We start from the raw sequence: 57,671 nt of genomic DNA on the forward strand, positions 1-57,671 counted from the left end.
GCTTCCTGAGGCACTTCGACATGCCCTAGCATTTTCATACGCTTTTTACCGGCCTTTTGCTTTTCAAGCAGCTTACGCTTTCGTGTTATATCACCCCCGTAGCACTTTGCAAGCACATCTTTACGCAAGGCACGGATAGTTTCCCTAGCAATAATCCTGGAGCCTATAGCAGCCTGAATCGGTATCTCGAACTGCTGACGAGGAATGAGTTCGCGCAGTTTCTTAGTCATCATTACGCCATATGTATATGATTTTTCCTTGTGGACGATAGCACTGAAGGCGTCAATTTTATCGCCCTGAATAAGAATATCTACCTTAACCAGGTCTGCTGCCTGCTCGCCGTCTTCGTGGTAATCCAAACTTGCATAGCCCTTGGTTCGACTTTTCAGTTGGTCAAAGAAGTCAAACACTATTTCTGCAAGAGGCATGGTGTAGTGCATCTCAACGCGCTCAGGACTTAAGTATTCCATTGTTCCCATCTGCCCTCGATGGTCTTGGCAAAGGTCCATGACTGAGCCGATAAATTCTTTTGGGGTAATAATAGAGGCTGCAACTAGGGGTTCAACAATCTTTTTTACTTTGCCGTCGGGAAATTCACTCGGATTTTTCACTAAGTGCTGAGAACCATCTTCCATCGTAACCTTGTAGGTGACGTTCGGCGCTGTAGAGATAAGATCAAGGCCGAATTCCCGACTTAATCTTTCACTGACGATCTCCATATGTAGGAGTCCCAAAAAACCACAGCGGAAACCGAAACCTAATGCCACAGATGTTTCTGGCTCATAGACCAATGCAGCATCATTCAGCTTGAGCTTATCTAGAGCTTCACGCAGTTCAGGGAACTGCGCATTGTCCACAGGAAACAGTCCTGAATACACCATAGGTTGTGGATCACGATAACCAGGTAAAGGTTGCTCAGCTGGCAAGGTTTCGGTTGTAATAGTGTCGCCAACTTTTGACTGAGCTACATCTTTTACACCGGTAATGACGTATCCAACTTCGCCAGCACCCAGCGCTTTGGTAGCTATCATATCCGGACAAATAACGCCAAGTTCTCCTGGATCATGCACCGTGCCTAAACTCATCATTCGGATTTTTTGGCGGGCTTTCAATTCCCCATCAACCATTCGTATATAGGTAACTATCCCTCGATACGGATCGTAGACTGAATCGAAGATGAGTGCACGAACTGGAGCTTGAGATTGCCCATGAGGGGGTGGGACTTCATCGACAATTTGATTAAGTAACTCCCGAATCCCTTCACCAGTTTTTCCTGATACTCGCAAAACATCGTCAGGTGAGCACCCTAATAAGTTGGCAATTTCAGCTGCGTGACGGTCAGGATCAGCGCTAGGTAAATCAATCTTATTGAGCACCGGTATGATAGTAAGATCATGCTCAATTGCCATATATAAGTTAGAAAGCGTCTGAGCTTCGATACCTTGTGTTGCATCTACCAGCAGGACCGCGCCCTCACACGCTTCAAGTGCACGAGAAACTTCATATGTAAAATCAACGTGACCTGGGGTATCAATCATGCCCAGCGTATACTCAGTTCCATCCTTCACCCATGGCACTCTAACTGCCTGTGATTTGATAGTAATACCACGCTCTTGTTCGATGTCCATGCGATCGAGGAATTGGTCATGCATATCTCTTTGCGAGACCACCCCACTCAGCTGAAGAACACGATCAGCTACCGTTGACTTACCATGGTCAATATGCGCTATTATGCAAAAATTGCGGATAAGCGACTGCTGTGTGAATCCTGGCTGGTTTGTGTACGTAACCACCGGGCTCCTCTCCTCCAGACTTCTTAGAAGGCAATCCTATCTCTAACCCTAGGCTTTGAGTATGGAAAGACAGACTAATAATATCTAGCAGGTGAGGAAATTGAGCATGTTGTACTGGTATAGCAAGGCACTAACATCACTTCATCATCGTCAAGAACAATTTATTTCCTCAACAGGCTTATAATGAGGCTGCATATAAAGTAAGGAGCACCCATGAGACTGCGGCCATATCGGAAGCACGAGGACGACGCCCGGCTTATTGAACTGGTCCGTGAAAGCACGGATAGCTGCGATAGTGCGTTAAAACCCGATGATTATAGGCTCATGATCAGCAATCGCTTAGCCCACGAACTCGAAGCTATCGATTCAGACACTTCTACTACGATTATCGTTGCTGTTGCAGACGACTCAAATGAAATTACTCAATTAGCCAACAGCAGTGATATGTCTGGGGGGAAAGCCAGTAATATCGTCGGTTTCATCAAACTGGATATAGTACCAAACGCTGTCAGCACCCGACCTGAAGGTCGTATCAGCAACTTATGCGTCAGCAAGGCTTTTGAGACCGACAAAATCAGTGAAGTCCTCATCCAGGAAGCTCACCATTGGGCGCAAAGAAATGGCGTGTACCGATTGACAATACAATTGTCAGCGAGTGATGAAAGTGCCATGTCTTTATACGAACAGTTCCATTTCCAAGTTGCTTCGGTGATAATGGATTTGTCTTGCGCACAGCCAGAATTACAAAAGCGTCAGTGATTAAACTTTTCGTGACCACATGGTAGACTTAGATTCCGTCTGTACAGATATCGCATATGTCGTTTGGAGTAACATTGGCTAACATTAAATCACAGAAAAAGCGCGTTCGTACGAATGAAGCAGCACATCTTCGTAACAAGGAAGTCAAGAGCGCCATCAAGACTTCTATCCGAACTGTTCGCAAGGCAATTAACGATGGAGACAGAGAGGGTGCACAGTCCGCATTTGCTGTTGCTGCTCGCCGTCTCGATAAGGCTGCAGGCAAGGGCGTCATTCATCGCAACCAAGCCGCTAATCGTAAATCAGGCTTGGCATCTGCAATTAACGCCATGTGATTAGTTCTGAACATACATACGTAAATGCTCGTAACTCCCTCATAGAGAGTTACGAGCATTTACGTATGTCCAATTGTACCTACATTACCCGCCACATCCAATTGTGTGAATCATCCACTTCTCCCAACTGAATGCCCAAAAGTTGTTCTCTCAATTGCATAGTCAATGTTCCCGCTTCCCCAGTAGCTACTGTGACGTCAAAATTTGATGATTTTAAACGCTTTATTGGCGTGACAATAGCAGCCGTACCGCAAGCAAAAATCTCTGTAACATCACCAGAACGAATATCATTGACCAGATCATCCATCCTAATCATCATTTCGCAAACTTTCAGACCCCGATCATTCAATAACTCAATCAGCGACCGACGGGTTACTCCCGGAAGAATAGTCCCGGTAAGGCAAGGGGTTTCAATATGACCATCCCGGTGGACAACAAACATATTCATCCCACCGAGCTCTTCTAAGTATGTTTTGGATGCCGCATCAACAAAACAGACTTGCTCGCAGTCGTGGTCCGTTCCCCTATTGCCTGCTACGAGAGAAGCTGCATAATTACCACCGCATTTCGCGTAGCCGGTACCTCCAGGACCAGTTCTGAACCAGCGGTCTTCAACCCAAATGCTTACAGGCTTTACCCCACCGGTAAAATACGGACCAGATGGAGAAGCTATCACGCAATAATCTACCTGCTTTGGAGAGCGGACACCCAAAAAAGCTTCAGAAGCGTACATAAATGGACGCAAGTACAGTGTGTATTCACGACGCGATGGCACCCACTGAGCATCTTGCCGTACTAACGCTGCTACTGATCCTATGAAGTCCTCAACACTAAGATTGGGCAGGGAAAGACGTTGTGCAGAGTCCTGAAAGCGCTCAGCATTGGCATCAGGGCGAAAGAGCCAAATGGAACCATCTTGACGCTTGTATGCCTTAAGTCCCTCAAAAATCTCTTGAGCATAGTGTAAAACGGCTGCCGCAGGACTAATGTTGAGTGAGCCAAAAGGCTTAACCTGTCGATCAGACCAACCACTACCATCCCGCCATCTCATGGTGACCATACTGTCAGAAAAGACCTGTCCAAAAGCTGGCTTATCTATCATATTTTCACGTTCTGCATCACTAACTGGATGCAGATTTGGTTCCACATCAAAGTTTGAAGCCAATCTTGTTAACAACTCTGGGTCATGATGATTGTAAACGTTCATACAGCACTTTCTGAACAATGGTATTGGAATTACTACCTACCATATAGCCGTAGGCATATACTGAGTATATTAAACATCATTGTCTTATGCGCCATGGAACCTGTCCATATAGTGAAATCCATACTTCAACTCGAGCAGTTTCACTGCACAATTGCGATTTTTAACCAGAATCTCTTACCAACTTCAAGCTACCGTCCTGCACTGAGTTTTCTAGATCGACTAATGAGGTTCCCGTCGTATAAGCCGAGCCACCTTGATGTGATATGTACACGTCACTGGTAGCCTTCAAACGGGTGAACGGCAAATTGTTTTAAGTCCAACAATGCAAAAAGGACTGCTGGCAAGTATCAGCCAGCAGTCCTTTCAGTTATTGTTAGGCATTGTTGTACTGTTACATCAGCACAAATCGAGCCTTACAAAGAAGAGCGTTATCTCTCACTCAGACTTCTCACCGTCAGCTGCACCACCAGCTGCTGAATCAGAAGACTCTGCACTTGCACCTTCAGCTGCACCAGAAGGAGACGCAACACTCTCTTCCTTTGGTACTTCGACAGTTACAATAGACTCCTCAGGATCATCAATAACGAGTTCAGCACCTTCAGGCAGTTGAATATCCTTAGCGAGAATCTTGTCGCCGTCAGCCATGCCTTCGACGCTAATGTCAATACGCTCAGGAAGGTTTGTTACATCAGCGCGAACCTGCACATTTTGCATATCAATAAAGGCCACAGAGGCACCTTTAGTTGCACCATTGATGAATACTGGTACGTCAACAATAACTTTCTCGCCAGCACGCACTTCGTAAAAATCGATGTGCTCAACAATACGCTTAACTGGATTACGTTGAACGTCCTTGACAACCGCCATCTTTGTTTCGTTACCAAACTTGATAGTGAACAAGGCATTAGCTCGACGCAAGGCCAACGTTGTCTCTTTCATGGGCAAAGCCACGAATGAAGGCTCTGTACCACCTGCGTAGATCGTAGCAGGGATCTGCTTTGCAACGCGCATTCTACGGGCCACGCCCTTACCGAACTGAGTTCGAGGCTCACCTTCCAGCGTAATAGTGCTTGCCATTCTATCTCCTTATACCATGTAGAACTTCAACTGGCGTATCGAACGCGTCAGAGCATCAATCTTCCCGTATAGGAGAAAGCACCTCACGCTGAGTCGATAACGGAAAGTGACTTCTTTCCCTCGCCAAAGCAACATTCACATGATATCACGCCTTCGAGCCAAGTGGAAATGTACCCATGTTGATGCCCCTTGTGACGCTTCATTGCAACCCTACTCGAGCCTCTCACATACACGGCAAGGGCATGGAATTGAGGTGGTCACCAAGATGTCACATATATCAGTGCTGACTATCACCCGAAGTGTTTGTACTTCCTTGCCTACTATCAGCGCTAGGTAAGGAAGTATCGTTTGGGTTACCACTTTTTTGACCCTGTTGCTGAGTTGGCTGGTCATTCGGCTGTACCGGAACACTGGGTGTTGGTTCTTGAGACGGCCGCACCGAAGGACTGTTAGTACTGGTGGGTTTGTCCTCACTGGATTGCGAAGGAGAAGCAGTAGGGTTCGCAGTTGGTTCCTGAGATGGACGTGTAGTTTCTTGAGGCTTGTTACTGTTGTCTGGTTGTACTTGTCGTCCGGGAGCACTTTCTTGCGGAGCAGGAGGAGTCGATGGTGTCGGAACTTGCACTGTTGGAGTTGGACTGACTATGTTACGAACAACGTGGTCTGTTCCTTCGCCTTTGGTAATGGCATTGATGACTACCGCAGAGAGCAGGACAGCTACCAGAGCACTAACGACGGAGACAATTAACACCATTTGCTTCTTTTTCTGCACTGACTTTGCTGTTTGTGCCGAATGAGCTTCATATCTGCCAGTATCAGATTGGTGAGTATACTTTGCATTGCTAGAGCTGGCTGTGCGCACCTGGCGGGTCGATGTCTGCCCACCTACTCGCTTTCCAGTAGTAGGGATAACCTGGGTTGCGTCAGTTGAACTGATTGGAGCAAGAACACTCGTCTCATCAACCTGGCGACGCTCTCCAAATTGAGAATGCTGTGTTCTAGCCCTCACTTGCTCGGCATGTTTATGGATTGGAACAGTTGGACTCTTATCATCCGCGCCTGCCAGTATGAGTGAGGTCTGCTCATCTGGTTCTTGAGATGGGTTGTTAATTCTAATAATGTCCGTTTCCGATTCTCCGTCGGGATTAATCACCGTTTCCTGAATTTTGTGGGTGGAAGCGTCTAACACATTTTTATAAATTTGAGAAGCTACAGCCGAAACGATCGAACCTACTGCTACGCCTATTGCTGAACCTGCAATTCCAATTTTAGCTGAAAGGAAAAAGGAAGTTACTGCTGCTAGTGCACCAGCGAACACCTGTGCCCAGGAAAGATCCCTAAAGAACTTTTTCAACCCATATGCTCCTCTCAAATATAACCCCTAACCAGTTCGTACAATAAGGACCTAGAAGCTCTTATGCAAAACACAATATACCCCAAGTTAACGTGACTTATTTGCATAGCGACAGGAAGAGCATCATTTGTACACTGATGCTACTACCACTATTGACCTGCACTAGGGTTATTCCAATCTACAGACTCAGCTATAGCAGGTCCACGGTTAAAATCTAACAGTGCCCATAAGTAATCCTGACTTGACCTCTGCCGGGGAATAAGGGTAACCCAATGAGCATTTCGTATTGACCCCAAACTGACGCCTTCCGGATGAACTTCACTGAGACCCATCAAGCTCTGAACAGTCTGAGAAATCCATGACCCGTGTGTAAACAGGAAGAGGTCTGTATCATCCCCAGCTCGATGTGACCAATCGTTTAAAGCAGAAAGTCCCCTACGTCCCACCTCAGCCTTCGTCTCAGCTCCGTGTTTGACCTCTCCTCCGGCCGAAGTAAGCCATGCATAGTAGTCTTCGGGCCACTGTTCTTTGACCTGTTGAGCAGTAAGACCTTCCCACTCTCCGAACTCTCGTTCTCGCAGTCTTGAGTCTGTATTAATTGATACACCGATGACGTCGGCGAAAGCTTGTGCGGTGCTATACGCTCTATCTAAATCTGAAGAAACTATGAGTTGCTGCCGGCTATGGTGTGCGTCAACATACAAGTGCCGAAGAGTCTGAGCTGTTTGCTGAGCCTGCCACCTTCCTACCGCGTTGAGAGGGATATCTGTTTGCCCCTGCATACGACGGGCAGCATTATAATCTGTCTGACCGTGACGGACTAAGATGATGCTGTGCACATGCTGCTCAGACATGAACTCTTCCTATCCGCTCCTCCTCTGTTTACTCTTGAGGATGAGCTTCTCCGGCTTCAGAACCGCTTACTCCAGCGCTGAGTACTGGCTCATGAAGGGGATCCGTGAGAGGTAGATCAATCTGCGGACAATCCTTCCATAAACGCTCAAGATCGTAGTAATGACGCGCTTCCTTATGCATAATATGAATCACAAAATCAAGATAGTCCAGGAGAATCCACCGAGCATCATCTACACCTTCTCTGGCTGCAGGACGAAGTCCTAGCTGTTCATGAAGTTGACGCTCCACCTTTTCTGCAATAGATAGTACCTGGCGTTCGTTGTCACCGGTGACCAGCATAAAAACGTCTGTAATTCCGAAGGCTTGCGCTACATCGAAGGCTAAAATGTCCATAGCTTTCGCATCATTTGCTGCCTTGGCCGCAACTATGACAGCGTCAATTGAACTTTGTAATGCTGGCACTGGTCAACTCTCTTTACTCTCATATAATTTTGTGATTCACAGCCTAAGGCTAGTCTAATCCTGTGTCAAATTCGCTATCAATGTGAATCTTGTTCAGTACTTTCTTCGCGTTCAGCAGATGGCTTCCAATGTTCAACTGTATGTTGGGTGTTCTCAGAATAAACCATCGCGTCGTCAGGAACCGCATGTCGTATCACAGCACCTGCTCCAGTAGTTACTGTATCACCAACACGAACCGGTGCAACGAAAAGATTGCCTGCACCTATATGTACCTCTGAACCAATCTCAGTTCTATGCTTGCGCACACCATCGTAATTGGCAGTAATAGTACCGCCTCCGACGTTAGTATGCGTTCCGATATGGGTATCGCCTATATAACTGAGATGTGGAACTTTAGTAGCTTTACCAATTTGAGCCTTTTTCATTTCAACAAAAGCTCCAGCTTTGGTATCCTCACCTAACTCATTACCTGGTCTGAGATAAGTCCATGGACCAATAGTCGCGCGTGCACCGATTGTTGATTCTTCCACTCTGGACCGTTCCACATGAGCAGCTTGCTCAACCGTTGCATTAATTAAAGTAGTGTATGGTCCTATGACCGCTTCCTCAGCTACGGTTGTGCTTCCTTGTAGGAAACATCCCGGCAAGATTACACTGTCTCGTTCAAGTTGAACATCGTCTTCAATCCAAGTTGTTTCCGGATCCAAAATTGTTACGCCCTGCCGCATCCAGTGCTCACAGATTCGCTTGTTGTGTGCTCTGGCAAGACGAGCTAACTGCACACGATCATTGACGCCTTCAACACATAAGGCATCTGGCGCACTGTATGCGCCAACCCGCCCCAGTTCTCTTGCAGCTTCCAAAGCGTCCGTGAGGTAAAACTCACCTTGAACGTTGTCATTATTAAGCCCAGCAATAGCTGTGGTCAAGACTGATGCATTAAAAAGATAGACAGATGTATTAACTTCATGAACTTCTAATTCGGTACCAGTAGCATCCTTCTGCTCCACAATCCTCAGCACTTGTCCATCTTGGTCGCGAATAATACGTCCGTAGCCCGTTGGATCCATCAAGCTGGTTGTGAGTACGGTGGCACTGTCACCATGCGCGAAGTGGTAATCTACTAACCCCTGCAAGGTCTGAGCATCCAGCAGTGGCATATCTGAAGCCACCACCAGAACCGTACCATGGGAACCGATGCTATCGTTAAGCTCACCTAAAGCACACTGAACAGCTCGCCCGGTACCGGGGATATCATCTTGCTTCACTACCACCACTGATGGGTTATAACGATAAGCAGCCTCTGCTACACGGTCTCCCTGGAATCGCACAACAAGAGCCATAGTCTCCGGCTGCAACTGACCGACAGCATCCATCACACGATTGAGGAAGGTCTTACCTGCTAGCTCGTGAAGAACTTTCGGCTTGGACGAGCGCATACGCGTGCCCTCGCCGGCTGCCAAGATAATTGCAGCTGAAACAGACTCGGTTTTGCTCAAATTTCTACTTCCCCACTCTCAGCGATGGAGATCAGATTCTGAATCGAATCCACTACATGATCAGGTCTAAAGGGGAAAGTCTCTACTTGTTTGCGATGCGTTATACCTGTAAGCACCAAGAAGGTTTCTAAACCAGCTTCGACACCTGCTACAACATCCGTATCCATACGGTCACCGATCATGGCCGTGGTCTCAGAATGCCCTCCTACACGGTTCAGAGCAGTACGGAACATGATTGGATTAGGCTTGCCAACAAAATACGGTTCACGATTAGTCGCTTTAGTCACTAAGGCAGCTACTGATCCAGCTGCTGGCAGGATACCGGAATCACTAGGTCCGGTAGCATCTGGATTCGTGCATATGAACCTGGCCCCACCTAAGATGAGACGAATAGCGGTCGTAATGGATTCAAATGAATACGTACGGGTTTCACCCAAAATGACGTAATCTGGGTCAGTATCAGACAAAATGTAACCAGCCTCATGAAGGGCTGTTGTCAGTCCTGCCTCACCGATCACATAAGCCGATCCTCTGGGAATAGTGCGTGCGCAAAAGTCCGCCGTTGCTAGTGCTGAAGTCCATATATTTTCTTCTGGCACATCTATGCCTGACCTGCCCAAACGTGCTGACAAATCGCGAGGAGTATAGATAGGGTTATTGGTCAAGACCAAAAAACGCCTGTTGTTGGCCTTCAAAGTCTCAATGAACTCTGCAGCTCCGGGCAGCGCATTGTTCTCATGTACAAGAACGCCATCCATGTCAGTAAGCCAAGTCTCTATTTTTTTGACAGCCAAACTCTTTCCTTTCGGTTGGCCGCCGACCTATCCCAGGGCTTGCCCGCAGGGGTCGGCAAGCTTCAAGCTCCCCCACCTGGATTCGAACCAAGACTAAGGGTTCCAAAGACCCGTGTGCTGCCATTACACCATGGGGGAAACGCAGGTTAACCTGCTTTATTTATTATGCCATACTCTTTCTTCGCGCCACGCGGATAAAGAAATCTCATTTGCAAGAATTATGCAAAGAGAAATCCTTGTCCATGGTGTGCTGGATAAGTATCGAAAAGTCTGGCAACAGAACCATCTTCAAAAACAGCCTTAATTGCGGATGCCAACAGAGGCGCTATTGAGAGAACCGTAAGCCCATCCCAGCGCTTTTCTTCAGGAATGGGCACTGTATCAGTGATAACAACCTCGCGGGCTCCACATCCCTTTAACCGTTCAACAGCCGGCCCCGATAGAACACCGTGAGTAGCAACCACGGTGATGGAATTGGCACCTGCCTCACATAACACTGAACAAGCTTCAGCTATAGTACCACCAGTATCCATGAGATCGTCAACTAAAACACAGTCCAGACCCTTGACATCTCCAACTACACGGTTTGCTACTGCTTTGTTGGGCTGAGTAATATCACGAGTCTTATGAACAAATGCCAAAGGTACTCCACCAAGTCGTTGCGCCCATTGCTCTGCAACTCGAATGCGACCAGCATCTGGTGAGACGACAGCAACTTTGGACAAATCAAAGCGATCACGCACATAATCGACAAGTACCGGCATAGCAATGAGATGATCCACAGGCCCATCAAAAAAGCCCTGTGATTGTGCTGCATGCAGATCAACACTCATGATTCGATCTGCCCCTGCAGTTTTGAACAGATCAAACATTAACCTACAAGAGATGGGTTCACGACCCAAATGCTTCTTGTCTTGACGCGAATATCCCATCAGAGGGCAAACAGCTGTAATGGAACGAGCTGAAGCTCGTTTTAGTGCATCAATCATAATAAGCTGTTCCATGATTGACTTATTAATCGGGTCAGCATGGCTTTGCAGAACAAAAACATCTGCTCCACGAACTGACTCCGTATACCGCACGTACATCTCACCATTCGCAAAATCGTAAGCGGTCGTTTCTAGGACTTCGATGCCAAGCTGGTCAGCAACATCCGAAGCAAGCTTAGGATGCGTCCTTCCCGTCACTAGAATAAGATTCTTACCGGGCATGCCTTTGAGAATTGTGCTCACCATATCTCCAAACGTTGGTGTCGTTGAAGCAACAATTCTATTTTAGCTATTGAGCGTGACAGTTTTCTACCGTGTCGCAGCAGATGAGGATCAGGTTTCATCCTGTGCTTCCTAGTAGTCCTCCCTGTGCAAATATAAACCATGTTTATTGATATATTGCACTACCCCGTCAGGCACAAGATACCAAGCAGGGATATGCTTGGCGACACGTTTTCTAATATCTGTAGATGAAATTGATAGGGCGGGTATTTCAAGCATGTCTACGGAATGATTGGGTAACTGTAACCCACGAATACTTGACGAATAACCAGGTCTAGAAACAGCAACAAAGTGCGCCAAATCCCACATTTCATTGGCATCTTTCCAACGAAGAATCTCCGCTACTGCGTCAGCACCAGTAATAAAGAATAACTCACTGTCCGGTCTGAGTCTGTGAATATCACGCAAGGTATCAATGGTATACGTTATGCTCGGCCTATCAATATCGACTCGCGAAACTGTAAATTTAGGATTTGAAGCAGTTGCGATAACCGTCATCAAATACCTATCTTCAGCATTGGTAACAGCTTTTTCTAACTTAAAAACTGGCCGACCCGTCGGCACAAAAATAACTTCATCCAAGTCATAAACCCAAGCAACTTCTGAGGCCGCAACTAAATGGCCATGGTGGATAGGATCGAAGGTTCCACCCATAATGCCCACCCTGCGTTTGGCCTGACCTGAACTTGCATGAGCCAGCCGAGTAGTATGGCGACTGTCATATTCGTCAGCTAGTTCTATCTCAGAACTCAAATCAGACATGCGACGCTTATCAAATGTATCAGCGGTTTGATTGGGACCCACTGCTTCACTCTCACTTACGAATGATCTTTCGGTTGGTCTAACTCTAAGTTTTGACCTTGAAGAGGTTTTGACAACCCCGTGCCTACGAATGAGTTGTAGTCAGCACGATCCGCGTCTTCCTGCATCTCCTTGACCTCTTCCGGAGAAGTGACCTGGTCTGGATCTATCCTGCTCATATCCTCATTCCACTCTTGCTGGACAACCTGGTGTATCTCCTGATAGGTCGGTATAGGAAAATCAGGCTGGTAATGACGACGGACCTGAGCAACGCACTCTGTGAGCGTTACCAGTGATTGTGATAGCTGGTCAATATCGCCCTTACGTTCCTGCTCACGAAAGATCGGTATCTGGCCTTCCATCTCAACCATTACTTTGCGAACCTGGTCCAGCTGTGATTCATCTAGATCAATGACTTGCGCAGCGTCTTCATCAGGCCAACCAATGAGTACAGCATCTGCGTATTCTAAGCTTGCTCGTTGATCAGCAGTGGGAATACCATCCTCAATTTGCACCAGAAAGACGTATCGCAACTGACTGAGTCTTTCTGCTGCTGCCCTAAACCAGACCTTGGGATTGCCATTTTGCCGATTCTTAAAATCTTGTACCTTATCGGCCACTTCTCTACCTCCTTTCATGCTTCCTCTGTACCATGATGTCGCAGAACGCTGTTGAGATCATCCTTGCCCAGATAGCATTTCTTCACATACACTCCTTGTCAATTACCTGTGGACTGGAGTGAAACCAACTGCTGGCTATTTGTATATTATTGTAACCCTTTTGACAGTTAATTCACCTGGTCAAGCCCTTGATAGAGCGGGAACTGCTCAGCTAATGCATCTACTTTAGATTTACAGCTGTCGATATTTGCGTCACGTCCGGCAGTCAAAGTCTGAGCAATGAGGTCAGCTACCTGCTCAAATTCAGCTGTATCAAATCCCCTGGTTGCCAAGGCTGCTGTACCAATGCGTAAACCAGAACTCACTGAAGCTGGCCTCGGATCAAACGGAACAGTATTACGGTTGACGGTAATACCTATGCGTGCCAACAGATCCTCTGCGTCCCTGCCATTAAGAGCACTATTTCGTAGATCAACCATCACCAAGTGAACATCAGTACCGCCGGTCAAAACGCTAATGCCTGCTTGTGAGACATCTTCTGCACTCAGCCGTTCAGCGATGATCCTTGCTCCCTCAAGAGTACGCTCCATACGCTGTTTGAAAGCTGTAGTTCCTGCTAACTTAAATGCGACCGCCTTCGCAGCCACGACATGCATAAGAGGACCGCCTTGCTCACCAGGGAATACAGCTGAATTCAGCGCCTTGGCATACTCCTTTTTAGCAACAATAAAGCCAGACCGAGGACCCCCTAAGGTTTTATGTGCTGTAGATGAAACAACATCGGCATACGGAACTGGACTTGGGTGTAAACCAGCAGCTACTAAACCAGCAAAGTGAGCCATGTCTACCCACAACTTTGCTCCAACCTCGTCCGCAATCTCCCGTAACGCTTTAAAGTCTTCGATTCGTGGATAAGCCGACCAACCACCAATAATCACAGCTGGATGTGTCTCTAACGCTCTTTGCCTCACGATTTCCGGATCTATAAGGAAAGTATCAGGATTAACAGTATAAGTTTGAGCATTGTAATATCGGCCAGAAAAATTCATTGTTGTCCCATGGGTCAAATGTCCCCCATGATCAAGCGCCAGACCCAAAATCGTATCACCAGGTTTTGCTAAGGCCTGATATATCGCTGCATTTGCCTGCGCTCCGGAATGAGGCTGTACATTCGCATATTCAGCATCAAACAGACTACGAGCACGTGACCGAGCCAACTCTTCTACCTGATCTACATATTCACAGCCCCCATAGTAACGGCGACCAGGGTAGCCTTCGGCATATTTGTTTGTTAAAACCGAACCTTGTGCTTGCAATACTGCTCTTGGGACAAAGTTTTCTGAAGCAATCATCTCTAAGCCAGAACGCTGGCGGCCAAGTTCAGTTTGCAGTAGATGAGCAATCTCAGGATCGACTGTGTTGATACCTGCCTCGAATGCCTGTGATGCATGGTCCTTACTTTGTTGACTCATCCGTTGCTCCTTTATCTGACGTGACAGCACACGAATTCGGTTATAAGCACCAATCTACTGTCTACTAAATCAATATACTGTAGATATAGCTACTTGAATTGATTTTGTGTCGGACTGCCTCTGTTATGCAAACATAGACTAAGTGTCCAACTACAAACTTAGCCCTATAGATTACATTGAGAATACTATCAGGACTGAGGCCTGCTAGAAGCTAGATAGGCCCTACACACTTTCAAGCAAGCAAAAATCGGATTGCATATCAGCTAGGGCATATGGCGATCTACAGTGGAGATTCTACACGCAGATTACGTAGAAAACGGAGGGACTGTGACCGATACCGCAGAAGAAACAGGCGTGGTAGTCAGAAATCAGACAAGCCAACCAAGACACCTGATCAGCACTCTCTTACGTTCTCTACGTCAATATACCAAAGCAAGCTTGTTAGCACCGGCATATGTGTGTGTTGAAAGCATATTAGAGATTGCCATTCCCACTGTCATGGCAGCCCTGATTGATTATGGCGTTTCAGCCCAATCCATGCCTAATATTGTGAAGTTTGGTCTTATCCTGTTTGCCTGCTCTCTTCTTTCTCTTTTTTCTGGTTTTATGTCTGGGAAGTATGCAGCTATCGCTTCATCAGGTTTTGCTAAAAATTTGCGTAACGACCTGTTTGATAAAGTTCAATCTTTTTCCTTTACCAACATTGACCGTTTTTCAACGGGATCTATCATCACTCGGTTAACTACGGATGTTACTAATCTGCAAAATGCCTATCAGATGATCATTCGTATAGGTGTAAGAGCTCCTATCATGGTCATCGTAGCTTGGCTTTTTTCCTTCCGTATTTCCCATTCAATCTCCATGATTTTCCTCTTTGTCATTCCTATCCTAGGATTTGGTCTCATTGGCTTATCGGTATGGGTTCACCCTATATTCGAAAAGATCTTCCACACCTACGACAATTTAAATAACGTCGTTGAAGAGAATGTACAAGGAATCCGAGTCGTAAAATCATATAACCGCGAGGAGTTCGAGGATAAGAAATTCGGACGTATATCCATGTCCATTTACCGAGCTTTTTGTAGAGCCGAGCACATTTTAAGTTTTACTGTTCCCCTGCTCAATTTTTGCATATATGCAGTTCTGCTTCTTATCTCGTGGATGGGAGCTCAGCAAATTGTTGCTTCTGGCAATAACGCTGCACATGGCTTAACAACTGGTGATTTAACAGCCCTAGTGACATATACCTTACAAATTCTCATGGCTATGAACATGATATCCATGATTGTTGTCATGATTATTATCTCACAGGCTTCTGCTGAACGAATCTATCAAGTTTTGGTTGAAGAGAGCACAGTATGCAACCCTGAGCACCCTCGCATGACTGTGGTTGATGGCTCCGTGCATTTCGACCATGTCAGCTTCCGTTATTCAGATTCATCAGAAAAACCTGTACTAGATGACATTAATTTAGATATTGCTTCAGGACAAACTATTGGAATTGTAGGCGGCACAGGATCAGCCAAATCGAGTTTAGTCCAGCTTATTGCCAGACTTTACGACGTCAGTGAAGGATCTCTTAAAGTTGGTGGTTTCGATGTACGTGACTACGACTTAGAAGTTTTGCGGGATCAAGTCTCTATGGTGTTACAAAAAAACATATTGTTCAGTGGCACAATTGCAGACAATCTCCGCTGGGGCAATCCACATGCAAGCGACGAGGAAATTCGACACGCTTGTGCACTAGCAGAAGCAGACTCTTTCATTCAAGAGTTTCCTAACAAGTACAACACCTATATTGAGCAAGGCGGATCGAATGTATCAGGTGGACAGCGCCAACGTCTTTGCATAGCTCGAGCCCTCTTAAAGAAACCAAAAATCCTTATCTTAGATGATTCAACTTCTGCTGTTGATACCAAAACTGATCAACTCATTCGTCGCGCATTCCGGGAAGAGATACCGAGCACCACCAAGATCATCATTTCACAACGAGTTGCCTCCGTTGAAGAGGCCGACATGATTGTTGTTATGGATTCGGGACGTATACTCAATTGCGGCAACCACAAGCAGCTACTCGAAACTTGTGAAGAATATCGATCAATTTATGTGTCTCAGACCCGCAACCAAGACCAGGAGGAGGAGTAAACATGAGCAAGCGCAATGTACCTTCGCAAACCAAAGGCCTGCAAGCTATGCAAAAAGCCACTCCCGGTACTACAAAACGTCTCTTCTCTTACATTTTCGAGTACAAATGGCAGGTTGCAGTTATTGTCATTTGCATCATTGTGTCAGCTGCTTCACAGGCCGCAGCAGCACTCTTCCTCCAGACACTTATCGACCAGTATATTTTGCCTTTGGTTGGAGTAACAAATCCCGACTGGAAGCCTCTCATCATTATGTTGACAGTGATGTGCTGTCTGTATTTAGTGGGTACGTTTGCTTCATGGCTCTGGTCTTGGCTCGTTGTGAAAGTAGAACAAGGGACATTAAAGAACATTAGGGATCACATGTTTGCCCACCAGCAATTGCTCCCTATTAGATACTTTGATTCAAACGGCCATGGCGACACAATGAGCCTGTACACCAATGACACAGATACATTACGACAGGCTATTTCCCAGTCCTTCCCACAGATGTTTTCATCCATTGTATCTGCACTGGCTGCTTTGGCGGCTATGCTATGGCTATCGATACCCTTCAGTCTCTTCACACTGGTCTTTACCGCCGTGCTTATTGTAATAGTTCGTCGGATTGTCACCAGATCTGGAATGTATTTTGTTAAACAACAGCATGCCATCGGCCAAGTGAATTCATTTGTTGAAGAAGCTGTTAACGGACAAAAAGTGGTCAAAGTCTTTAATCATGAAGAAGCCACTGCACAAGATTTTTACCGACGCAATGAAGAACTGTTTGAAGCCTCCTCAAAAGCCAATACATACGGCAACATCACCATGCCTGTCGTAGGCAACATGGGTTATATGCTATACATCATTCTTGCTATTCTGGGTGGAATAGCCGGGATACTGGGGTGGAACGACTTTGGGCTAGCAGGTTCCGGTCCTCTAACCCTAGGAGCAATTATTGCTCTCTTGACACTCTCTCGATCATTTATCAACCCAATTGGACAGGTTTCTATGCAGTTCAATATGGTAATGATGGCTTTGGCAGGAGCTTCACGCATATTTGCCATGATGGATGAACCTATAGAAAGCAATGATGGTAGCGTTCAATTGGTCTGCGTAGAGGTAGATTCTGACGGTCACACCATGCACGAAGTAGACCACGAAACCGGTCACTGGGCATGGAAGCGTGCCGCTGATGACGATGGAACTCGATCTCTTGCAGCTGCCGCCAAGCTCAAAGGAGCTGCACGACAAGTCGCATTGAAAGCCAAAGAAGAAGCAATTACATCAGCAGACGGACGATACACTTTAGTGCAAGGTGATGTGCGTTTTACCGATGTAACCTTTGGCTACAATCCCAGCAAGCCAGTGCTCCACGACATCACTTGGTTCGCAAAACCAGGCCAGAAGATGGCTCTCGTTGGAGCAACCGGTGCAGGGAAAACCACAATCACTAACTTGATTAACCGTTTCTATGATATTCAAGAAGGGCAAATTCTTTATGATGGTATTGATGTCAAAAACATCAATAAGCCAGATCTTCGGCGTTCACTTGGAATCGTTTTACAGGACGTTAATCTTTTCACCGGAACGGTGCTTGATAACATCCGTTACGGTCGCCTCAATGCAACTGACGAAGACTGTATTGCTGCGGCAAAACTAACCAATGCAGACTCTTTCATTCGCATGCTCCCCAAAGGATACCAAACTGTGCTCGAGAGAGACGGATCAGGCTTATCCCAGGGGCAACGCCAGCTTATCTCGATTGCAAGAGCTGCAGTGGCTGACCCTCCAGCCATGATTTTAGATGAAGCTACCTCTTCGATAGACACTCGTACTGAAGAAGTCGTCCAAAAAGGTATGGATAATCTAATGAAAGGTCGCACAACATTCGTTATCGCTCACCGTCTATCGACCGTACGAAATGCTGATGTCATCATGGTCTTAGACCACGGACGTATTATCGAACGCGGAAACCATGAAGAACTTATCGCTCAAAAAGGCGAATATTACCAACTCTACACTGGTTCTTTGGAATTAGAGTAAAGCTTAGTAACCAGTTTCACCTTTTGACCAGAGACGAGATGTGATAGCAGAACTTATAGGCCACCAGTGAGTCAACACTGGCGGCCTATTCCATTACGGTACTAGTTTGATTTTGTTACGGTTATAACTGTAGTGGTGCTTGAGAAAAATCAGATATAGCACCGTCTGCTATTTTTTTAATCTCCTCCCAATCTTGCTGGGAAGATTCGTCATATACTGCCCATATTTTCATTCCTGCCGACCGGACGGTTTTGATTGCAACAAGTATATCTTCAAAAACTGTGCAAGCTTCTTTTGGTAAGCCCAGCTGGTGTGCCGCATAAAGGTAGATAGCAGGCTCCTCTTTTCCACTGCTGTGAGCATCATCTACGCTACACACACAATCAAAATAGCTTGCCAGACCAGCATGTTGTAAAGCAGCCTGCCTCAAGCGCGGCGGTAAGCTCGTCGCAACAGCCAAGAGTGCACCACTGCGCTTAAGCTCCTTCACATAATCTAACGCATATGGTTTAGGCTTAACTACTGTGGCATAAAACTCCTGAGCATCCTCATTCCATTCATCAACTATGTCTGTAATGCTGTCATGTAAACCAAATCGACTGATAGTGTATGCAGCAATTGCATCAGTCTGCATAGAAGCTACCCTAGAAACGTAATCCGCTGGTATTTCGATTCCTCTTCGAGCAAAGAAACGCTTGTCGATTTCCTGCCAAATTCCCATAGAATCTAAGAGAGTCCCATCCAAGTCGAAAATAACACCTTTTCCGGTATTATTTCCTAGACCTGCTTTGCTTACCATCTTGTCTGTCAAGTAATTAACCTTTATTTTTACTTGTTTTTACTGGATTCGAGAAGCTCTCTGGCATGCCGCAAGGACGTCGTTGATTCACTACCCGCAAGCATACGCGCTATCTCTTTCTCGCGTGATGCTCCACTCACTTCATCTACGCTAGTTTGGGTACTCCCCTGCTCAACTTTCTTGGCTACCACAAACTGTCTGTCTGCCCAAGAAGCTACCTGAGGAAGGTGGGTCACAACGATGACTTGAGCATCCTGAGATAGGCGGGCCAATCGTCTACCTAATTCAACTGCTGTCTTACCACCCACGCCTGCATCGACTTCATCAAATATAAATGTCATGCGATCTCTCGATCGTACTTGAGTCTCCTGCTTGGCAGACTGAGCCGCAACTAGTTCCATAGCTAACATCAAACGGCTTAATTCGCCTCCTGAAGCACTTGAACCCATTGGTAGCTGGGGTGAACCTGGAAAGGGGGTAAATAGAAAGCTGACATCGTCTAAACCGTGGGCGTTTAAATATTGGTCTGAACGCTGGCTGACCAGCACGTCCAGCCGGGATCCGTCCATAGCTAAAGACTTCAACTCTGCATTCACCGCTTTACTTAAGGCAACAGCAGCCAGCTTACGTTTATTGGACAGTTTTCGTCCTGCAAGCAAGGCTTCCTGCCGGGCTTGTTGCTGTTCTTCTTCCAATGCCTTAACTCTCTGTGGAGATGCATCCATATCTTCTAAATCGTATGCAGCTTGTTCCCTCCACTTGAGTACATCTTCAAGTGTCGGCCCCCAGTGTCCCTTTATTGTATCTAATTCGTGAATACGGTCATTGATTTTATCTAAATCTGCTGCATCCGATTCAATGTCAATTTGCTGGGTTAGATTAAAGACAACATCAGAAAGATCTGTAGCTATTGAGTGTAAACGGTCTATGGCATCTTCAAAAAGACTGTTAATAGTTATGCCCTGCAAAGATTGTAAGGCCTGTTCAATCAATTCCGTTGCACTAGGACTATCAGCTTCTCCGTCCAACTGCGAAGCATCTAGAGCAGCTAAGGCACCCGTTATACCTTGCAGAATTTGGGTAGCATGCTCAATTCTATCTCGTTGATCACGCAGTTCTACATCTTCGCCTGGATGAGGGTCTACTTGGTCAATACGTTCTACAGACTGCCTCAGATAATCAGACTGTTGGATTATAGACGCTTGTTGGTCCTGTAAGACGGCTAATGTATGATCTACCTCTTGCAGACGCTGCCATGCATCACGGTAGTCATTGAGCTCCGCACTGTCAGCTGCAAAAGTATCTAAAAAGTCTCTCTGCTTCCCCGGCGCTGCCATACGCAACTGGTCAGCCTGGCCATGGATAGTTATTAACCGGTTGCTCAACTCATGCAGTAGCGAGCGAGGCACCGTGTGCCCATTAATCAACGACTTTGACCGTCCCTCAGCTGGAACTGACCGAGTCAAAAACAGTTGTCCGTCTTCTGGTTCTATACCAGTTTCCTCTATAGTTTTGAGGATGGGAGATGAGTCTACCAATTCGAAAACACCTTGTGCCCAACTAGAATCCTGCCCAGGAGACACCCTTGCCGCTTGCGTCGGTGCACCCGAAATAAGTCCAAGTGCGTTCAACAGCATAGACTTACCAGCTCCTGTCTCTCCAGTGATAGCTGTCATACCAGAAGCTGGCGTAAACCGAGCATGATGGATAGGACCTAAATTGCGCACTTCTAGCTCTTCCAACATCAGGCACCCTCCCCACTTTTAGCGGGCGTCGACGAACGATGATTCTGTTCCCGCCAACCTACTACCGGTAAATCAAACTTACTAACAAGTCTTTGTGTAAACGATACCCCAGAAAGTCTGGCAAGACGGAAAGTATCATGAGATTGTCGAACCTGTACTGAAGAACCACGGGGAAGCAATAACTGCCGGCGCCCATCACAGCAGATCCAGCCGTCAGAAGGCGAATCCTCCATCAAGCCTATGGTAAATGTTGAATACGGTCCAATAATCAGAGAGCGAGCAAAGAGCGCATGCGCTGCAATAGGAATCATTTGTAGAGACTGCGCATCAGGCCATACAACAGGGCCGCCAGCAGAAAAGGCATATGCGGTGGAACCTGTAGGTGTAGCTACTATCACTCCATCGCAACCGTAGGAGCTCATCTCCACATCATCAACCCTGATAGTAACTTGAATCATCTTGCCGCGATCATATCGCTCAACTGTCATGTCATTCAGCGCCCAGTCGGTTAAAGGCTTGTCTTCGCCGGGTAACCACAGATCAACATGCGCTACCATGCGTTCATCTATGGAGTAATCACGCTCGGCTACTTTAGCTATAGCTTCCGCAATCTGAAAGCTTTCAAATTCTGCAAGAAAACCCACATGTCCCAGGTTAACTCCCAGAATTGGCACAGTAGTACCTTTAACCAGTTCTGCAGCCCTGAGAATCGTACCGTCACCACCTAAGACGATGACTATTTCAGTATCATCATCTACCTGGCGATATGACTGACCAAAAGTAGGGGCTTCGCTGTTATCTACTATTGAAACTTGGAAGCTTGCCCTATCCAGTTGTTTGAGAGCTTCTGTCACTATCGCTGCAGAACGAATTCTCTGGTGTGTTACAACAACAGCCTTGCGTTTACCCATCACCTCTCCTCATTTGCAGTCATCGATAATCATCAAGTAGCCACCCCACAACTTTTTACTCTCACGCCACTTGTCGACGTGTACCATCACTGTCCCGTCCTGCTGTAGAAAAATACTGTGGAGGTCGTAAACCATCCACCGCTTGATCATCAACAACTACTCGATCAACCTCATTCAACTCTGGTATTTCAAACATAGTCTTTTCTAGAGTTTTTTCGATAATAGACCTGAGTCCCCTAGCTCCTACTCCAGCTGACATTGCTTGCTGGGATATTCGATCAAGTCCAGCATCAGTAAAGACTAGATCAACACCATCGTCTAAGAACATCTTCTGATATTGCTTAACTAAGGCGTTATCAGGTTCTACTAGCACTTGCTTGAGTTGCATCGTATTCAGCTTATTCAAAGTAGTTACGACAGGTAGACGGCCTATGAACTCCGGTAAAAGTCCGAAATTCTCCAAATCATCAGCGTTAACCTGCTGCAACAAACGTTCCTTGTCTACCTGTTGATGCTGACGAACAGCTGAGAACCCAGATTCATGCAATCCTAACCGCTGTTGGATAATATCTTCTAATCCTACGAAAGCTCCTCCACAGATAAACAGAATACCCTTCGTGTCAAGTTGGACACTTTCTTGATCCCTCTGTTTGCGGTAGCCATCCACAGGAACCTTAGCAATAGTTCCTTCAATTATTCTCAATAATGCCTGCTGAACCCCTTCTCCAGAAACATCTCTGGTTATTGAAGTGTTTTGTCCAGATTTTCGAGCAATTTTATCTATCTCATCGATATAGATAATTCCATGCTGAGCTTTTTGGAGGTCACCATCAGCAGCCTGAACCAGACGTTGCAGCACTGTTTCCACATCGTCACCAACATACCCGGCCTCAGTCAAGGACGTTGCATCTGTCATCACAAATGGCACATTCATGATTCTGGCCAACGATTGTGCCAAGTATGTTTTACCGACTCCAGTGGGCCCTAAAAGCAAAATATTAGACTTATCCACCTCGACCTGGTCCAAAGCAGGAGGCTGTAAATCAGTATGATCAACGTCGTAGCCACCTGTGTTATCTGGCGTTCCGTCACTGGAGTGTCCCTTTACACCAGAACGAGATAGGACCCGTTCCTGTTCCATGTTGATACGCTTATAGTGGTTGTATACTGCCACGGCCAGTGTACGTTTGGCAGCTTCTTGTCCTATTACAAAATGGTTGAGATACCGAACAATTTGACTGGGGGTCGGTAAGGCAAAACTTTCCTCATGGATATCTTCAGCCTTCTCTTCGTCAAGTATCTGCACGCACAACGCAATACACTCATCGCAAATAGCCGACGATGGCCCTTTAATAAGTTTCCTCACCTGTTTTTCGTTTTTACCACAAAAATCACAACGGAAGAGTCCTTCATTGTAATTAACAACGCGACCCATACCTTCACCCCTCCCACTTGCTTCCTAGACCATATTACGCGGAACGCTCACCTAATTCTCATATAGCGAGGAGAATGTGCATAAGCACAATTGAAGACAAGTAAAGGCCCTCGAGCAGAAATCCCACCCAAGGGCCTCATGAAGATATCTTCAAAAAGTGCGATTACTTACGGCTTTGCAGAACCTCATCAATCATTCCATACTCCTTAGCTTCCTGAGCTGTGAGGATGGTATCAACTTCAATATCTCTTCGAATCTTCTCGACATCCTGACCAGTATGCTTAGCTAAAGTCTCTTCCAGCCACGAGCGCATTCGCAACATTTCTTTAGCCTGAATTTCAATTTCAGTTGCCTTGCCGAAATTCTGTTCCATAGCGGGCTGATGAATCAGCACACGAGCGTTTGGTAAGATTAAACGTTTACCTGGAGCTCCTGCAGCCAGCAAAATCGCAGCAGCTGAAGCAGCCTGCCCCAAGCAAACTGTCTGAACATCAGGCTTGATGTACTGCATCGTGTCGTAAATCGCAGTCATAGCAGTCATTGACCCGCCTGGAGAGTTGATATAAACGATAACGTCACGGTCTGGGTCTTGACTTTCCAAAACCAGCAGCTGCGCCATAATATCGTCAGCAGATGTATCATCCACCTGCACTCCCATGAAAATTATACGGTCGTCGAAAAGTCTAGAATACGGATCTTGCCGCTTAAGACCGTATGGTGTCTTCTCCTCAAATTGAGGCAGCACATACCGATTTTCAGGGCTCAACCCCGATACAGACCTTGGACCAGCTAACCGCTGTGCCCTCGCAATGAACTGTGCTTCTTCAGATGCCATGTTTACTTGCCCTCCTCAGCGCGCATAGTGCCGTGAGTGGTCACAATCTTATCAACGAAGCCATACTCTAAAGCCTCTTGCGCATTGAACCAATGGTCATACTCATTGTCTCTGTATATCTCTTCCAAAGAGTGCCCGGTTTGGTCGGCAGTCAACTGGGAAAGAGTTTTTTTCATGTCCATAATGAGTTCAGCGTTGATTCGTACATCTGTAGTCGTTCCTCCGACACCACCAGACGGCTGATGCATAAGCACACGAGCATGTGAAGTAATAAAACGCTTCCCCTTCGTCCCAGACGAAAGAAGGAACTGTCCCATAGAAGCTGCCATACCTACCGCCACTGTAGCAACGTCTGGCTCTATTAATTGCATGGTGTCGTATATAGCCATTCCAGCGGTAATGGAACCGCCTGGGGAGTTAATATACAGCCAAATATCTTTACTAGGATCTTCCGCCGCCAGCATCAGCATTTGAGCACAGATGACATTGGCGTTAGCATCCTTAACTTCATCACCTAACCAGATGATGCGATCTTTTAACAGTCGGTTGAAGATAGGATCAGGAAGTGCAGAAACTTCTCCATCTTCCATAACAGGCATAACTGTAGGAGTGTTACTCACCGTGTCTCCTTTGATAAACTTTTCATGTTACGAGCCTACCGCCTCATGCTGACTCACGTTGCTCGTTGTGCTAGTTGCGCAAAAGCCGCATCTGGTTGCTCCAGCAGACACATCTTCCCACTTGGCACCAGACACGGCCTTTTCACTTACCACTTTCGCAGCTTTTTAGTCTTCTTCCTGCGATTGTTTAGAGGAATCAGAATGCGCAATTTCATCAGCGACAGCTGCTGCAGCTGAAGCAGCTTGTACACTCTCTGACTCTTCCACTGCTTCGGCCTCATCTTGACCTAAGAAGTTAGAGAGATCTAGAACATTGCCATCGGTATCTTTAAAGGTGACAGCCCTCATACCTGCCAGCATACCTTTAGAACGACCTACCTCTTGTACAGCAGAGCCTAGTTGACCATTCTGGACGATTGCGTTAATAAACGCCGATGGATCCATTCCGTACTGCTGAGCAATTGATGCCAAGAAGTTAGTAACATCAATTTGAGATACCTCAACCTGCATCTTCTCAGCAAGAGCGTCTAAGACCATTTGGTCTCTCAACTCTTTCTCTACATTTTTCTCGATTTCAGATTTTTCGTCGTCGGTTGCGGCTTCAGAACCCTTATTGGCATTTTTTAACTGGTCCTCAACCATGGAACTCTTAACACCCTTGGGAACTGGAATATCAATTCCTTCTTGCAGCTTAGCAATAAAAGCATCACGAGCATCTGTAGCTTGGCGACCTTCAGCATCCCGTTCGCATTGTTTGCGCACGTCAGATTTCAACTCTTCAAGTGTGTCGAATTCGGAGGCTTCCTGAGCAAAGTCATCATCAAGATCAGGTAGTTCTTCCGCTTTTACTGAGTTAACTTTTACTTTAATCTGAGCTTTTTCACCTGCATGTTCGCCAGCTTCTAAAGTACCTTCGAAGGTAGTTTCTTCGCCTGAAGACAGACCGTCCAGAGCTTCATCCAACCCATCCAACATAGTTTGAGAACCGAGCTCGTAGGAAACACCTTGCTGGGAGTCAACACTCTCTCCATCAATAACAGCTTCCAGGTCAATAGAAGCGAAATCTCCAGTCTGAGCCGGACGGTCAATTGAAACAAGAGTTCCGAATCGCTGGCGTAGGTTATCCAAGCGCTTATTTACATCTTCATCAGTAACTTCTGGCTTAGCCACCTCAATTTCCATACCTTCGATATCAGGTAGGTCGAACTGGGGGCGCACCTCTACTTCAGCAGTAAACTTTAGCTTCGTATCACCTTTGGATGACTCAGGGATATCCTTGATGTCAATTTGTGGCTGTGCCATAGCATGCAGCTCTTTTTCAGCAAGAGCCTTGGAATACAGATCTGGCACTCCAGAGTTGACTGCCTCACCAGCTACAGTCGAGAAACCGATACGCTGGTCGATGATTTTCCCAGGTACGTGTCCCTTACGGAAACCAGGTACATTCACCTGTTTACCAATTTCTTTACGAGCCTCATCTAAATAAGGCTCGAATTCGTCATTGTCGACAGTAATGGTAAGCCTTACTTTGGTAGGCTCAAGATTCCTAACGCTGATTTTCACGCTGCGCTCCAATTCATCACAACCGTTTGGTCTGCCGGTCTTTGCAAGTTTTCTGCTAACTCAGCAACCTTTACATCATAGCTCGACTTACGGACTCACTCACCAGCGAAACTTGCCAAGGACGAGCATGTTCCTCGAGCAGAAAAGCTTCCACATCCCTTTCATGCGGCTCATCAGTCCAGCATAAGTCTCTCAGGTACTGAGGCTTGATAATGACGTCTGTTGGCATACTATAGGTTTGCCCAATTGCTGCTACTGCTTCACGTACCGCACATAAGCGCGCATACCTATCAGGGTGGCGCTTCCATATTTTCATAGAACGAGGTCCTTTACCCTCTTCACTGTGATCAGGTTGCCGCTCAGGCGGCCTTGGCAACTCATCTTCATCCAGGTGTAAGGCTTCAACGATAACTTGCTTCCAGACAGATGGTTTAACATTTCGTTGAATGGGTGCATACCGAGCAAACATCTTGTCCTGCTCACCACCGTTATGCATGTGTACCCGTTCGTTGAGACAACGGATAGAACGAAATTCTCTGCCGTTGCGTGGCTTTAAACGAGCTGCCTCAATAATTGAGCTGTCTGCTAACAGTAAGCTGGGGGCAATGTCATATTCCCTTGCCAGAAGATCACGTTTGATCCATAAGGCCCGAGCGACGGCCAAACCTACACGGTCATTTCTCAAGGAGGTTATATGGGAAATGTGCCTCCAAGGTTGAGGACCTGGCTCTCTTCGTGCACCACCCACCTTCATAAGCCACTCAAACTCTTGATCAGCCCATTCTTCCTTACCCTGATGGCGCAGGTCCTCACGCATGGCATCTTCTAATTCGATAAGTAATTCCACATCTAAGGCTGCATAATTACGCCAGTCCCTAGGAAGGGGACGGTATGACCAATCAGCCGCAGAATGTTCCTTAGCTAGGGTGATGTCTAAATAATGCTCCGTTACAGCAGACAAACTCACGTGCCGCAAACCTAACATGCGAGCAGCCAGTTCAGTATCGAACAGCGCTTTTGGTTGCAAACCTAAGTCTAGAAAACCAGGAAGATCCTGCCTGCTGTCGTGAATAATCCATGTAGCAGATCCAATAGCAGTATTGAAAGAACTCCAAGAACCACCTTGTTGACGTATTGCTACCGGATCAACCAAAGCTATACCGGCTCCTGACCGCTTAAACTGAACCAAATAGTCCTGCTGTCCATACCGAAAGCCAGAAGCCCTTTCAGCATCAGCTGCTATGGGGCCTTCAGATTGAGCGTACTCACAACAAAACGATTGAAAGCTGGATATAGTATCGATTACCGGGGGAACCCCTCCCCCTGGTTCTGCTAGGAGCTTTGGTTTGTGGTCCTGAGCCAACTGCCTACCCGCCTCTTTTCTCTTGAAGGACTAGCTACAACACATAAGCTTAGCTCACACGATAAAAGAAACTAATATACCACAAAGCCATGCGACTCCAATTGGCCTTTAACTCTTGCTTGCAAGGCATGTGAAGGCCCCTTCTTATCCTCAAGTGGATAGGGAATGCGCATCTCATGCCACTTGGGCCTACCTAATTGGTGGAAGGGCAAAACATCGATATGCTCTATAGCTTCTTTGAACTGTTCACATACTCGTGCTACATTCTCAACATTCTCTTCAGAATCTGTCAATCCTGGAACTAAAACAAAACGAACCCAAATTTTTGATCCCGCAGCTGCTAAACGCTTACCAAATTCAATGGTGGGCGCCAGTGTGCCTCCTGTGACTGCCTTATATGTTTGCTCATCACCAGCTTTTATATCTAACAAACACAAGTCAATATCTCGTATCATCTCATCCGTATAGCTCTTATTCAAAAAGCCTGATGTATCTAAGCAGGTGTGTATGCCCATTGTTTTTGCAGCTTTGAACACGCGGGACACAAAGGCGGCTTGCATCATTGACTCGCCACCAGAAAAAGTAATTCCTCCACCTGTCGCTGTAAAAAGATCCTCATACCTGGCAACTTTGTCAATCATAGCCTGCAGATAGACGGGCTTACCGTCTCGCATCTTCCATGTATCAGGATTTTGGCAATACTGGCAACGTAAGGGACAACCGCTCATAAACACTGTCATTCGGGTACCTGGACCGTCCACAGAAGTATTAATGTCCCACGAATGAACGAATCCAATATCACCAGTTCGCAAGGCTTCAATGCGGTCACGTCTATCTAATCCAATAGGAGATTCAAAACCAGATAAGCCTCCCATTAACGTTCGGCTCTGATAAACCTTCGACTCTTTCAACATATGTGGCTTAGTCGTATGGAATTGAGTAGCTGCAGTCATCAGCTGCCTCCCCGCAACGCAAAAGTAATAATATAAGCAAACGATAACGAAAGGGGCGGAGCTGCTGCCCCGCCCCTTCTGCTTGTTCAAGTTAAGTCAGCGCAACTACGAAGTACTCAACTTGAAAATTGATCAGTCACTCACAGCACCCTGATGGAAAGTACGTGAAATGACATCTAGCTGTTGCTCACGAGTCAGCTTGACGAAGTTGACAGCATAGCCAGAAACACGAACTGTGAGATGAGGATACCTATCAGGATGCTCAACAGCATCTTCCAGTTGTTCCTTACGCAAGACGTTGATGTTAGCGTGATACAGTCCATGACCATTTCCGGAGTCAAGAATTCCGACCAAATTCTTAACGCGCTCTTCCTCATCACGGCCTAACCCGGCAGGAGTAATAGTGTTCGTGAGTGAAATACCATCAAGAGCATCATCGTAATCGATCTTACCTACCGAGAACATCGATGGAAGCATACCATGAGCATCCATACCGTTCTCCGGGTTTGCACCTGGCGCATATGGAGTTCCCTTCTTATGACCAGACGGGAAAGACCCAGTATTGTGACCGTACTCTACGTTTGAGGTAATGGTCAGGATGGACTGAGTAGGAACAGCGCCACGGTACACGGGAAGGCGCTTGATTTGTCCCATAACCGTCGAAACTGCCCACTTCGCTATGTCGTCAGCACGATCGTCATCATTACCGTAAACAGGGAACTCGCCGATTGTCTTGTAGTTGACAACTAGGTCATCATCAGCATTTTCCACATATTCCGGAGTACCTTTAGCATCTTTGTTATAAATCGGGTAGACTTTGGCGTATTTGATTGCGCTCAGAGAATCTGCTGCAATAGATAAACCAGACATACCACAACCGAGTGTACGGTACACTTCTTTATCGTGTAGAGCCATCTCAATGGACTCATATGCATACTTATCGTGCATATAGTGAATGATATTTAGAGCCTCAATATAGGTCTCTGACAGCCATTCAAGAGCCTTCTCGTAGTTGTTCTTAACTTTCTCGAAGTCCAAGGTGCCATCAACCTCAGGCTGAATAGGTTCAATAATTCCCTTGTCAATCACCTGCATGCCGGTCATCTCGTCGCGACCACCATTAATGGCATAGAGAAGCGCCTTAGCAGAGTTAACACGAGCTCCGAAGAACTGCATCTGCTTGCCTACACGCATAGGAGAAACACAGCAAGCAATTGCTGCATCGTCGCCCCAATGTGCGCGGATATCCTTATCGGACTCATATTGAATAGCAGATGTATCAATGGAGATTTTAGCGCAGAAACGCTTGTATCCGACAGGTAACTTCGGATCCCAAAAAATAGTAATATTTGGTTCAGGTCCAGGTCCCAGATGATCAAGTGTTAATGTCGCAAGCAAGCGGAAGGAAGTCTTAGTCACTAACGGACGACCATCATCACTGAAACCAGCATCAGACCATGTAGCCCAATAAGGATCACCGGAGAAAATATTGTCGTAATCTTTGGTACGCAAGAAACGAACGATGCGTAATTTCATGACAATGTTGTCAATTATTTCTTGAGCATCGGTCTCGTCAATCAATCCTGCTGCCATATCTCGTTCAAAATAGATATCAAAGAAAGCAGAAAGACGACCAATTGACATAGCCGCACCATCTTGACTCTTTACAGATGCCAAATAAGCCATATAGGTCCACTGGACAGCTTCCTTAGCTGTCTGAGCAGGACGGGACAAATCCAAACCGTATTCATTACCAAGGATGAGAAGCTGCTTGAGAGCCTTAATCTGTTCTGAATGCTCTTCACGGAAGCGAATCCAGTGCTCAATCTCCTCTTCAGTGAAATCATTACGGTAGGGTATTGAGTCCTTGTCAGCCTTTTTCCGTGCAATCAGTTCATTGACGCCATATAGGGCTACTCGACGATAGTCTCCGATGATACGTCCACGACCATACGCATCTGGCAGACCGGTAAGAATCTTATTATGACGGGCTATCTTAATTCTGTGAGTGTATACATCAAAGACACCGTCGTTATGAGTCTTCCGGTACCGAGTAAAGATTTTCTTAACTTCTGGATCTGGTTCTTTACCAGCTTCCAGCAGAGCCTGCTCTACTACACGCCAACCACCGTTTGGCATCATAGCGCGCTTACACGGAACATCAGTTTGCAAACCGACAACTACATTGTCCTGAGTGTCTTCAGCCGACTTACCATCAATGTAACCTGCCGGGAAAGCATCAATGCCAGCTGGAGTATGAGTGTCAACATCATAAACACGCTGCTTGCGCTCCACAGCTAAGAAATTATCGTCAAGATATTTCCAGAGGAACTTAGTCTTGTCCGTCGCAGGTTTAAGGAAGGACTCATCTCCAGTGTATGGAGTGTAGTTCTCCTGGATAAAACTGCGCACGTCTATGTTGTTCTTCCAGTCTTCACCTTTGAAACCCTGCCAAGCCTTTGCTTGGAGCTCCTCGGGAGAGACCACCGTCGGTGTCTCAACTGCTGTCATTGTCACTCCTTATTGAATTATTAGTTGCGCTTCATCACGCTTGTGCACCTTGGTTTCATTATAAGATAATTGCTCTCCATAAACCCCCTTTAGAAAACATGATATTAGTCACAGTATACAAAATACTATTGCATCTACCGTGTCCAATTATGTATTATTTTTCCGATTCCTCTGGCAGAGGGTTCCATGCACTTTTCCATTTTTTATTTTCTTCTTCCCAAGCTTTATTGCGTTGTGCTGCTATTTTCCATGCCGCAAGAGCCTCCTGTTCACTGGCATACGGTCCCATTCTCTGATCAAGAGGCGAAAGTTTACCATGTTCTGCCCGCCCCGTCGTCATATTGAAGTACCACTCTTCAGGCTCAGACATCCGTGCACCTTTCTCGACAAGGACTGCGCTCCATGACACTAACAATTTCATGATTGCAGCATTTCAAAAGTCCAGAAGTTACTCTGCAAAGACATTAGTAATCGGTAGACGACGATCTCGCCCAAATGCTAATGCAGTAACTTTAGGACCTATCGGGTATTGACGACGTTTCCATTCAGCTCGATCTACCAAATTCATGACAGTATCGATAGTGCCAACGTCAAAACCGTCAGCCAAAAGGTCAGCTCTTCCATGGGCTTTTTCTATGTATGCGTCCAGCACCTGATCTAACAGAGCATAGTCTGGCAAAGAATCAGAATCCTTCTGCCCTTCACGTAATTCAGCTGACGGAGCTTTAGTGATGGAAGAAAGAGGAATAGGTTCGCGCTCACCTACAGCTTTAGCCTGAGCATTGCGCCAACGTGACAACTGCCAGACACGAGTCTTAAGAAGATCCTTAATGGGAGCATATCCACCCACGGCATCACCATAAATTGTAGAATATCCGCATGCCAATTCGGATTTATTCCCGGTTGCTAGAGCCAGGAAACCCTTCGCATTTGAGTACGCCATAACAATGACACCTCGAATGCGAGCCTGCAAATTCTCAGCAGCCACCCCTTCGAGGTGAAGCTGCTGTTGGAAGGCTTCGAAAAGATGCTCAATAGGTTCTACAACATATTGAGCCCCAATGCGCTGAGCTAAGTCAGCAGCATCATCCTTTGAACCGTCAGAGGAAAACATACTAGGCATAGAAATTCCGAGTACATTCTCACCACCGCACGCATCGGCAGCCATTGTAGCCACTAGAGCTGAGTCAATACCACCAGACAGCCCCAAGCACACACCTCTGAAATGGTTCTTAGACATGTAGTCTTTCAAACCAAGCACGCATGCTTGATAAGCTGCTTCATCACTAGGTAGTTGAGGTGGTCTAACCTTGCTTGCCGAAAGCCGAGTGTGCTCCTCGGTACCATTGGCAGGTAATGTCCAGAAGCTTACATCTTCCACAAACTGTGGTGAGCAATGCAGCAATTGCCCTTCCCTACTGGTCACAAAAGAACCACCATCAAAAATGAGATCATCTTGGCCACCGACTTGATTGACATACAGTAGTGGAGCTGCAACTTCTTGAGCTCGTCGCTGAGCCAACTCAATTCGAGTGTGGCCTTTCCCCTCTTCATAGGGTGATCCGTTGATAGTCAGAAGGAGATCAATGTTTCGTGAAAGCAACTCCTGAACTGGACCACCATCCTGCCAAATGTCCTCACATATAGTGACGCCGATTCTTTGCCCTCGGATATTCAAGACCACTGAACGCTGTCCTGGTGAGAAAATACGGAACTCGTCAAAAACTCCGTAGTTAGGAAGAAAATGCTTGTCGTAAGCGGCCCAGACCTGCGCCTTATGAAGTACCACCATCCTATTTCGGGGCAAATCCTGTTCGTGATCAGTACCTACAGTCCCCACGACAACAAACAATTCCCCTAGACCCTCGTCACTGATTTGCTTTGCCAACGCATTGGCTTTATCCCAGGCTGCAGCACGAAAAGTAGCACGAAAGGCCAGATCTTCAATTGGATACCCAGTCAACGTCATTTCAGGAAATACCACTACATGCGCGCCCTCCTGGGCAGCTCTGCGTGTGTAATCTAGAACCTTATTACCATTACCTTCTAAGTCACCTACACAGGTATCTATCTGAGCCAATGCAAACTTAAGATCTTGTTTTTCCTCAGACAGCCCATACTCAACATGTTCGTATTCCTGCGTTCTTTCCATGGTATAAGCCTACCTGAAATCCTACCCAAGAACGTGTCCTTCAACGTAGCCTCAAGGCGGGTTATCACTGCTCGTTCCAGCACATACAAGAATGGCCTAGGCAGTATGTACGGTATCCACCCAGGCCAATCACTATAGCAGTAAAACCTACTGTTCAGACTTATGAGCGGTTGCTACTTTTTCTGAGGCAATTCGCACTTTAATAGATGCTAATAACGCAAGCAGAAGCATTATGCAAGCGAATGCCAAGGCAAGCTGACCAGCCTGCACAAAGCCTGAAGTAAGGGCATCAGTGACCTGAGGACCTAGAACACCAAGTTGTCCATGTGTCCCTTGCGCACGCATACCTGAAATCATGTTTCCTGCTGAAGACTTTACTCCAGCAATCAACCCGTTAATCAGTTGCTCAGGTAATCCTTGAACAGCAGACAGCTTGTCTGGGAGGGTAACACCTACAGCTACAGAGAGAGCAGTTCCTGAAACAGCAGCCCCTAATGCCGTTCCCAATTGACGTATGGTTGATTGGGTAGCCGAACCCTCACCAGATTGTGCAATAGGCACTCCAGAGAGCACAAGACTGGTTAACTGCGCAGAAGCAAATCCTAGACCCAAACCGTACATTACCAACGCAACCATCAACGGCCACAGTGGCAGGGATGGATTCATTAAAGTGATCGCAATCAGTACACCACCGATCTCTAATAGCAAGCCAAGCTGGACTGTACCTCCTGCGCCTAATTTTGCAGAGACAAAACGAGCTAAACCACCAGAGACTATGGAGCCCAACGCAAGAACTGCAATAACACCACCGGCTTGCAAGGTATTAAGAGAACGAGCATTTATGAGATACAGAGGCAAAATAAAAATAACAATGAACTCTCCGGCATTAATGATCGCTGCAGTAAAGTTACCCCAACCAAACGTTGATATTTTGAAGAGCGTCACATCAAGCATCACAAGGTGTCCCGAACGTTTACGATGCAATTCCACAACTACAAAACCTGCAAGTAGGAGCATTCCCAGCAGTAGGCAGACCGGAATAATTGAGATTGGCGCTAATTGCGACCAAGTCAGCGAGCCAATAGTAAAGTTTGTGGCCGGATGCCACCAACCGTAGGTCTCACCCTCGATGAGACCAAAAACAACGAATGCCGAACCGAACGCAGACAAGAGAATGCCCCCTGTATCAGACAGCAGACCTAGACCACTACTTGCACCCGACCCTTGGGCTTTGCTCTCAGGTACAAATGGGAAAGAGAAGAAGAAAACAATGGCTCCCAATGGTAAGTTCACCAAAAAAATCCAGCGCCAACCGATGGTCTGAGTAAATAGACCACCCAACAATGGACCGATAGCTGCGGCAGAGGACATCACTGCTCCCCAAACACCGAAAGCTGCTGCACGGTATTTGCCACGGAAGTTAGCAGATACTGAGGAAAGCGTTGATGGCATCACCAGAGCGCCACCAACACCCTGAACAACTCGCGCCAGTAGGAGCATACTTCCTGTATGAGAAGATGCAGCCAACACTGAGCCCGCCACGAAAATAACCGTACCAATTTGCAAGAGTCTCTTACGCCCATACATGTCACCAAGTCGACCGGAAGGCAGGAGAAGAGCCGCAAGAACAATGCTATATAAGGCAGTAATCCACTGGGCATCAGTAAGGTTGATGTGGATTGCATCAATAATAGCTGGAATTGAAACATTAACAATAGATGAATCCAAGACAATCATGGCTAAGCCTAAAGCCAAGACCCATAGGGCCTTCCACGGTGGTTTCGGCTCACCAGTAGCTATACCAGTCTTGCTGTCAGTTTTATGATTCATGACTTGCCCCTCCCTAGAGTTGCCGAACTTTAAGGCTGTACAACCCCCAAGCTAATGCACAAACTCAAGTTCGCGACAACTTGTCTCGAACATTTACGACTATACGACTTCCCCACCCCAATACGCAATAGCATTACAGCAATCTCGTTTCTAACGAAACTCCCCACGTAACGGGCATAGACAAACATACAATACAAGAATGAACTCCATACCCAAGATCACAGAAGGTGATTAATGCCCAGAATTACTGAGTCGACAGTGAATGAACACAGGCAGCGCATGCTGACAGAAATTTTGGATGCCGTAGAAGACATTCTAAAAACAGAAGGACGCCAACAACTCACCATGTCAGCTGTCAGCCAGCGAACTGGCATAGCCCGTAACTCCCTCTACCGATATGCTTCCAATGCTGACCGCTTGTGTGACATGGTCTTAGCCCGTCGTTTACCAACTTGGTCAGAAGCACTTCAACGTGCGCTCGATGGTCTCAACGACCCAAAAGACATCATTGAAGCATGGTGCCTTGTGAATCTTCAACAGGCGAGCGAACATGGACACGGCTGGCTCATGGATCTGTTTAGCTCTTCACAACATGGTCGGCTTCGTAAGACATTTCTGTATGCAGACCAACACAATACCCAATCCGTACAGAGCAGTCATCCCCACAGTCAGACCCAAGACACAGCAGCAGAACTACCCTTGCTCCACTTTCATCAGTTAGTCAATGGACCACTCATTGAAGCCTGGATGCTCTTACTACCAAACCGCGCTCAAATAGGTATAGAATTAACTCGTGGTCTCGTTCAATCAGGCATGAGACTGATCGACTCAGCACAGAGTAACCCTCAAAGGCAGTCTCAAGAATCAATTAACAGTATCGTAAGCAGTGTAATTGCTAGCGTACACACTGTAGTTGAGACACTCACATCTCAACCTGATTGAGTCACCATCATAATTAGGGTATAAGTATCCGCAGTTGATGCAACCGTACCCAAAGTACAATAGCCCAACCGACACTGAGGAAGTGATTGAATTGCGCACGATAGGAAATATTGTTTGGCTTTTGCTTGGTGGAATTGCCTTATCATTATCTTGGGCGCTCGTTGGAATTATTTTATGTCTTACCATACTTGGCATCCCCTTAGGGTTGCAAGCATTAAAAATGGCTCGCCTAACCCTGACACCTTTCGGTATGACTGTGTATTACGGCAATGGTTTAGGATCAACTTTAGCTAATATCTTATGGATACTATTGGTGGGCTGGTGGATGGCCTTAGGGTATGTAGCAGCTGGATTAGCCAACATTATAACTATTATTGGCATACCTTTCGGCATCCAATCCTTCAAGATGGCACAGCTTTCCCTTATGCCGTTTGGAGCACGCATTGAAAAGCAGTAGTTCCCAACCACTTTTCTTATCCAAAGGAACAACAGTCGAGTTGAAGTGAAATACTATAGATATGACAAGTGTAATTATGCATACATCAGAAGGCGACATTCATCTTGACCTTTTTGACCAGCAAGCCCCCCAAACTGTTCGCAACTTCTTAGGTCTGGCAACCGGAACCCAAGAGTGGAAAGACCCCATCACAGGTGAAACTCAAAATGACCCATTCTACAACGGCCTTAGTTTCCATCGGATTATCAAAGACTTTATGATCCAGGGAGGCTGTCCTTTAGGCACAGGAACTGGTGGCCCCGGATATGAGTTCGATGACGAAATTGACCCAAGCCTTACCTTCGCAGAACCATACAAGCTCGCTATGGCAAACGCAGGAACTCGACGCGATCCAAGTACTGGGGAAGTTCATGGCACTAACGGCTCTCAATTCTTCATAACAACGGTACCAACCCCTTGGCTTGACGGGCATCATACTATTTTCGGACAGGTAGCAGACGAAGAGTCTAAAAAGGTTGTAGACACTCTCGATGCTGTAGCAACTAATGGAGCAGATCAGCCTTTGGAACCGGTCATAATCGAAACTATAGAAGTCCTCTAACACATCAATTATTTCCATCACTAACGGCCGGATTCCCATAGGGAGTCCGGCTTTTTTGCAAATTACTGGAGGTTGGTATGAGTGATCTGAATAGTATTGGTTTCACTCAGGCTCAACGCGAAAAGCGACGAGTAAACGTTGCCATTTTAGGAGCAGGACGCATAGCATCTCATATGGCTGAAACTCTCATGCGGATGAATGCGCACCCGTCTTTGAGCAACATAATCAATCCGTATGCTGTTGCTTCGCGCTCACTTGACCGCGCAAAACAATTAGCTCATCGCTATCGCATTACCAAAGCATACGGATCCTATCAAGATCTACTTTGCGACCAGAAAGTTGACTTAGTATATATCGCGACCCCACACAGTTTGCATGCAGAACAGGCCACATCATGCTTGCAAGCCGGTAAGAACGTTCTCGTCGAGAAATCATTCACCATAAATGCCAGGCAAGCCAACGAGGTTCTTAGCCTAGCTCGTGCACGTGGGCTTTTATGTGCTGAAGCTATCTGGACCAGGTATATGCCCTCATGCAGAATACTACATGACATACTGAGCTCAGGTCAGCTAGGTCACATCAGAGCAGCGAGCGCTAACCTCTGCTATCCAACAACCAGCAAAGCCCGCATGACTGACCCCTCTTTAGGAGGCGGAGCCCTGCTGGATGTTGGGGTCTATGCCCTCAATTTTCTTGATATGGTCTTTCAAGCAGAGCCAGTCAAAACGATACACTCAACTGCCTCTCTGTATGCCACAGGAGTCGATGAAAGCAACTCTACCACTCTCATATACCGCAATGGTGCATTAGGCATCGCTGTTTCTTCAATGTCCGTATCCTCAGACAGAACAGGAACCATTTGGGGCAGTAAAGGATACGCGGTGTGCTACAACATCAACAATATTCAGAAGATTGAAACATACAATACTGATCACCAATTACTGCACACTTATGAGATGCCGCCACAAATAACAGGATACGAGTTTGAAGTAGAGGCGGCAGCGCAAGCAATCTTAGCTGGTCACGTAGAGTGCCCACAGATGCCCCATGCAGACACCATGCGACTTATGGAGCAGATGGATTCTATTAGGCAGCTTTGTGGAGTTCACTACCCCGGCGAGAACTAGTTTGATGTCAGTTCCACCTGTTCGCACTACTCAACAGAACTAGTCGTCCCTGCTACCCATATACATGAATCGTTACTGGGTTGTTTTACTAGTCCTCGCTATCATTGTTCACCTGTGGACTGTCCCCACCTGCCTGGCTAGGACTGCCTTGAGAACCTGCTGGGTTTGATGCAGATCGCAGGATAGTGCGAATACGTTCTAATCGCGGACCTAGCTCACGCTCATAGCCACGATCGTTTGGATGGTAATATGTTCGTCCTACCAATTCGTCTGGCATATACTGTTGTGAAGCAACAGCTCCTGGCTGATCATGAGCATACTGGTAGCCTTTATGATTACCCCACTGCTTCATCAATTGAGTTGGAGCGTTACGCAAGTGGATGGGAACTTGCCCAATATTACCTGCATCGACATCAGCCAAAGCCTGATCAATCGCCATGTATGAAGCGTTAGATTTCGGAGCTGTAGCAACAGCTAGGACTGCTTCTGAGAGAATAATTCTAGCTTCAGGCATACCAACCATGGCCACTGCTTGAGCTGCAGCTACAGTCGTTTGTAAAATTTGGGGAGCTGCCATACCTACTTCTTCTGCAGCAGCGATCATAATCCTTCTTGCAATAAAGCGTGGGTCCTCACCCGCTCTGATCATCCGGGCCAAATAATGCAAAGCCGCATCTGGATCTGAACCACGCATTGACTTGATGAAAGCCGATGCTACATCATAATGATCATCACCTTGTTTGTCGTAACGAACACTTGCTACGTCCATAACAGAAGCAACTACTTCCTCAGTAATCATCGACTTACGGGCGCCTTTTTTCCTCGGTTGATCTCCAATCACAGCGTCAGCAGCAGCTTCAAGTGTGGTCAATGCTTTTCGAGCATCTCCTCCAGACAGAGAAATGATACGATCCTTTGCTGCTGCATTCAGTTTAACCTCACCTTTGAGTCCTCGCTCATCGACCAGAGCTCTCTCCAGCAGCTTACTTAGGTTGTCGGTATCTAAAGCTTCTAGTTTAACCACTACTGAACGGGACAATAGAGGTGAGATGACCGAAAAACTCGGATTTTCTGTTGTAGCAGCTACAAGTGTTACATCTCTGTTTTCCACAGCTGGAAGAAGAGCATCCTGTTGAGACTTGGAAAACCGGTGAACTTCATCAATGAAAAGTACCGTTTCCTGCCCGGTAGACACTAGACGCTCTCTAGCATGCGCAAGAACAGCACGTACCTCTTTTACACCAGATGTAACTGCCGACAGCTCTTCAAAAAACCTGCCCGATTGTTGAGCTACGATATAAGCCAAGGTAGTTTTACCTACACCAGGAGGGCCAAACAAAATCACCGAGCTCGGAGCTGTCAAGTTCTGTCCGCTTGATTGATGAGCACTCGCCAACCGTTCTAAGGGTGTTCCTTCTGCCACTGCTTTCTCTTGTCCAACAACCTCATCAAGCTTCCGTGGACGCATACGCACAGCTAATGGCAAGGTGTGTTCTTTCGGAACCTGCGCTAGCGCAAAAAGATCATCGTCCATAATGTAACCCTCTTCCTTGCACCCTTTCTCCCCAATACCAGCACAGGACACACATGTATGAAATTATAGTAGTCTCTACGTTCATACCTGCATAAGATCCTCAATGGGTCCTACCCGATAATCTGCGAACGTTACTTGCCCATCCTCTTGGGAAGCGTCGATATCAACTAGACCAGCGATACCCCAGTCATGCTCCCCTTCTACATCATCAAATGTTTGCAATACCCGCCATTGGTGCTCACTCTGTTCTCGTGACTCATCGAGACGGAAGAACTCAGAAGAACGAGCTTTGTTGTCGGTATTAATCGCTTCGTGTTCCCTATAAAACTCATCCAAAGCATCCTCCCATGCACGAATACCGTAGCCCCAGTCAGCATCCAATGATGCGAGTTCCTCGGCACGATCAAATGCAACGAGTTCTACTCGATGGAAGAGAGCATTACGGATCAACAGTGTCAATCCTCGACGATCTTGAACAACTTGCTCATGAGCAGAGGAAGGCACTAGATCCAAACTCGATTCCTCGGACCGCCCAGAAGAACCTGCTGCATCCCACTCATCAACAAGCGATGAATCTACTGAACGCACAACGAGCTTGAGCCATGCAATAATGTCATCTAATCGGTCGTCTAATTTACTATCCGGCACTGTTCGACTAAGAGCTCTATATGCATCTGACAGGTAGCGCAAGAGCGTACCTTCCGAACGGGAAATGTTATATCGCGATATGTATGAGTTAAAATCCGAGGCTGTTTCAAGCATGTCTCGTAAAACCGATTTCGGCTTAAGTTCAAAGTCCTTAGCCCAGGGCACATCCCTACAATATTGCTCGAAGGCTGGTTCCATGAGTTCTTCTAACGGGCGGGGATAAGTGACAGCCTGCAACCGTTCCATTCTCTCGTCGTATTCAAGTCCATCAGCTTTCATGTCCTGCATAGCAACATCACGCATGTGGCGTTGTTGAGCTTTGAGAACCTGTCGTGGGTCCTCCAAAGTTGCTTCGACCATAGAAATGAGATCCATATCATACGTCGCAGAGTCAGGATCCAACAGTTCCACTACAGCTAAGAGGAAGGGAGAAAGCGGTTGGTCTAAGGCGAAATCATCAGGCAGATCAATGGTAGTGTCGTAGGACTGAGATCCATCTGGATTTGTAAACACTTCGAGAACACCAGTATCTTCTAGAGTCTCGAAGATCTCATCTGTCCTGGTATGCAACGATACCTTTTCCGTATCAGACTGCAAAGAGTCGTCAATGAGTTGATCTATCCGAGTTCGAGCATCGCCACCCTGAGCTACCTCGTTCAAAATCATTGAGTGTGTAATCTGCAAACGAGACTTCAGAGTTTCAGGTTGAGCAGCTATCAAATGTTCGAAGGTTGTTTGACTCCATGTGACAAAGCCTTCGGGGGCTTTCTTTTTCTTTATCTTTTTTAATTTCTTGGGATCTGATCCAGCTTTAGCCAATGCCTTAGCATTTTCCACCTCGTACTCCGGCGCCTGTGCCACCACTAGGCCCTGAGAATCAAAACCCATGCGCCCAGCCCTACCAGCTATCTGGTGGAACTCTCTGGCACGAAGTCGACGCATCTTACTGCCATCGAATTTGGTTAATGCCGTCAATACGACCGTGTGTATAGGAACATTAATTCCAACCCCCAAGGTATCGGTACCACAGATCACCGGCAGAAGACCTTGTTGTGCTAATTGTTCAACCAACCTCCTATATCGCGGGAGCATGCCCGCATGGTGAATCCCAACTCCCGTACGTAAAAGACGGGAAAGGATTTTACCAAAGCCAGTAGTAAACCTTGTTCCAGAAATAGCTTCCTTGATGCGCTCTCGATCTTGCTTATCTGAGACACCAGAGCTTGAAAGAGCCTGTGCAGTGTCCAAGGCAGCATCCTGAGAAAAATGAACAATATAAACGGGTGTTTGCCCTGTAGCTATCAGCTGTTCAACAGTATTAGGAAGGGAGGTGTCCACATACCGGTATGACAGTGGAACTGGTCTAGGAGCATCGGCAATAACGTCAACTGAGCGACCTGTTCGCTTTTCCAATTGTTTCGCGATCTCAGATACGTCACCGAGTGTTGCAGACATGAGTAAAAATTGAGTTTCATCTAGCGTAAGCAGTGGCACCTGCCATGCCCAGCCACGATCGGGATCACCGTAAAAATGGAACTCATCCATCGCTACACAACCAATATCAGCGTTTTTGCCTTCTCGCAACGCTTGATTAGCTAAAATTTCTGCGGTACAACAGATTACGGGAGCATCGACATTGATGTGAGTATCACCGGTAATCATACCTACATTTTCTTTACCTAGCTCTCGCACTAAGTCAAAAAATTTCTCGGATACTAAAGCCTTGATTGGAGCGGTATAGTATGAACGTTGTCCAGTACTCAAAGCGATAAAGTGCATAGCTAAAGCTACAAGCGACTTACCTGAGCCTGTAGGTGTGTTCAGTACGACATGATCACCAGCAAGCAACGACATGACTGCTTCTTCTTGATGCGGCCAGGGAGTGATGCCGCGTTCTTGAAGCCAAAAGGAAAAACGTTCGAAAAGTTCATCTTCAGTCACATTCCGTCTATCACCTACGTGTGGAACTAATCCTGCTAGCGACATACGATCACTGATACCGCTATTCACAGCAGTGGATTCATTCTCGTCAGTTGTCTCATTATGCTGACACATATTGGACGATGCTGCACCGGGCTGACTAGGAAAAGACATATTCCCTACTCTAGCCGTCAGCCCGGGCAGACTCACTCATGATTTTTCAGTTGAATGGTTCTGTTGATCAATCGCATCATCATCTGTTTCTGAAGATTTGCGTTTCCACAGATTGGGTATTTCCCGGTTATGTACTTCTTCTTGCGACTCTGGATGTGTCTCATCATAGCCTTGAATATACCTGGTATGTCGCCATTGGCGGATAGATGCATTAGAGCCTCTATGGTGAACATGGTGCTGTAAGGGAGCACCACCATAACGGTTCCCGTCCACTTCTTGCGCAACAGCAATTTGATTGACATTAGAAGCGTCCATAATTGCTAGCGGGGCAACTGGCTCAACATCAACTGGAGTTGCAGTAGCAGCGGTTCGCTTTTGCATATGTTCAGGTAATATACGTGCCAGTTTTGACAAGAGTGCACATACAATGAAGTAGATAACGGCAGCCACTACAAGCGTTTGCAAGATGTTGAAATACATCGATCCAAGACGACGAGATTCTTGCAGAAGATCCGTATACATGATAATAGAGCCCAAAGCTGTATCTTTCAAAACAACAATCAGCTGAGTAACGGCAGCAGGAAGCATAGCATAAATTGCCTGTGGGACCTCAATCTGCATGAGTGCTTGAGTTTGTGTTAGACCCAAAGCAAGACTAGCTTCACGCTGACCACCTGGTAAATTACCAACACCCGAACGAATCAGTTCAGCCACTACTGAACCGTTGTACAAAATCAGCGACAATACTACTGCCCAATATGAAGCTTCACTCATACCTGAAAATGCGAACCAACGCCAGAAGAAAATCATCAGCATCAGCACAGGAACAGCACGACAAAACTCAACAATCACACCAGATATGGTTCTTACTATTTTGCTGGGCAGCAAACGTCCCATACCAAAAATAAAGCCATATATCATGGAACCAAGCACAGCCAGTATTGAGGCCTTGATTGTCATCCACAAGCCTGGCAGGTAGAAGTCTGTCCAAGCCTCCGTTTCCAATGCTGGTTTCCAAAGTTCCCACGACAGCTGATTTTCACCATCAGGTGGATTGTGCAAACGCAGCAATATAAGGACAATTACCAGAATGAAGACCAAACCTGCCAGCCAATTTGCTATACGTATTTTTCGCAGGCCTCGAGGCCCCGGTTGATCAAAGAGAAGGGAGCTTTCATCCTTTGTTGTACTCATGGACTTATCTCCTAACTGCTAGCTTGTTGGACAGGAATGTAGTCAGGGCACCTATAGGTAAAATCAAAATTACATACCCCATGGCAAAAATGAAGAAGATAGCTACGATTGAATTGGCATGATACTCAATCATTTCACTCATCAAAGAAGAACTTTCTGTTGCCACCGAAGCCGCTGCAGCCACAGTTGAATTCTTGAGTAAAGCTATAAATGTATTACCTAACGGTGCAACCGAGCCACGGAATGCCTGTGGAAGGATAATTTGGAATGCGGATTCACTAAAACTGAGACCTAAAGCGCGTGCTGCCTCTGCCTGTCCCAGTGGCACCGTGTTAATACCTGAACGCAAAGATTCACAAACAAACGCTGCCGTATATAAGGTGAGCCCAACCACTGCAAGCCAGAAGAAGTTCACATCAAACTGATTGGAAAAGCTTAATTTCAGTTGAGCGAACGCACCCAGTACCATAAAGACCATAATGATAGTGAGCGGCAAATTCTGAAAAAGAGCCACATAAGCCGCTGAAACTGTACGCAATGAAGACACGGGCGAAATACGCATGACAACTAATACGATGCCCAAAATCATTGAAAACAGTGCTGACCAAAGGGTAAGTTCTATATTTACTAGAAACGCACCTGGAATGTCATATTGGCTAAAAAGCTGTAACACATCGTTCATTGTTCATCTACCTTTTGAATTACAGGCGGATTGTATTTCAAGTCCGGCTTGAAATGAGCGCCACGCGTGTTGTATGCAAGTGCTCGCTGCCAGGATCCGTTAGCTATCATTTCACTCAGTGCAGTGTTAATTTGTTGAGCAAAAGCAGTATCACCTTTTTTGATACCAATCCCATAATATTCTTGAGTAAACGGTTTACCGACAACAGTGAGACGACCACGCGAAGCCGAGGCAAGTCCAGCAAGAATAATATCGTCGGTTGTTACCGCATCAACGATACCTGAGAAGAGAGCTGTAGCACATTCTGCATACCCAGGCTGCTCCATGAGTTGTACTTGTGAGGCGAACTTTGCTTTAACGGTAACCGCAGAAGTAGACCCTGTTACCGAGCACAAACGCTTTCCGTTCAAATCTTGCGGACCATGGATCGCAGTTTCTCCTTTTCGCACCATTAAATCCTGTCCTGCTACGAAGTAAGGACCAGCGAAAGAAACTGCTTTCTTACGTTCATCGGTGATTGAATACGTAGCTAAAATCATATCTACATCACCATTTTGAAGCATAGCCTCACGTTGTTTAGATGGAGCTTCCTTCCATATAATTTTATCTTCTGAGTACCCAAGCTTTCCAGCTATGTACTTCGCTACATCGACGTCAAAACCAACATACGTTCCAGCCTTTTTAAAACCTAATCCTGGCTGATCAAATTTTATACCTATCCGAATTTTGCCAGCTTCCTTATCCGATCCACAGGCAGCCAACGAAAAGACGCAGGCAACAGCACACAGTGCGGCGATCAGGGCTCTCCACCATGTCTGAATCCCCTGCGTCCCTTTTACAACACACCTTGTGTGAACGCTCATATGCCCATCCTCACAATCATCTATTTTGTCACCTCTCAGTGGGTAAGTATCTTGGAAAGGAACTCTCGGGCTCGTTCACTCTTAGGATGATCAAAGAACTCATCAGGCTTACCTTCTTCGAGTATTCGACCATCTGCCATGAATGTAATACGGTCTGCAGCCTTTCTCGCAAAGCCCATCTCGTGGGTGACACAAATCATTGTCATGCCTTCTTGCGCGAGTTCAATCATCACATCTAAGACTTCGTTCACCATCTCTGGATCCAACGCTGATGTTGGCTCATCAAACAGCATGATCTTTGGTTTCATTGCCAAGGCTCTCGCAATAGCCACCCTCTGCTGCTGACCGCCAGAAAGCTGGGACGGCATCTTAGAAGCTTGAGATTGCACACCCACTCGGGTCAGTAGATCCATTGCTAAATCCTCGGCTTCTTTTTTGTCCATATGACGAACCTTGATAGGAGCTAGCGTCACATTCTCCAGGATGGTTTTATTAGCAAACAGGTTGAAGGACTGAAAAACCATACCCACTTCGGCTCGTAGACGAGCTAGGTCTTTACCTTCTTCAGGTAGCAACTGTCCATCAATACGGATCACTCCTGAATCAATAGATTCCAAGCGATTAATAGTGCGACACATGGTGGATTTTCCTGACCCAGATGGTCCAACTACAACCAAAACTTCACCTTGGTGGACCTGTAGGTTGATATCCTTCAATACGTGTAAACGACCATAGTGCTTTTCTACATGCGATAGTTCAACCAAGAGCTTATTACTAAGGGAGTCCTTCCTTGGCTCACTACCGCTGTGTGTACTTGATACAGACTCTTCTTTCATCTCACTCATACTTCAGCATTGTAACCACACACTGATAAATCTCTGAAACTGAAAGATTACTGGTAGGTTAACGAATGGGGGGCAGTTATTACCTGCCCCCCATTCGTTAACCTCCAGTTTAAAGACGTTAATCTTCTTCTGGCTCGTAATCTACGCCTGTCTCAGCCCGCTGTTCGGGTGGAATAGGAGCTGGAGCACCAGTCATAGGATCTTGACCGCCTCCGGACTTAGGGAAGGCTATGACATCACGAATGGAGTTGGCTCCTGACAAGATTTGAGCTGCTCTATCCCAGCCAAAAGCAATGCCTGCATGGGGTGGAGCACCATACTTAAATGCCTCCAGCAAGAATCCAAACTTGTCCTGGGCTTCTTCATCACTAATGCCTAGAACCTGCAAGACCCTGTCTTGAATATCTGTGCGATGAATACGAACTGATCCACCGCCTATTTCTTCACCATTGCAGACTATGTCGTACGAATCACTCATCGCATGAGCGGGGTCCTTGTCGAAGGTATCAATCCAATCCGCTGAAGGCATTGTAAAGGGGTGGTGCATAGAAGTCCACTGCGAATGACCTACAGCTACGTCATCATCATCGGGGTCATCAGTTGATTTAAAGAGTGGGAAATCAACCACCCATGTCAGTGCAAACTCATCAGCTTTCAACAATCCCTGACGTCGGGCGATCTCAACTCGAACAGCACCTAATAATGATTGAGAACTTTCACGGGGACCAGCTGCAAAGAATACGGCATCTCCATCTTCTGCATGCACTGCCTGCTGTAGGCCTTCACGCTCTGCATCTGAGAGATTCTTGGCTACGGGACCTTTGAGTTCGCCATTACCAGAGAACTGAACATAGGCCAAGCCCTTCGCTCCACGCTGGCGGGCCCAATCCTGCCAACCATCAAACTGTCGACGTGGCTGATCTGCGCCACCCTTGAAGACTACAGCACCAACATAAGGAGCCTGGAAGACTCGGAAAGGCGTATCTTTGAAGTATTCAGTCATTTCTACAATTTCATTACCAAAACGCAGATCTGGCTTGTCTGAACCATACTTATCCATGGCATCCTGCCAAGATATACGGTTAATGGGAAGCGTGATTTCAAAACCAGCTGCCTTCCAAACAGCAGCAAGCACTTGCTCAGCCATTGCTATCACATCTTCTTGAGATGCAAAGCTCATTTCAATATCTAGCTGGGTAAACTCTGGCTGACGGTCAGCACGGAAGTCCTCATCCCTGTAGCATCGTGCAATTTGATAGTAGCGTTCAAAACCACCAACCATCAACAACTGCTTCAGTAACTGTGGTGACTGAGGCAGGGCATACCATGAACCGGGAACCAAACGTGCAGGTACCAGAAAATCTCGAGCACCCTCTGGAGTAGACCTTATAAGGGTAGGGGTTTCTATCTCACAGAAGTCCATGTTATCGAGAGCAGCTCGGGCTGCGGCGTTCATCTTGGCACGCAAACGAATATTCGATTGCATCGATGGGCGACGTAAATCTAAGTAACGGTACTTTAACCTGACGTCCTCACCAGGTAGTTTGTTCTCAGATTCGTTCTCCAGAGCTGTTGACACTTGGAATGGCAACGCATCAGATTTCGCCAGAATAGTTATCTGCTGACTTACAATCTCGATGTGACCAGTGCTAAGGTGCTCATTGTCGTTACCTTCGGGTCTCTCCCGCACCTCACCCGTAATCTGAACAACATACTCACTGCGAAGGGGCCTAGCTAGCTCTTCATCGTAAATAACCACTTGAACCAAGCCAGTACGGTCTCGCAGATCAACGAAGGCCACACCACCGTGATCACGCCGGCGATCAATCCACCCTGCAACAGTAACTTCTTGACCAATTTCAGCCTCTGTCACCTGAGTGGCATAGTGCGTTCTATAAGCCGACTGACTCATACTTATATTATCCTCCATATTGCTGGTAACACTTACCATTTCAGGCCTTGCTTACCACCTGCTGTTTGGCATATACGCTATCGGGCATCCAAGACACAAGGTCGGCGTCTACCTGTTCGCCAGTAATAATATTTTTAACTTGATCTTTTTCCTGACTGGCTACCTCAGACTCCCTGGGGAACCAAACGTATGGAATACCAAGATGATCTGCATACTTAATCTGCTTACCTATCTTAGCTGCTGTAGGAGCCACATCAGCTGCAATACCCCGTTTACGTAGAGCATCAGCAATATGATTACTATCCGAGCGAGTTTGCTCATCCCACACCGCCACCAAAACAGCGGCAGGTGAAACACGTGAGGCCTGTGATCCTTTCTGATGTATTACATATGAAAGTAATCGAGACAATCCTATAGACAAACCAACTCCCGGATACGTTCGGGAGCCTTGTGAAGCCAAATTGTCGTAACGGCCACCTGAACAAATTGACCCTAGAGTTTCTGCTCCATCTAGGAAGGTTTCATAGACGGAACCTGTGTAATAATCCAACCCTCGAGCTATTTTCAGATCTGCTATAACCGATCCAGGTCGAATCCGATCAGCCTCGTCAACTATCATCGCTAAGGTGTCGAGTCCTTCACTTGCTAGGACATATGCGTCACTATCCCTGCTTATCCCATATTGAGCACACAGTTCATCAAATCCACGTCTCAGTTCCGCACCATTACTGGCTGTGAATTCTGCGAGCGCAAGACAAGCCTGCGCCTGCTCTACATGAGCGCCGCATTCTTTAATTAACAGGGCCGACACCTCGTCCGGCCCGATTTTGTCCAGTTTATCGATTTCTCTGAGAACTCCTTCGACGTCTTCTAATCCCAAACCCCGGTAAAAGCCTTCAGAGAGTTTTCGGTTGTTAGCGTGCACTGTTGCTTTCGGAAGCCCTAGCGAGCGGAGATCTTCAAGGGCAGAAACCATAACGAGTGGAAGTTCAACCTCGTAGTGATCTGGTAAATCACCGTTCCCAATCACATCAATATCTGCTTGTACGAATTCCCTAAACCTTCCATCCTGTGGGCGTTCCCCACGCCAGACTTTTTGAATTTGGTAACGCTTGAAGGGGAAGGTCAATTCACCGCTATGTTCCACTACATAGCGTGAGAGAGGCACGGTTAAATCAAAATGCAGGCCCAGCCGTTCTTCAACGGCTTTGCCATCCTCATGTCCGACCTCTTGCAGGCGAGAGAGCAGGTAGATCTCCTTACTCGTTTCACCTTTTTTTAAGAGCGAAGAACCAGGTTCAACAGCCCTAGTTTCGATGTTGATAAAACCGTTGAGCTCGAAGACAAGCCGAAGCCTGTCAATCATGGTTTGCTCTACCATTCTCTGTGATGGAAGCCACTCAGGAAATCCTGATATTGATGCGCCTTTTGACATAATTACATATAATAGAAGATGTTGGGGAAAAGTAGCACCACTGTGCGGCGCTTTTCCTGTCTCTATCTCACGAGCTTAAGGAGCTGGCAATGGCCGACGAGACTGTCACCACACCCGAAAATAATACACCTGTACTAAACGAAGAGGTCCACCAGCCAGACAATCGGACTACGGCAGCTGGACAAGAAACTTCACCTGAGAGCACAGCAGAGGCTAATAACTACTCTGCGCACCCCTCACCTGCCGCCCTAGCAAAGAAAGCTACACACATCCCAGTTACAGCTGTCACCAGCTCATACAGTCAGGATCTCATTCAAGCTGCAGTTGCTTTCGGCCGAGTTGACGAACAAGGAACGGTATACGTAACAGATGGGGACAATGAACGTGAAGTTGGTCAGTTCCCGGATGCAGCGAATGCAGATGAGGCTTTGAACCTCTACGCACGGCGCTATCTTGATCTGAAAGAAAAGCTTGATCTCTTTGCCGCACGACTTCAATCAGCCAATATCAAGAGCAAAGAAATTGACGAATCCCTCAAAACACTGGAAATAGAAACCCAAGAACCGGCTGTTGTAGGAGATATTCCTGCCCTCAGATCACAATTGGGTCACATTAAAGAACAAGCTGAAACCAAGAAAGAACAACTAGAGCAAGAACGTAAGGTTCAACTAGCACAGGCTGTTCAAGAACGCACTTCAATTGTTGAAGAAGCTGAAACAATTGTTGCTAGTTTATCTGAACAAACCAATTGGAGACAGACAGCTGATAAGTTGAAGGCATTGTTTGAACAGTGGCAAGAACACCAGCGCACCAGTATCCGGATTGACAAGAAGAACGCCGATGCCCTCTGGAAGCGTTTCTCTACTGCCCGTTCTGCTTTCAACCAGTCACGTCGCAAGTGGGCACAAGAGCGTGATGCAAGTCGTGAACAGGCAAAGAAAACAAAAGAGGAAATCATCAGTCGGGCCAACGAGATCAAAGACTCTGTCGATTGGGCCGCTACATCCCATGAGTTTAACCAGCTTATGGACCGCTGGAAAGCAGCAGGTAGAGCGGGTCGTAATGAAGACGATACTCTCTGGGCTCAATTCCGCCAGGCAGCAGATACCTTCTTTAACGCACGTCAAGCTGACCGCGACAAGACTTCAACAGACGAGCAAGAGAATCTCAAACTGAAAGAGGCCTTAGTAGTAAAAGCTGAAGCTTTGTTACCAGTAGATAACGAACAAGCAGCTAAACAGGCACGACAGGCTCTAGCAAAAATTCAGGAAGAGTGGGATCAGATCGGTTACGTACCGCGTAATGATATGCGTCGTATTGAGAGTCGTCTGGATGCCGTAGACCGTCAGATCAAAGCAGTCGAGGATGCAGCTTGGAAGAAGTCTGATCCGGAAGCTGAAGCGCGTAAGTCTAACTTCGAGCGTCAGCTAGAATCGCAGCTTGCAGAGCTTGACCAGCAAATTGCGAAGGAATCTGACACTGCTAAGAAGCAACAGCTAGAAGCAGAAAAAGCAGCTAAGGAACAGTGGCTTAAGGCTATTCAGTAACCCATCCACAGCAAAGTGTAAGGGGGCTGCATGCAACAAAGGGGAATGCAGCCCCTTTTGTTTCATGCACATGTACTTACGCTTACGCCCAGTTCCACCAGCTATACATTGCGCATGCGTGATGATGCTGAGTCCTTCGCTCCAGTTATGCGATAGGCATCAAATACCCCATCTATCTTTCGAACAGCCGACAACAGCGTACTCAAATGTTGCGGGTCCGCCATTTCAAAGACAAACTGATTCACAGCAACCCTATCGCGTCCTGTGCTTTGAGCCCCTGATAGGATGTTGACACCGTGATCAGCTAGAACTTGGGTAATGTCTGAGAGCAAATGAGCTCGATCGAGAGCTTCAACTTGGATTTTTACAATGAACGTTCCCTTGTTACTGGTCCATGCAACCTCTACAATGCGCTCCGGATGGTGTTTGCGCAAGTCCAGCAGGTTCTGGCAGTCAGATCGATGTACAGAGACACCTTCATTGCGGGTGATAAAGCCAACAATCGAGTCACCCGGGACTGGGGTGCAGCATCGTGCTAATTTGACCCATATATCGTCGACGCCTTTTACAGATATACCACGAGAAGATGAGACAGCATGAGTCTGGTCCACTTGACTGAGAGGCAGAGCCTCCTGCTCGACTTCATCTTCGACTGTTGAACGTCCTACATCGTGAACCAATCGAGAAATTACATTTTGTGTTGAAATGAGTCCATCACCAATGGCTGCAAAAACAGCGTCAGCATTAGGATAATTTAACTCATCTGCAATGCCTACCATAGACTCCGGTGTCATGAGTGTAGACACTGGCAGACTACGCTTGCGCATGGCCCTTGTAAGCTCGTCACGGCCTTCTTCGATGGTCTCTGAGCGACGCTCTTTGCTAAACCACTGACGAATCTTGTTTCGCGCTCTTGGAGACTTGACGAAGCTCAACCAATCTCTTGATGGACCATCTGTGTCAGATTTCGAAGTAAGGACTTCTACTGTGTCGCCATTTTCTAGTTTGGTATCCAAAGGCACCAAACGACCATTGACACGAGCACCCATAGTACGATGCCCAACTTCTGTATGCACAGCGTACGCAAAATCAACTGGTGTCGCGTCAGCAGGCAGAGAGACTATTTTCCCCTTTGGAGTAAACACGTATACCTCGGAAGCCCCTAGATCGTCCTTGAGTGATCCTAGAAATTCGTTCGAGTCTGGTGTCTCACTCGTCCAGTCAGCCAGCTGTTGAATCCATTTAAGGTTATCTGCTTCGCTCAGCTCAGCTTGCTCACGTCGCACATCAGTCTTGTCTGGAGCTGACAAGTCCCTGCCAGCTTGTCCATTTTCTTTATATTTCCAATGAGCAGCTATACCAAACTCTGCTCGACGATGCATTTGCCAGGTACGGATTTGTATCTCGACAGGTTTACCGCCAGGACCTACCACAGTAGTGTGCAAAGATTGGTACATGTTTAACTTTGGCATTGCTATGTAGTCTTTGAAACGCCCTGGTACAGGACTCCACCGGGCATGAACAGCTCCTAATGCTGCATAACAATCCCGGATGGTATCCACGACGATACGCACACCCATAAGATCGTAAATACTTTCAAAATCATGCCCTCTCACAATCATCTTTTGATAGATAGAGAAAAAGTCCTTGGGCCTGCCAGTTACTTGAGCGTCAATCCCCTGAGCATCCAAATCCGCGCGAATTTCGTCGAGGATCTGTTTCAGGTACACATCTCGTTGGCCAGCCCTACGGGCAACGAGCACCACTATTTCGTTATAGATTTTGGGATACAGTGTTTTGAAACTGAGCTCCTCCAACTCAGTTTTGATTGCATTCATACCCAGTCGGTTAGCCAATGGCGCATATACATCTAACGTTTCACGGGCTTTATTTTGAGCCGATGTGGGCTTAACGTAACGCCAAGTACGGGCATTATGTACACGGTCGGCGAGTTTAACAACTAGCACACGAACGTCTCGACTCATAGCTACCACCATTTTGCGGATAGTTTCCGCTTGAGCCAAGTCGCCATAATCCATTTTTGAGATCTTCGTCACACCATCAACGAGACCCGCAACTGTATCTCCAAACTCTTCCCGGCACTCTTCGAGAGTGTAATCCGTGTCTTCCACAGTGTCGTGCAAAAGGCCAGCAGAAACAACAGTGGGGCCCATACCTAAATCTGCCAGAATCTGAGCTACCGCAAGTGGGTGAATAATATACGGTTCGCCAGATTTTCGACGTTGACTGGCATGCTGTTGGACAGCGCGAGCATAAGCCTTAGGCAGCATCGACAGGTCCTCATCTGGATAATGAGCCCTGCAAATCTGCTCAATTGGCTGCAAAGGATTGAGCGGATCATCAGAAATTTCACACCCTAAGGCATGCGAGGAGAGGTCTTCCAAACCGTCTGGGCCAACGTTTGTACCATCATGACTATCATTTTCAACCATGGTGCTCCTCTCCCCTGCAATGCAACTATCCTACACGAGATAACAGTTAACAATCACAGTTTGTAAGCAGTCCTGTGTAACACTCATAGACCAGTCGAACCAAAACCGTGACTGCTGCGCTCTGAATCAGGTAGAGAGTCAGCTACCACAAACCTTGCCTGCACATAGCGCTGAATAACCAGTTGAGCAATACGGTCACCGGCATGAAAGCTGACCGTACGTTCAGGATCAAGATTAATAAGTGGCACCTTAATCTCACCTCTATAACCAGCATCAACTGTTCCTGGGGCGTTTAAAACAGTTACTCCATCATTGACAGCCAGGCCTGAACGCGGATGAACTAAACCAACGTATCCTGCTGGCAGAGCCATGGAGATTCCTGTGGGCACCAACGCCCTCTCAAAAGGGGCAAGGTTAAAGGAGATGCGGGTGCGCAAATCGGCACCTGCATCCCCTGCCATAGCATAACGGAGGTAGGGTTGCTCCGAGTTGTGCTTGTCACCATCTTCCTGCCCATGTTCAGAGACAGGTTTTAGCAACACTTCGATTGTTTCTGGCTCGTTATACGTCTCGTCGTATACCATCAGGCCGCACACTCTTTACATACTGGCTGATCATCGTCCGTTACGTATGCGAGTTGGCTGCGGTGCTTAACCAAGAAGCAAACTGAGCAAATGAACTCGTCACCTTGCATAGGTATAACCGTTACTGAAGCATCTTCATTACTCAGATCTGCACCTGGTAGTTCGTAATCTTCAGCAATGGCGTTCTCGTCATCATCAATGTCAGTGGGAGCATCTTGGCTTTTTTTACCCAATTCTTCGATGGAGGCCTCGTCCTCATCCTTGTCACGAGGAGAATCATAGTCTTGTGCCATCGCACATCCTTTCACTCTGGTTCTATGCAGAACATTTACCCCTAGTTACCCTTCACAGGATACATAAATGTACTGCGGATAGAATACACGATTTATGATGCTCGTAAAATACCACCTATAGGGCACAATAGTTGTGAAGGTACACATTCAGGGAAGAGAAGGTGTTGGGATGCCTCAAGAAGAGAGCAAGACAGCCCGCTTTGACCACGTTAGTGGTCAAGGCAATTTAGTGTTCGCGTACGGCCACGAGCTCTTCGAAGTTTGCGTTGATAATACGCTAGATCGCGCCATTCTCGAAGCCAAACAAATTTTGGAAGAGGAGCACGGAACTCCCATCCCTCAGGCGAGTTTTGCCTTGCCAATCTCTGCAATTCAGGCGGCAGTACGGGCGGGTGAAACAACTAAGCAGGTTGCGCAAGAATTCGCTGTCAACGAAGCGATCGTTCGGCGTTTCGCGAACCCTATTGAGACTGAGAAAAAATACGCAATCGAACAGTTTTTATCAATGTCTGCCCCTAAACGAGGGTCAGGTTCTTCCAATGAAGAAGCCATAAACCGCTCTTTGGAAGCAGCAGATGTGAGCATCAACTCAGTAAGTTGGAACGCGACACGCCGAGGAAATGGTCCTTGGAAAATCCGGGCATCCTTCCAAGCTATGGGTCACGCCTTCCAGGCTGACTGGACATGGAACATGAAGGAAAACAACATTACTTGTGTCAACACCATCGCCCAACAGCTGCTTGAAGGCTCTCAATCCTTCCTGCCGAATACAGAAGATACAGCCCCACCAACCAACCCTGAACTCACCGCTATTCAAGCTCCACCAGCATATTCTGAACCTACAGTGCCTACACCTTCCAATACCAACACGCAGGCGCCGGTTGTTGAAATTTCGACACCTCCTTCAGTACCTGCTGGTACGCAAGGCACAGCTGCTGAAGACAGCACTTCCATAGACAAAAAATCAAGCGAACAGGACAACACGCCGCACACTAAAGACGCAGCCCAACTGCAATCAAACCAAACTGATTCTGCCCGCATGTATCCCGTGCCTACTACTACCGATATGACCGGCGCACAACACACTTCTGAGCCGCTTCAAGAAGGGCCCTCAACAATAACCCAAAGTGTTATAGCCGGTGATCAAACAGACACTAGCATTGCAGATGAAAGCACAAAGGATAACACTGATCAGCAGGTGGATGAGCATCCATCTAATCCACTCACGGCCTGGATGTATGGCGGAAAACGTAAGACAGAGAAAAATAAAACGGTACAGCAACGCGGCGAACAGGAGCCGTCCACCAAAGCCAAGAACAGCTTGAGTAAGAGTGCTGAGCCAGTATCGTCACAAAAACCTGCTAGCAAACCTATTGAAGCACGGACAAATATTACCAACGACACGCCGTCGCAAACTCCTCATGCAACCACTGGTCAAAATACAGTTGGACACCAACAGACATCGCAGGAGACCACCAGTGGCATAAGTTCTGCACAAAAAACAGATTCCAACCAAGAACCCTCCCCTAAAAAAGCTGGTCGATCGGCGGTACCCTCTTGGGACGAAATCCTTTTTGGTCAGTGAACTAGGCCCTTGTAAACGGTAGTGTACTTGCACTTACGCCAAATCTATCAGACATGGAATATCGCTTTCTAGATATGTCTGCGAACCATGCACTCCTGGTAGGTTGATTTCCTGTTCGCTCTGGATACGAGAGTCTACTACTGTAGCTGCACCACAGGCACTAATAAAAATATGGCCTATAACGGACTTAATACGTCCGTCTACCGTGCCCAGTAATCCGTTGTCGAGTATATCTTGCCGAGTTCTCACCACTGCCCGCTCACCCAGTGCTTCCTGCCAGCGCTCAGCTGTACGGGCAGTTTGCTCTACATCATCCAAATACAGCATAACTTGGCGTGGTTCCCCACCGACCAAAGTGATTCCATGCTGGAGCTCCTCATGTTCGGCAATATCAAATCGATCATTGCTGTCTGCAGCCACCATTCCATGGTCCGAAACGATAACAATGAGTGTACCCTTGGGCGATTCTCTTTTAAGTGTTGCTAGTTGAGCATCCACACGTTCGAGAGCTGCAACCCACTCGTCACTCTCCCATCCTGCTGTATGTCCGACTTTATCGATGTCACGTATATACAGGTATGTCAAACCAGGTTTTTGTGCCGCTTGAGCTGCGGCTAATATCCGAGCCCTGGGATCCTTGTTACCGATGTAGTGACTACCGCGCAAGGCAGCTCTGGTCAGTCCCGAGTTCGCAAACTTCGGTAAACCAGACGAAGTGACACGTACTCCTTGTCTGGCGAGAGTTTCAAATATAGTCGGTTGCTGTTGAAGGTCTTCTGGTTCCTGAGCATCACGAAATTGTATCAGTTGGCTTAAGTCACCAGTATCCGGGTTTAATTGTGTATAACCAGTCATACCCGTCAACCCAGGGCAGGTTCCCGTACCAAAGACGCCCATAGCAGCTGTAGTAGTAGAGGGTAAACAGCTAGCCAACGGACGGTTATTATTCTCATCTTGGAACAGAGAACGGAGATACGGAGCGTGTCCCAGGCGAAGACGCAAATTCCAATAACCAAGGCCATCTACCAGCACAACTATGGCTGAAGTGACGTCAGGCAGCCCTATAGCCTTTTGCAGACCTTGAGGATCCTTGTGCACAGCAGTTGCCACAGGATGCCCTATTGCTGCACTTATTGCCGGTAAGACCGAAGAAAGGTGAAAAGCTTGCCCACGCTGGGCAGAATCTGTCTTATCCCCGTAACTGCCGTTCGGAGCTAAGACCGTTAATTCATCAATACTGGCAAAATCATGCATGCAACCATTCAATCATGACCCTGTCTTCACGTCGTCGAGTTTACGTCTCATCAGATTAAAAAAGCACCTTTGGACCGACCTGCCGCTATCATAGGGGCCACAAGAGTAAAGCGAGGAGAGTAATGGCAGCACATCGCAAGAGCAATCCAGGCTACGACGTACGGCAGATCGATGAGCACATTGTTGAAACACCCTTAGGTGAGGAGATGAGCAAGTCCTTTCTCGAGTACGCATACTCTGTTATCTATGCTCGCGCCTTGCCCGATGCTCGCGATGGTCTAAAGCCAGTTCAACGACGCATTATTTACCAGATGGGCCAGATGAATCTGACGCCTGACAAGCCGTACATGAAATCAGCTCGAGCAGTGGGTGAAGTCATGGGCAAGCTTCACCCACACGGTGATTCTTCTATTTATGAAGCAATGGTTCGACTAGC

Annotated in this window: 48 protein-coding genes and 1 tRNA gene (2 of these 49 running past the window's edge); 11 read left to right on the plus strand and 38 right to left on the minus strand. The window is 46.9% G+C overall.

Features of this window, described 5'->3' with window-relative positions; all coding sequences use genetic code 11:
• Positions 1-1,793: the 5' portion of a translation elongation factor 4 gene (gene lepA / locus BOCO_RS00630; RefSeq protein WP_094722181.1), read on the minus strand. The gene continues 85 nt to the left of window position 1, outside the view; the window shows 1,793 of its 1,878 coding nt (coding positions 1-1,793); its start codon is at positions 1,791-1,793; its stop codon lies beyond the left edge, outside the window.
• A 213-nt stretch (positions 1,794-2,006) separates the two neighbouring features.
• Here lepA and BOCO_RS00635 point away from each other — a divergent pair, with 213 nt between their 5' ends.
• Together BOCO_RS00635 and rpsT are read left to right on the plus strand one after the other, a co-directional pair.
• Positions 2,007-2,552, plus strand: a complete 546-nt coding sequence (locus BOCO_RS00635; RefSeq protein ID WP_094722182.1) for a GNAT family N-acetyltransferase — start codon at positions 2,007-2,009, stop codon at positions 2,550-2,552.
• 74 nt (positions 2,553-2,626) lie between these two features.
• The gene (gene rpsT, locus BOCO_RS00640) at positions 2,627-2,887 is read left to right on the plus strand and encodes a 30S ribosomal protein S20 (protein WP_094722183.1); all 261 of its coding nucleotides are present in this window, start codon (positions 2,627-2,629) and stop codon (positions 2,885-2,887) included.
• 79 nt (positions 2,888-2,966) lie between these two features.
• On the opposite strand, the gene BOCO_RS00645 is transcribed toward rpsT, so the two are convergent.
• The 12 genes from BOCO_RS00645 to BOCO_RS00700 form a co-directional block, all read right to left on the minus strand.
• On the minus strand, positions 2,967-4,094 hold the full coding sequence (locus BOCO_RS00645; RefSeq protein ID WP_094722184.1) for a branched-chain amino acid aminotransferase: 1,128 nt from the start codon (positions 4,092-4,094) through the stop codon (positions 2,967-2,969).
• Positions 4,095-4,529: 435 nt separating this feature from the next.
• On the minus strand, positions 4,530-5,171 hold the full coding sequence (locus BOCO_RS00650) for a 50S ribosomal protein L25/general stress protein Ctc (RefSeq protein WP_094722185.1): 642 nt from the start codon (positions 5,169-5,171) through the stop codon (positions 4,530-4,532).
• A 277-nt stretch (positions 5,172-5,448) separates the two neighbouring features.
• Positions 5,449-6,543 carry an RAD23 family protein gene (locus tag BOCO_RS00655; protein WP_148140023.1) on the minus strand — a complete coding sequence of 365 codons (1,095 nt, stop codon included), beginning with the start codon at positions 6,541-6,543 and terminating at the stop codon, positions 5,449-5,451.
• A gap of 131 nt (positions 6,544-6,674) precedes the next feature.
• Positions 6,675-7,379 carry a histidine phosphatase family protein gene (locus BOCO_RS00660; RefSeq protein WP_094722187.1) on the minus strand — a complete coding sequence of 235 codons (705 nt, stop codon included), beginning with the start codon at positions 7,377-7,379 and terminating at the stop codon, positions 6,675-6,677.
• A gap of 28 nt (positions 7,380-7,407) precedes the next feature.
• On the minus strand, positions 7,408-7,842 hold the full coding sequence (gene rsfS / locus BOCO_RS00665) for a ribosome silencing factor (RefSeq protein ID WP_094722188.1): 435 nt from the start codon (positions 7,840-7,842) through the stop codon (positions 7,408-7,410).
• A gap of 77 nt (positions 7,843-7,919) precedes the next feature.
• The gene (glmU, locus tag BOCO_RS00670; RefSeq protein ID WP_094722189.1) at positions 7,920-9,341 is read right to left on the minus strand and encodes a bifunctional UDP-N-acetylglucosamine diphosphorylase/glucosamine-1-phosphate N-acetyltransferase GlmU; all 1,422 of its coding nucleotides are present in this window, start codon (positions 9,339-9,341) and stop codon (positions 7,920-7,922) included.
• Entirely contained in the window at positions 9,338-10,135 is a 798-nt protein-coding gene (locus BOCO_RS00675) for an HAD-IIA family hydrolase (RefSeq protein WP_094722190.1), read from the minus strand. Before BOCO_RS00675 ends, glmU begins: the two co-directional genes overlap by 4 nt.
• Positions 10,136-10,202: 67 nt before the next feature.
• Positions 10,203-10,273 (minus strand) — tRNA-Gln (locus BOCO_RS00680).
• An 80-nt stretch (positions 10,274-10,353) separates the two neighbouring features.
• Positions 10,354-11,370 carry a ribose-phosphate diphosphokinase gene (locus tag BOCO_RS00685; protein ID WP_094722191.1) on the minus strand — a complete coding sequence of 339 codons (1,017 nt, stop codon included), beginning with the start codon at positions 11,368-11,370 and terminating at the stop codon, positions 10,354-10,356.
• A gap of 108 nt (positions 11,371-11,478) precedes the next feature.
• Positions 11,479-12,210, minus strand: a complete 732-nt coding sequence (gene nadD, locus BOCO_RS00690) for a nicotinate-nucleotide adenylyltransferase (protein WP_244568698.1) — start codon at positions 12,208-12,210, stop codon at positions 11,479-11,481.
• Positions 12,211-12,224: 14 nt separating this feature from the next.
• On the minus strand, positions 12,225-12,845 hold the full coding sequence (locus tag BOCO_RS00695) for a phosphoribosylglycinamide synthetase (protein ID WP_420835381.1): 621 nt from the start codon (positions 12,843-12,845) through the stop codon (positions 12,225-12,227).
• 149 nt (positions 12,846-12,994) lie between these two features.
• Positions 12,995-14,299, minus strand: a complete 1,305-nt coding sequence (locus BOCO_RS00700; RefSeq protein WP_094722192.1) for a serine hydroxymethyltransferase — start codon at positions 14,297-14,299, stop codon at positions 12,995-12,997.
• A gap of 327 nt (positions 14,300-14,626) precedes the next feature.
• On the opposite strand from BOCO_RS00700, the gene BOCO_RS00705 reads away from it, so the two are divergent.
• Positions 14,627-16,444, plus strand: coding sequence for an ABC transporter ATP-binding protein (locus BOCO_RS00705; protein ID WP_094722193.1), 1,818 nt, complete (start codon positions 14,627-14,629; stop codon positions 16,442-16,444).
• Positions 16,445-16,446: 2 nt separating this feature from the next.
• A complete protein-coding gene (locus BOCO_RS00710; RefSeq protein WP_094722194.1) occupies positions 16,447-18,468 on the plus strand; it encodes an ABC transporter ATP-binding protein in 2,022 nt (673 codons plus the stop codon).
• A 121-nt stretch (positions 18,469-18,589) separates the two neighbouring features.
• On the opposite strand, the gene BOCO_RS00715 is transcribed toward BOCO_RS00710, so the two are convergent.
• From BOCO_RS00715 to BOCO_RS00775, 13 genes are all read right to left on the minus strand, one after another.
• Complete coding sequence (locus BOCO_RS00715; RefSeq protein WP_094722246.1) at positions 18,590-19,267, minus strand: HAD family hydrolase; 678 nt, start codon at positions 19,265-19,267, stop codon at positions 18,590-18,592.
• Between the two features lie 29 nt (positions 19,268-19,296).
• Positions 19,297-21,012: a DNA repair protein RecN gene (gene recN, locus BOCO_RS00720; protein ID WP_094722195.1), complete on the minus strand. Its 1,716-nt coding sequence runs from the start codon at positions 21,010-21,012 to the stop codon at positions 19,297-19,299.
• Positions 21,012-21,923, minus strand: a complete 912-nt coding sequence (locus tag BOCO_RS00725; RefSeq protein WP_094722196.1) for an NAD kinase — start codon at positions 21,921-21,923, stop codon at positions 21,012-21,014. Before BOCO_RS00725 ends, recN begins: the two co-directional genes overlap by 1 nt.
• A 61-nt stretch (positions 21,924-21,984) precedes the next feature.
• Entirely contained in the window at positions 21,985-23,358 is a 1,374-nt protein-coding gene (gene clpX, locus BOCO_RS00730; protein WP_094722197.1) for an ATP-dependent Clp protease ATP-binding subunit ClpX, read from the minus strand.
• Between the two features lie 163 nt (positions 23,359-23,521).
• The gene (locus tag BOCO_RS00735) at positions 23,522-24,193 is read right to left on the minus strand and encodes an ATP-dependent Clp protease proteolytic subunit (RefSeq protein WP_094722198.1); all 672 of its coding nucleotides are present in this window, start codon (positions 24,191-24,193) and stop codon (positions 23,522-23,524) included.
• 2 nt (positions 24,194-24,195) lie between these two features.
• Complete coding sequence (locus tag BOCO_RS00740; protein WP_094722247.1) at positions 24,196-24,792, minus strand: ATP-dependent Clp protease proteolytic subunit; 597 nt, start codon at positions 24,790-24,792, stop codon at positions 24,196-24,198.
• Between the two features lie 186 nt (positions 24,793-24,978).
• Positions 24,979-26,376 (minus strand): trigger factor, encoded by a 1,398-nt coding sequence (gene tig / locus BOCO_RS00745; protein ID WP_094722199.1) that lies wholly within the window; start codon positions 26,374-26,376, stop codon positions 24,979-24,981.
• 70 nt (positions 26,377-26,446) lie between these two features.
• Positions 26,447-27,739 (minus strand): HRDC domain-containing protein, encoded by a 1,293-nt coding sequence (locus BOCO_RS00750; protein ID WP_094722200.1) that lies wholly within the window; start codon positions 27,737-27,739, stop codon positions 26,447-26,449.
• Between the two features lie 71 nt (positions 27,740-27,810).
• The gene (gene pflA / locus BOCO_RS00755) at positions 27,811-28,692 is read right to left on the minus strand and encodes a pyruvate formate-lyase-activating protein (RefSeq protein ID WP_094722201.1); all 882 of its coding nucleotides are present in this window, start codon (positions 28,690-28,692) and stop codon (positions 27,811-27,813) included.
• Positions 28,693-28,824: 132 nt separating this feature from the next.
• Positions 28,825-31,203 carry a formate acetyltransferase gene (locus BOCO_RS00760; protein ID WP_094722202.1) on the minus strand — a complete coding sequence of 793 codons (2,379 nt, stop codon included), beginning with the start codon at positions 31,201-31,203 and terminating at the stop codon, positions 28,825-28,827.
• Between the two features lie 154 nt (positions 31,204-31,357).
• Complete coding sequence (locus BOCO_RS00765; protein ID WP_094722203.1) at positions 31,358-31,573, minus strand: hypothetical protein; 216 nt, start codon at positions 31,571-31,573, stop codon at positions 31,358-31,360.
• A 78-nt stretch (positions 31,574-31,651) separates the two neighbouring features.
• A complete protein-coding gene (locus tag BOCO_RS00770; RefSeq protein WP_094722204.1) occupies positions 31,652-33,355 on the minus strand; it encodes an NAD+ synthase in 1,704 nt (567 codons plus the stop codon).
• A 147-nt stretch (positions 33,356-33,502) separates the two neighbouring features.
• A complete protein-coding gene (locus tag BOCO_RS00775; protein ID WP_094722205.1) occupies positions 33,503-35,185 on the minus strand; it encodes an MFS transporter in 1,683 nt (560 codons plus the stop codon).
• 234 nt (positions 35,186-35,419) lie between these two features.
• On the opposite strand from BOCO_RS00775, the gene BOCO_RS00780 reads away from it, so the two are divergent.
• The 4 genes from BOCO_RS00780 (at position 35,420) to BOCO_RS00795 (ending at position 38,312) form a co-directional block, all read left to right on the plus strand.
• On the plus strand, positions 35,420-36,127 hold the full coding sequence (locus BOCO_RS00780; RefSeq protein WP_094722206.1) for a TetR/AcrR family transcriptional regulator: 708 nt from the start codon (positions 35,420-35,422) through the stop codon (positions 36,125-36,127).
• 91 nt (positions 36,128-36,218) lie between these two features.
• Positions 36,219-36,584 (plus strand): YccF domain-containing protein, encoded by a 366-nt coding sequence (locus BOCO_RS00785; RefSeq protein ID WP_094722248.1) that lies wholly within the window; start codon positions 36,219-36,221, stop codon positions 36,582-36,584.
• A 61-nt stretch (positions 36,585-36,645) separates the two neighbouring features.
• The gene (locus BOCO_RS00790; RefSeq protein ID WP_094722207.1) at positions 36,646-37,185 is read left to right on the plus strand and encodes a peptidylprolyl isomerase; all 540 of its coding nucleotides are present in this window, start codon (positions 36,646-36,648) and stop codon (positions 37,183-37,185) included.
• A gap of 77 nt (positions 37,186-37,262) precedes the next feature.
• Entirely contained in the window at positions 37,263-38,312 is a 1,050-nt protein-coding gene (locus tag BOCO_RS00795; protein WP_094722208.1) for a Gfo/Idh/MocA family protein, read from the plus strand.
• A gap of 88 nt (positions 38,313-38,400) precedes the next feature.
• Here the strand turns inward: BOCO_RS00795 and BOCO_RS00800 are convergent, their stop codons facing one another.
• The 8 genes from BOCO_RS00800 to hisS form a co-directional block, all read right to left on the minus strand.
• Positions 38,401-39,846: a replication-associated recombination protein A gene (locus tag BOCO_RS00800; RefSeq protein ID WP_094722209.1), complete on the minus strand. Its 1,446-nt coding sequence runs from the start codon at positions 39,844-39,846 to the stop codon at positions 38,401-38,403.
• Positions 39,847-39,927: 81 nt separating this feature from the next.
• Positions 39,928-42,480, minus strand: a complete 2,553-nt coding sequence (locus BOCO_RS00805) for a DEAD/DEAH box helicase (RefSeq protein ID WP_094722249.1) — start codon at positions 42,478-42,480, stop codon at positions 39,928-39,930.
• Positions 42,481-42,624: 144 nt separating this feature from the next.
• A complete protein-coding gene (locus BOCO_RS00810) occupies positions 42,625-43,782 on the minus strand; it encodes an amino acid ABC transporter permease (RefSeq protein WP_094722210.1) in 1,158 nt (385 codons plus the stop codon).
• Positions 43,783-43,786: 4 nt separating this feature from the next.
• Positions 43,787-44,464, minus strand: a complete 678-nt coding sequence (locus BOCO_RS00815) for an ABC transporter permease subunit (protein ID WP_094722211.1) — start codon at positions 44,462-44,464, stop codon at positions 43,787-43,789.
• The gene (locus tag BOCO_RS00820) at positions 44,461-45,264 is read right to left on the minus strand and encodes a glutamate ABC transporter substrate-binding protein (RefSeq protein WP_244568704.1); all 804 of its coding nucleotides are present in this window, start codon (positions 45,262-45,264) and stop codon (positions 44,461-44,463) included. The genes BOCO_RS00815 and BOCO_RS00820 overlap by 4 nt, the downstream gene beginning before the upstream one ends.
• Before the next feature lie 98 nt (positions 45,265-45,362).
• Positions 45,363-46,172 (minus strand): amino acid ABC transporter ATP-binding protein, encoded by an 810-nt coding sequence (locus BOCO_RS00825; RefSeq protein ID WP_275542061.1) that lies wholly within the window; start codon positions 46,170-46,172, stop codon positions 45,363-45,365.
• Between the two features lie 118 nt (positions 46,173-46,290).
• A complete protein-coding gene (aspS, locus tag BOCO_RS00830; RefSeq protein WP_094722250.1) occupies positions 46,291-48,084 on the minus strand; it encodes an aspartate--tRNA ligase in 1,794 nt (597 codons plus the stop codon).
• Positions 48,085-48,124: 40 nt separating this feature from the next.
• A complete protein-coding gene (gene hisS, locus BOCO_RS00835; protein ID WP_094722214.1) occupies positions 48,125-49,519 on the minus strand; it encodes a histidine--tRNA ligase in 1,395 nt (464 codons plus the stop codon).
• Positions 49,520-49,608: 89 nt separating this feature from the next.
• Between hisS and BOCO_RS00840 the strand changes: the two genes are divergently transcribed.
• Complete coding sequence (locus tag BOCO_RS00840) at positions 49,609-51,066, plus strand: DUF349 domain-containing protein (RefSeq protein ID WP_094722215.1); 1,458 nt, start codon at positions 49,609-49,611, stop codon at positions 51,064-51,066.
• A 101-nt stretch (positions 51,067-51,167) separates the two neighbouring features.
• Here BOCO_RS00840 and BOCO_RS00845 read toward each other — a convergent pair whose 3' ends face one another.
• From BOCO_RS00845 to BOCO_RS00855, 3 genes are all read right to left on the minus strand, one after another.
• Positions 51,168-53,519 carry a RelA/SpoT family protein gene (locus BOCO_RS00845; RefSeq protein ID WP_094722216.1) on the minus strand — a complete coding sequence of 784 codons (2,352 nt, stop codon included), beginning with the start codon at positions 53,517-53,519 and terminating at the stop codon, positions 51,168-51,170.
• An 83-nt stretch (positions 53,520-53,602) separates the two neighbouring features.
• Positions 53,603-54,103, minus strand: a complete 501-nt coding sequence (dut, locus tag BOCO_RS00850) for a dUTP diphosphatase (RefSeq protein ID WP_094722217.1) — start codon at positions 54,101-54,103, stop codon at positions 53,603-53,605.
• Entirely contained in the window at positions 54,103-54,396 is a 294-nt protein-coding gene (locus BOCO_RS00855) for a DUF4193 domain-containing protein (protein WP_094722218.1), read from the minus strand. Before BOCO_RS00855 ends, dut begins: the two co-directional genes overlap by 1 nt.
• A 169-nt stretch (positions 54,397-54,565) precedes the next feature.
• Here BOCO_RS00855 and sepH point away from each other — a divergent pair, with 169 nt between their 5' ends.
• Complete coding sequence (sepH, locus tag BOCO_RS00860) at positions 54,566-55,981, plus strand: septation protein SepH (protein ID WP_094722219.1); 1,416 nt, start codon at positions 54,566-54,568, stop codon at positions 55,979-55,981.
• A gap of 33 nt (positions 55,982-56,014) precedes the next feature.
• On the opposite strand, the gene BOCO_RS00865 is transcribed toward sepH, so the two are convergent.
• Positions 56,015-57,235, minus strand: a complete 1,221-nt coding sequence (locus BOCO_RS00865) for an alkaline phosphatase family protein (RefSeq protein WP_094722220.1) — start codon at positions 57,233-57,235, stop codon at positions 56,015-56,017.
• 122 nt (positions 57,236-57,357) lie between these two features.
• Here BOCO_RS00865 and BOCO_RS00870 point away from each other — a divergent pair, with 122 nt between their 5' ends.
• A protein-coding gene (locus BOCO_RS00870) for a DNA gyrase/topoisomerase IV subunit A (protein ID WP_094722221.1) crosses the window boundary here: on the plus strand, positions 57,358-57,671 show its start. It continues 2,302 nt past the right edge of the window; 314 of the gene's 2,616 nt are visible here — the first part of the coding sequence; its start codon is at positions 57,358-57,360; the stop codon falls past the right edge of the window.

Origin of the sequence: Bombiscardovia coagulans (assembly GCF_002259585.1) — a bacterium.
Taxonomy (GTDB): domain Bacteria; phylum Actinomycetota; class Actinomycetes; order Actinomycetales; family Bifidobacteriaceae; genus Bombiscardovia; species Bombiscardovia coagulans.

Coding starts and splice junctions, on each gene's coding strand:
- clpX (WP_094722197.1), bottom strand. CDS start 23,358: ATGGGTCGCGTTGTTAATTACAATGAAGGACTCTTCCGTTGTGATTTT.
- BOCO_RS00725 (WP_094722196.1), bottom strand. CDS start 21,923: ATGGGTAAACGCAAGGCTGTTGTTGTAACACACCAGAGAATTCGTTCT.
- BOCO_RS00695 (WP_420835381.1), bottom strand. CDS start 12,845: ATGAAAGGAGGTAGAGAAGTGGCCGATAAGGTACAAGATTTTAAGAAT.
- BOCO_RS00765 (WP_094722203.1), bottom strand. CDS start 31,573: ATGTCTGAGCCTGAAGAGTGGTACTTCAATATGACGACGGGGCGGGCA.
- BOCO_RS00775 (WP_094722205.1), bottom strand. CDS start 35,185: ATGAATCATAAAACTGACAGCAAGACTGGTATAGCTACTGGTGAGCCG.
- BOCO_RS00825 (WP_275542061.1), bottom strand. CDS start 46,172: ATGAGTGAGATGAAAGAAGAGTCTGTATCAAGTACACACAGCGGTAGT.
- BOCO_RS00815 (WP_094722211.1), bottom strand. CDS start 44,464: ATGAACGATGTGTTACAGCTTTTTAGCCAATATGACATTCCAGGTGCG.
- BOCO_RS00855 (WP_094722218.1), bottom strand. CDS start 54,396: ATGGCACAAGACTATGATTCTCCTCGTGACAAGGATGAGGACGAGGCC.
- BOCO_RS00845 (WP_094722216.1), bottom strand. CDS start 53,519: ATGGTTGAAAATGATAGTCATGATGGTACAAACGTTGGCCCAGACGGT.
- BOCO_RS00700 (WP_094722192.1), bottom strand. CDS start 14,299: ATGAGTCAACAAAGTAAGGACCATGCATCACAGGCATTCGAGGCAGGT.
- BOCO_RS00865 (WP_094722220.1), bottom strand. CDS start 57,235: ATGCATGATTTTGCCAGTATTGATGAATTAACGGTCTTAGCTCCGAAC.
- BOCO_RS00635 (WP_094722182.1), top strand. CDS start 2,007: ATGAGACTGCGGCCATATCGGAAGCACGAGGACGACGCCCGGCTTATT.
- recN (WP_094722195.1), bottom strand. CDS start 21,012: ATGTTGGAAGAGCTAGAAGTGCGCAATTTAGGTCCTATCCATCATGCT.
- pflA (WP_094722201.1), bottom strand. CDS start 28,692: ATGACTGCAGCTACTCAATTCCATACGACTAAGCCACATATGTTGAAA.
- aspS (WP_094722250.1), bottom strand. CDS start 48,084: ATGAGTCAGTCGGCTTATAGAACGCACTATGCCACTCAGGTGACAGAG.
- BOCO_RS00810 (WP_094722210.1), bottom strand. CDS start 43,782: ATGAGTACAACAAAGGATGAAAGCTCCCTTCTCTTTGATCAACCGGGG.
- BOCO_RS00770 (WP_094722204.1), bottom strand. CDS start 33,355: ATGGAAAGAACGCAGGAATACGAACATGTTGAGTATGGGCTGTCTGAG.
- BOCO_RS00715 (WP_094722246.1), bottom strand. CDS start 19,267: ATGGTAAGCAAAGCAGGTCTAGGAAATAATACCGGAAAAGGTGTTATT.
- BOCO_RS00660 (WP_094722187.1), bottom strand. CDS start 7,379: ATGTCTGAGCAGCATGTGCACAGCATCATCTTAGTCCGTCACGGTCAG.
- BOCO_RS00645 (WP_094722184.1), bottom strand. CDS start 4,094: ATGAACGTTTACAATCATCATGACCCAGAGTTGTTAACAAGATTGGCT.
- BOCO_RS00800 (WP_094722209.1), bottom strand. CDS start 39,846: ATGGACGATGATCTTTTTGCGCTAGCGCAGGTTCCGAAAGAACACACC.
- BOCO_RS00790 (WP_094722207.1), top strand. CDS start 36,646: ATGACAAGTGTAATTATGCATACATCAGAAGGCGACATTCATCTTGAC.
- BOCO_RS00710 (WP_094722194.1), top strand. CDS start 16,447: ATGAGCAAGCGCAATGTACCTTCGCAAACCAAAGGCCTGCAAGCTATG.
- BOCO_RS00795 (WP_094722208.1), top strand. CDS start 37,263: ATGAGTGATCTGAATAGTATTGGTTTCACTCAGGCTCAACGCGAAAAG.
- BOCO_RS00685 (WP_094722191.1), bottom strand. CDS start 11,370: ATGGTGAGCACAATTCTCAAAGGCATGCCCGGTAAGAATCTTATTCTA.
- BOCO_RS00780 (WP_094722206.1), top strand. CDS start 35,420: ATGCCCAGAATTACTGAGTCGACAGTGAATGAACACAGGCAGCGCATG.
- dut (WP_094722217.1), bottom strand. CDS start 54,103: ATGGTATACGACGAGACGTATAACGAGCCAGAAACAATCGAAGTGTTG.
- hisS (WP_094722214.1), bottom strand. CDS start 49,519: ATGTCAAAAGGCGCATCAATATCAGGATTTCCTGAGTGGCTTCCATCA.
- sepH (WP_094722219.1), top strand. CDS start 54,566: ATGCCTCAAGAAGAGAGCAAGACAGCCCGCTTTGACCACGTTAGTGGT.
- BOCO_RS00805 (WP_094722249.1), bottom strand. CDS start 42,480: ATGTCGCTAGCAGGATTAGTTCCACACGTAGGTGATAGACGGAATGTG.
- BOCO_RS00840 (WP_094722215.1), top strand. CDS start 49,609: ATGGCCGACGAGACTGTCACCACACCCGAAAATAATACACCTGTACTA.
- BOCO_RS00760 (WP_094722202.1), bottom strand. CDS start 31,203: ATGACAGCAGTTGAGACACCGACGGTGGTCTCTCCCGAGGAGCTCCAA.
- BOCO_RS00650 (WP_094722185.1), bottom strand. CDS start 5,171: ATGGCAAGCACTATTACGCTGGAAGGTGAGCCTCGAACTCAGTTCGGT.
- BOCO_RS00740 (WP_094722247.1), bottom strand. CDS start 24,792: ATGCCTGTTATGGAAGATGGAGAAGTTTCTGCACTTCCTGATCCTATC.
- BOCO_RS00735 (WP_094722198.1), bottom strand. CDS start 24,193: ATGGCATCTGAAGAAGCACAGTTCATTGCGAGGGCACAGCGGTTAGCT.